Origin of the sequence: Micromonospora sp. DT227 (assembly GCF_049841835.1) — a bacterium.
Taxonomy (GTDB): Bacteria; Actinomycetota; Actinomycetes; order Mycobacteriales; family Micromonosporaceae; genus Micromonospora.
The window spans coordinates 1-48953 of record NZ_JBNCLA010000019.1 but is presented as its reverse complement, the minus strand read 5'-3'; the positions used below and the strand labels follow the sequence as shown (position 1 = coordinate 48953).

Annotated in this window: 46 protein-coding genes; 18 read left to right on the top strand and 28 right to left on the bottom strand. The window is 74.1% G+C overall.

Annotated elements, in window-relative coordinates; all coding sequences use genetic code 11:
• Positions 1-159: 159 nt before the first annotated feature.
• A complete protein-coding gene (locus ACLQ2W_RS32745; protein WP_425791624.1) occupies positions 160-1056 on the top strand; it encodes a glycoside hydrolase family 43 protein in 897 nt (298 codons plus the stop codon).
• A 92-nt stretch (positions 1057-1148) separates the two neighbouring features.
• On the opposite strand, the gene ACLQ2W_RS32740 is transcribed toward ACLQ2W_RS32745, so the two are convergent.
• Positions 1149-2645 carry an APC family permease gene (locus ACLQ2W_RS32740; RefSeq protein ID WP_425791622.1) on the bottom strand — a complete coding sequence of 499 codons (1497 nt, stop codon included), beginning with the start codon at positions 2643-2645 and terminating at the stop codon, positions 1149-1151.
• 296 nt (positions 2646-2941) lie between these two features.
• Between ACLQ2W_RS32740 and ACLQ2W_RS32735 the strand changes: the two genes are divergently transcribed.
• Together ACLQ2W_RS32735 and ACLQ2W_RS32730 are read left to right on the top strand one after the other, a co-directional pair.
• A complete protein-coding gene (locus ACLQ2W_RS32735; RefSeq protein WP_425791620.1) occupies positions 2942-4600 on the top strand; it encodes a glycoside hydrolase family 10 protein in 1659 nt (552 codons plus the stop codon).
• A gap of 163 nt (positions 4601-4763) precedes the next feature.
• On the top strand, positions 4764-5306 hold the full coding sequence (locus ACLQ2W_RS32730) for a phospholipase (RefSeq protein WP_405091330.1): 543 nt from the start codon (positions 4764-4766) through the stop codon (positions 5304-5306).
• Between the two features lie 139 nt (positions 5307-5445).
• Here the strand turns inward: ACLQ2W_RS32730 and ACLQ2W_RS32725 are convergent, their stop codons facing one another.
• Both ACLQ2W_RS32725 and ACLQ2W_RS32720 read right to left on the bottom strand, forming a co-directional pair.
• Complete coding sequence (locus ACLQ2W_RS32725) at positions 5446-8256, bottom strand: ATP-binding protein (RefSeq protein WP_425791618.1); 2811 nt, start codon at positions 8254-8256, stop codon at positions 5446-5448.
• Positions 8257-8381: 125 nt separating this feature from the next.
• Positions 8382-8603 (bottom strand): FmdB family zinc ribbon protein, encoded by a 222-nt coding sequence (locus tag ACLQ2W_RS32720; RefSeq protein ID WP_281938278.1) that lies wholly within the window; start codon positions 8601-8603, stop codon positions 8382-8384.
• Positions 8604-8659: 56 nt separating this feature from the next.
• On the opposite strand from ACLQ2W_RS32720, the gene ACLQ2W_RS32715 reads away from it, so the two are divergent.
• The 3 genes from ACLQ2W_RS32715 to ACLQ2W_RS32705 all read left to right on the top strand — a co-directional run bounded on the left by ACLQ2W_RS32715 (position 8660) and on the right by ACLQ2W_RS32705 (position 14444).
• A complete protein-coding gene (locus tag ACLQ2W_RS32715; RefSeq protein ID WP_425791616.1) occupies positions 8660-9988 on the top strand; it encodes a lytic murein transglycosylase in 1329 nt (442 codons plus the stop codon).
• Positions 9989-10060: 72 nt separating this feature from the next.
• Entirely contained in the window at positions 10061-11077 is a 1017-nt protein-coding gene (locus ACLQ2W_RS32710) for a GNAT family N-acetyltransferase (RefSeq protein ID WP_425791629.1), read from the top strand.
• 94 nt (positions 11078-11171) lie between these two features.
• Entirely contained in the window at positions 11172-14444 is a 3273-nt protein-coding gene (locus tag ACLQ2W_RS32705) for a lamin tail domain-containing protein (RefSeq protein ID WP_425791614.1), read from the top strand.
• A 23-nt stretch (positions 14445-14467) separates the two neighbouring features.
• Here the strand turns inward: ACLQ2W_RS32705 and ACLQ2W_RS32700 are convergent, their stop codons facing one another.
• Entirely contained in the window at positions 14468-15127 is a 660-nt protein-coding gene (locus tag ACLQ2W_RS32700) for a helix-turn-helix domain-containing protein (RefSeq protein ID WP_425791612.1), read from the bottom strand.
• Between the two features lie 475 nt (positions 15128-15602).
• A complete protein-coding gene (locus tag ACLQ2W_RS32695; RefSeq protein ID WP_405094341.1) occupies positions 15603-15944 on the bottom strand; it encodes a MerR family transcriptional regulator in 342 nt (113 codons plus the stop codon).
• A 63-nt stretch (positions 15945-16007) separates the two neighbouring features.
• On the opposite strand from ACLQ2W_RS32695, the gene ACLQ2W_RS32690 reads away from it, so the two are divergent.
• Positions 16008-16586 carry an NADPH-dependent FMN reductase gene (locus ACLQ2W_RS32690; RefSeq protein WP_425791610.1) on the top strand — a complete coding sequence of 193 codons (579 nt, stop codon included), beginning with the start codon at positions 16008-16010 and terminating at the stop codon, positions 16584-16586.
• Here the strand turns inward: ACLQ2W_RS32690 and hemB are convergent.
• Genes hemB through ACLQ2W_RS32665 form a run of 5 tightly spaced genes read right to left on the bottom strand, consistent with a single transcriptional unit; the run spans position 16580 to position 22260 of the window.
• The gene (gene hemB, locus ACLQ2W_RS32685; RefSeq protein WP_425791608.1) at positions 16580-17563 is read right to left on the bottom strand and encodes a porphobilinogen synthase; all 984 of its coding nucleotides are present in this window, start codon (positions 17561-17563) and stop codon (positions 16580-16582) included. The genes ACLQ2W_RS32690 and hemB overlap by 7 nt on opposite strands.
• A gap of 14 nt (positions 17564-17577) precedes the next feature.
• Complete coding sequence (locus ACLQ2W_RS32680; RefSeq protein ID WP_405091337.1) at positions 17578-19158, bottom strand: uroporphyrinogen-III synthase; 1581 nt, start codon at positions 19156-19158, stop codon at positions 17578-17580.
• Positions 19155-20123, bottom strand: a complete 969-nt coding sequence (gene hemC, locus ACLQ2W_RS32675; protein WP_425791606.1) for a hydroxymethylbilane synthase — start codon at positions 20121-20123, stop codon at positions 19155-19157. The genes ACLQ2W_RS32680 and hemC overlap by 4 nt, the downstream gene beginning before the upstream one ends.
• Positions 20120-21493: a glutamyl-tRNA reductase gene (locus tag ACLQ2W_RS32670; protein ID WP_425791604.1), complete on the bottom strand. Its 1374-nt coding sequence runs from the start codon at positions 21491-21493 to the stop codon at positions 20120-20122. The genes hemC and ACLQ2W_RS32670 overlap by 4 nt, the downstream gene beginning before the upstream one ends.
• Entirely contained in the window at positions 21490-22260 is a 771-nt protein-coding gene (locus tag ACLQ2W_RS32665; RefSeq protein WP_425791602.1) for a redox-sensing transcriptional repressor Rex, read from the bottom strand. Before ACLQ2W_RS32665 ends, ACLQ2W_RS32670 begins: the two co-directional genes overlap by 4 nt.
• Positions 22261-22649: 389 nt before the next feature.
• Here ACLQ2W_RS32665 and ACLQ2W_RS32660 point away from each other — a divergent pair, with 389 nt between their 5' ends.
• Together ACLQ2W_RS32660 and ACLQ2W_RS32655 are read left to right on the top strand one after the other, a co-directional pair.
• Complete coding sequence (locus ACLQ2W_RS32660; protein WP_425791600.1) at positions 22650-23954, top strand: sensor histidine kinase; 1305 nt, start codon at positions 22650-22652, stop codon at positions 23952-23954.
• A 115-nt stretch (positions 23955-24069) separates the two neighbouring features.
• Entirely contained in the window at positions 24070-24726 is a 657-nt protein-coding gene (locus ACLQ2W_RS32655; protein WP_281938297.1) for a LuxR C-terminal-related transcriptional regulator, read from the top strand.
• Between the two features lie 9 nt (positions 24727-24735).
• Here ACLQ2W_RS32655 and ACLQ2W_RS32650 read toward each other — a convergent pair whose 3' ends face one another.
• From ACLQ2W_RS32650 to ACLQ2W_RS32640, 3 genes are read right to left on the bottom strand one after another with little or no spacing between them, the layout of a single operon-like run.
• Complete coding sequence (locus tag ACLQ2W_RS32650; RefSeq protein WP_396778994.1) at positions 24736-25386, bottom strand: HAD family hydrolase; 651 nt, start codon at positions 25384-25386, stop codon at positions 24736-24738.
• Between the two features lie 14 nt (positions 25387-25400).
• The gene (locus ACLQ2W_RS32645) at positions 25401-25655 is read right to left on the bottom strand and encodes a glutaredoxin family protein (RefSeq protein WP_343444904.1); all 255 of its coding nucleotides are present in this window, start codon (positions 25653-25655) and stop codon (positions 25401-25403) included.
• Entirely contained in the window at positions 25645-27273 is a 1629-nt protein-coding gene (locus ACLQ2W_RS32640; protein WP_425791598.1) for an AMP-binding protein, read from the bottom strand. The genes ACLQ2W_RS32645 and ACLQ2W_RS32640 overlap by 11 nt, the downstream gene beginning before the upstream one ends.
• A 558-nt stretch (positions 27274-27831) precedes the next feature.
• Here ACLQ2W_RS32640 and ACLQ2W_RS32635 point away from each other — a divergent pair.
• From ACLQ2W_RS32635 to ACLQ2W_RS32625, 3 genes are all read left to right on the top strand, one after another.
• Positions 27832-28806 (top strand): ECF subfamily RNA polymerase sigma factor, BldN family, encoded by a 975-nt coding sequence (locus tag ACLQ2W_RS32635; protein WP_425791596.1) that lies wholly within the window; start codon positions 27832-27834, stop codon positions 28804-28806.
• A gap of 291 nt (positions 28807-29097) precedes the next feature.
• Positions 29098-29958 carry a DUF5667 domain-containing protein gene (locus tag ACLQ2W_RS32630; RefSeq protein WP_425791594.1) on the top strand — a complete coding sequence of 287 codons (861 nt, stop codon included), beginning with the start codon at positions 29098-29100 and terminating at the stop codon, positions 29956-29958.
• A 102-nt stretch (positions 29959-30060) separates the two neighbouring features.
• Entirely contained in the window at positions 30061-30936 is an 876-nt protein-coding gene (locus ACLQ2W_RS32625) for an HAD family hydrolase (protein WP_425791592.1), read from the top strand.
• A gap of 8 nt (positions 30937-30944) precedes the next feature.
• Here the strand turns inward: ACLQ2W_RS32625 and ACLQ2W_RS32620 are convergent, their stop codons facing one another.
• The 11 genes from ACLQ2W_RS32620 to ACLQ2W_RS32570 form a co-directional block, all read right to left on the bottom strand.
• Positions 30945-31847, bottom strand: a complete 903-nt coding sequence (locus ACLQ2W_RS32620) for a lysophospholipid acyltransferase family protein (RefSeq protein ID WP_425791626.1) — start codon at positions 31845-31847, stop codon at positions 30945-30947.
• 242 nt (positions 31848-32089) lie between these two features.
• Complete coding sequence (locus ACLQ2W_RS32615) at positions 32090-33163, bottom strand: NAD-dependent epimerase/dehydratase family protein (protein ID WP_405091346.1); 1074 nt, start codon at positions 33161-33163, stop codon at positions 32090-32092.
• A gap of 119 nt (positions 33164-33282) precedes the next feature.
• Positions 33283-33384, bottom strand: a complete 102-nt coding sequence (locus ACLQ2W_RS32610; RefSeq protein ID WP_007465623.1) for a 30S ribosomal protein bS22 — start codon at positions 33382-33384, stop codon at positions 33283-33285.
• Between the two features lie 219 nt (positions 33385-33603).
• Positions 33604-33813: a helix-turn-helix domain-containing protein gene (locus ACLQ2W_RS32605; RefSeq protein WP_013288759.1), complete on the bottom strand. Its 210-nt coding sequence runs from the start codon at positions 33811-33813 to the stop codon at positions 33604-33606.
• Positions 33814-34004: 191 nt separating this feature from the next.
• The gene (locus ACLQ2W_RS32600; protein WP_425791589.1) at positions 34005-35189 is read right to left on the bottom strand and encodes an ABC transporter permease; all 1185 of its coding nucleotides are present in this window, start codon (positions 35187-35189) and stop codon (positions 34005-34007) included.
• Positions 35186-36043 carry an ABC transporter ATP-binding protein gene (locus tag ACLQ2W_RS32595; protein ID WP_425791588.1) on the bottom strand — a complete coding sequence of 286 codons (858 nt, stop codon included), beginning with the start codon at positions 36041-36043 and terminating at the stop codon, positions 35186-35188. The genes ACLQ2W_RS32600 and ACLQ2W_RS32595 overlap by 4 nt, the downstream gene beginning before the upstream one ends.
• The gene (locus tag ACLQ2W_RS32590) at positions 36040-37437 is read right to left on the bottom strand and encodes an efflux RND transporter periplasmic adaptor subunit (RefSeq protein ID WP_425791586.1); all 1398 of its coding nucleotides are present in this window, start codon (positions 37435-37437) and stop codon (positions 36040-36042) included. Before ACLQ2W_RS32590 ends, ACLQ2W_RS32595 begins: the two co-directional genes overlap by 4 nt.
• Before the next feature lie 49 nt (positions 37438-37486).
• The gene (locus ACLQ2W_RS32585) at positions 37487-38836 is read right to left on the bottom strand and encodes a hypothetical protein (RefSeq protein ID WP_425791584.1); all 1350 of its coding nucleotides are present in this window, start codon (positions 38834-38836) and stop codon (positions 37487-37489) included.
• Positions 38837-39354: 518 nt separating this feature from the next.
• Positions 39355-39822, bottom strand: coding sequence for a YrdB family protein (locus tag ACLQ2W_RS32580; RefSeq protein ID WP_425791582.1), 468 nt, complete (start codon positions 39820-39822; stop codon positions 39355-39357).
• Entirely contained in the window at positions 39819-40388 is a 570-nt protein-coding gene (locus ACLQ2W_RS32575) for a TetR/AcrR family transcriptional regulator (RefSeq protein WP_425791580.1), read from the bottom strand. Before ACLQ2W_RS32575 ends, ACLQ2W_RS32580 begins: the two co-directional genes overlap by 4 nt.
• Positions 40381-41175, bottom strand: a complete 795-nt coding sequence (locus ACLQ2W_RS32570) for an alpha/beta fold hydrolase (RefSeq protein ID WP_425791578.1) — start codon at positions 41173-41175, stop codon at positions 40381-40383. Before ACLQ2W_RS32570 ends, ACLQ2W_RS32575 begins: the two co-directional genes overlap by 8 nt.
• A gap of 77 nt (positions 41176-41252) precedes the next feature.
• Between ACLQ2W_RS32570 and ACLQ2W_RS32565 the strand changes: the two genes are divergently transcribed.
• A complete protein-coding gene (locus ACLQ2W_RS32565; protein WP_425791576.1) occupies positions 41253-41657 on the top strand; it encodes a VOC family protein in 405 nt (134 codons plus the stop codon).
• 1 nt (position 41658) lies between these two features.
• On the opposite strand, the gene ACLQ2W_RS32560 is transcribed toward ACLQ2W_RS32565, so the two are convergent.
• Positions 41659-42579: a proline dehydrogenase family protein gene (locus tag ACLQ2W_RS32560; protein ID WP_425791574.1), complete on the bottom strand. Its 921-nt coding sequence runs from the start codon at positions 42577-42579 to the stop codon at positions 41659-41661.
• A gap of 73 nt (positions 42580-42652) precedes the next feature.
• On the opposite strand from ACLQ2W_RS32560, the gene ACLQ2W_RS32555 reads away from it, so the two are divergent.
• The 3 genes from ACLQ2W_RS32555 to ACLQ2W_RS32545 are packed head-to-tail and all read left to right on the top strand — an operon-like array spanning position 42653 to position 44679.
• Positions 42653-42925, top strand: a complete 273-nt coding sequence (locus tag ACLQ2W_RS32555; protein ID WP_405091354.1) for a hypothetical protein — start codon at positions 42653-42655, stop codon at positions 42923-42925.
• Position 42926: 1 nt separating this feature from the next.
• Positions 42927-44093: a glutathionylspermidine synthase family protein gene (locus tag ACLQ2W_RS32550; RefSeq protein ID WP_425791572.1), complete on the top strand. Its 1167-nt coding sequence runs from the start codon at positions 42927-42929 to the stop codon at positions 44091-44093.
• A 19-nt stretch (positions 44094-44112) separates the two neighbouring features.
• A complete protein-coding gene (locus ACLQ2W_RS32545; protein WP_107160407.1) occupies positions 44113-44679 on the top strand; it encodes a CGNR zinc finger domain-containing protein in 567 nt (188 codons plus the stop codon).
• A gap of 21 nt (positions 44680-44700) precedes the next feature.
• On the opposite strand, the gene ACLQ2W_RS32540 is transcribed toward ACLQ2W_RS32545, so the two are convergent.
• Together ACLQ2W_RS32540 and ACLQ2W_RS32535 are read right to left on the bottom strand one after the other, a co-directional pair.
• Positions 44701-45507 (bottom strand): sugar phosphate isomerase/epimerase family protein, encoded by an 807-nt coding sequence (locus ACLQ2W_RS32540; protein WP_425791569.1) that lies wholly within the window; start codon positions 45505-45507, stop codon positions 44701-44703.
• Between the two features lie 76 nt (positions 45508-45583).
• A complete protein-coding gene (locus tag ACLQ2W_RS32535; protein ID WP_405091357.1) occupies positions 45584-46528 on the bottom strand; it encodes a Ppx/GppA phosphatase family protein in 945 nt (314 codons plus the stop codon).
• A gap of 74 nt (positions 46529-46602) precedes the next feature.
• Between ACLQ2W_RS32535 and ACLQ2W_RS32530 the strand changes: the two genes are divergently transcribed.
• The gene (locus ACLQ2W_RS32530) at positions 46603-47409 is read left to right on the top strand and encodes a hypothetical protein (RefSeq protein ID WP_425791567.1); all 807 of its coding nucleotides are present in this window, start codon (positions 46603-46605) and stop codon (positions 47407-47409) included.
• 45 nt (positions 47410-47454) lie between these two features.
• On the opposite strand, the gene ACLQ2W_RS32525 is transcribed toward ACLQ2W_RS32530, so the two are convergent.
• Positions 47455-48033 (bottom strand): TetR/AcrR family transcriptional regulator, encoded by a 579-nt coding sequence (locus ACLQ2W_RS32525; RefSeq protein ID WP_425791565.1) that lies wholly within the window; start codon positions 48031-48033, stop codon positions 47455-47457.
• Between the two features lie 144 nt (positions 48034-48177).
• Between ACLQ2W_RS32525 and ACLQ2W_RS32520 the strand changes: the two genes are divergently transcribed.
• Positions 48178-48831 carry an NADPH-dependent F420 reductase gene (locus ACLQ2W_RS32520; RefSeq protein ID WP_425791563.1) on the top strand — a complete coding sequence of 218 codons (654 nt, stop codon included), beginning with the start codon at positions 48178-48180 and terminating at the stop codon, positions 48829-48831.
• The last annotated feature ends 122 nt before the right edge of the window (positions 48832-48953 follow it).

The window sequence follows — 48953 nt, the reverse complement described above, 5'->3', positions numbered from 1 at the left end:
CTCCCGGGGGTGCCCCGGCGGCGGCTTGGGGTTTTGCCGGCCCCCCCCCCCCGGGGGGGGGGGGGGGGGGCCCGCCCCCCCCCGCCGCTGCTCGCCGCGCTGCTCGTCGCCGGTTGTGACGGCGGCTCCACCCCATCGAATACGCCGGAGGGCACACGCGTGTTCACCAACCCGGTCGTCCGGACCGACGCTCCCGACCCGCAGGCGATCAAGGTCGGCGACACCTGGTACCTGTTCCACACCAACGCCGGCGGCCGGAACGTCCCGGTGCTCACCTCGCCCGACCTGGTCGAGTGGACCGCGGCCGGTGACGCGCTGCCGGAGCTGCCGGACTGGGCGGACGCCGGCAAGACGTGGGCGCCGGAGGCGATCCAGCTCGCCCCGGACCGGTTCGTCCTCTACTACACCGTCGCCGACCGCGCCTCCGGCCGGCAGTGCCTGGGGCGGGCGGTGGCCGGTACGCCGCTCGGGCCGTACCTGGACGACTCCGACAAGCCGCTGGTCTGCCAGCCGGAGCTGGGCGGCTCGATCGACGCCAGCCCGTTCCGGGACACCGACGGCAGTCTCTGGCTGTTGTGGAAGAACGACGGCAACGCGATCGGGGTGGACACCTGGCTCTGGTCGCAGCGCCTGACGCCGGACGGGCTGCGGCTGACCGGCCCCGCCACGAAGCTGCTGAAGCAGACCGAGCCGTGGGAGGGCACCCTGATCGAGGGGCCGTTCTTCCACCGGCACGACGGGAAGCTGTTCCTGTTCTTCGCCGCGAACGCCTACGACCGGGACGTCTACGCCGAGGGGTACGCGGTCTGCGAGAGCCCGACCGGCCCGTGCGTGAAGGCGCCGGAGAACCCGATCCTGAAGAGCAACGACGTGGCCACCGGGCCGGGGCACGCCTCGATCGTCGAGCAGGACGGCCGCACCTGGCTGCTCTACCACGCGTGGCCGCCGGGCCAGGAGGGCACCACCGACCCGGGCCGCCAGATCTGGCTGAACGAGCTGCTCTGGACCAACGGCAAGCCGTCCGTCCACGGCCCCCTCCGCGAGGTCCAGCGGTAAGGCGGGGGCCCCGCTTAACGTTTTCGGTAGAGGCGGGGGCCCCGCTTAACACCTGAGTGTTAAGCGGGGCCCCCGCCTTACAAACTCCGCCGTCAGGGGGTGGGGGCGGGCTCGGGGGTGTCCCCCGCGTGCTCGCGGCGGGCCAGCCGGTTCTTGCGGTGCCCGTAGCCGAAGTAGATGATCGCGCCGAGCGCCATCCAGATCAGGAACCGCACCCAGGTCTCCACCGACAGGTTGAGGCTGAGGTAGAGGCAGGCCACCGCCGTGACGATCGGCAGCACCGGCGAGAACGGCACCTTGAACGGCCGCTCCAGGTCGGGGCGCCGCTTGCGCAGGATCGGCACCGCGAGCGCGACCAGCATGAACGCGCAGAGCGCGCCGATGCTGACCAGGTCGGCCAGCGCGGAGAGCGGCAGGAAGCCGGCGAGCAGCGCCACCACCACCGTCATGATCGCGGCGATCCGGTACGGGGTGCCCCAGCGCGGGTGCACCTTGGCGATCGACGGCGGGATGAGCCCGTCCCGGGCGATGGCGAAGCCGATCCGGCCCATGGCCACCAGGTCGACCAGGATGACGCTGGTCAGGCCGGCGACGGCGGCGATGGAGACGAGCACCGCGGCCCAGCCGGCGCCGACCGCCCGGAACGCGGACGCGATCGGCGCGCCCTCGTCGATCTCGGTGTACTTCACCATGCCGACCACGACCAGCGAGACGCCGATGTACAGCGCGGTGGAGATGACAAGCGTGCCGAGCAGACCGAGCGGCAGGTCGCGCTTGGGCTTGCGGGTCTCCTCACCCAGGTTCGCCACGGCCTCGAATCCGGTGTACGCGAAGAACACCACCGCGGCGGCGGTGAGCACCCCGACGAAGCCGAACACGGACGGCTCCAGCCCGAAGAGGAGCTGCGTCACCGGCTGCTTGATGCCGTCGTCACCAGCGCCGGCCGGCTCGGCGGACGGGATGAACGGGGTGAGGTTGGCCGCCTTCACGAAGAACAGGCCGGCGATGATGACGAAGGCACAGATCGCCACCTTCACCAGCACCAGCACGTTGGTGACCCGGGCGGACTCGCGGATGCCGACGATGGCCACCACGCCGAGCACCAGCACGATGCCGATCGCGCCGAGGTTGACGATGCTGCCCTCCTCGGCGAACCAGGCGCTGGGCAGGCCGAACAGGTCGGTGAGATAGCCGGACCAGCCGCGGGCCACCACCGCCGCGCCGAGTGAGAACTCCAGCAGCAGGTCCCAGCCGATGATCCAGGCGACGATCTCGCCCATGGTCGCGTACGCGTAGGTGTAGGCGCTGCCGGCGGTCGGCACGCTGGAGGCCAGCTCGGCGTAGCAGAGCGCGGCGAGCAGCGCGACCAGGCCGGCGATGCCGAAGGAGATCACCACGCCCGGGCCCGCGCTGTTCTTCGCCTCCACGCCGGTCAGCGTGAAGATCCCGGTGCCGATCACGATCCCGATGCCGAAGCCCATCAGGTCGACGGGCCCGAGCCGGCGGCGCAGCCCCGGCTTGCCGTCTTCGCCGTCGGCGTCGCCCTGGGCGATGACGTCCTGGATCGGCTTGGTCCGCAGGACTGACATGGATCACCTCCCCCAACGGTGCGACCACCGTGGTCGGCGGTCCGTGACCGGCCAAGCTACCCAGCCGTTCCGGTCCCCAATCCCGCACGGCAGGTGTCGGAATGGTCACGATGCGGCAGCGTGGTCCGGCGCGTCCGGGGCACGTTCCGGCACGGCCGGCATCGATCCGGTCCAGGGTCTTGCGCCGGATCGGGATTGATGAAAGTTTCCTACTCGTGACGCACGTCGCACGGCGAATCTTGCCGACCGCGGCGGCGCCACCCGTCCCCCCGGACCCGACGAAGGGACCGCACCGCATGAAGGCAACTCCGCTCAGAGCCGCCGCGCTGGCCGTGGCGCTGCTCGGCGCGCTGGTCGCCGGCACCCCGGCGCAGGCCGCGCCGGCCGAGACGACCACTGACTCCACCACCGACTGCGTGACGAACCCGGCCACCCCGAAGCGGCAGTTCCGGGCCATGTGGATCGCCTCGGTGACGAACATCGACTGGCCCAGCAAGGACTCCTGGACCGCGCCGGACCAGGTCGCCAAGCAGAAGGCCGAATACCTGGGCTGGCTCGACCTGGCCCAGAAGCTCAACCACAACGCCGTCGTGGTCCAGGTCCGTCCGACCGCCGACGCGTTCTGGCCGTCGCCGTACGAGCCGTGGTCGGAATACCTGACCGGGGTACGCGGCAAGGACCCGGGTTGGGACCCGCTGGCCTTCCTGGTCGCCGAGTCGCACAAGCGGAACCTGGAGTTCCACGCCTGGTTCAACCCGTACCGCGTCTCCATGCCGGCCCCCGGTGGCGCCGGCGCCGACCTGTCGCAACTCGCCCCGAACAGCCCGGCCCGGGCGCACCCGGACTGGGTGTTCGCCTACCCGCCGGCCGGCGTCGCCGGCAGCCGGCTCTACTACAACCCCGGCATCCCGGCGGTCCGCGAGTTCGTCCAGACCGCGATGATGGACGCGGTCAACCGGTACGACGTCGACGGCGTGCACTTCGACGACTACTTCTACCCGTACCCGAGCGGCACCTGGCAGGTGCCCGACGACGCCACGTTCGCGCAGTACAACCGGGGCTTCACGGACAAGGCCGACTGGCGGCGGGACAACATCAACCTGCTGATGCAGGAGATGAACGCCAAGATCAAGGCGGCCAAGCCGTGGGTGAAGTTCGGCGCCAGCCCGTTCGGGATCTGGCGTAACGCCTCGGCCGACCCGAACGGCTCGGACACCACCGGCTCGCAGTCGTACGACATCATCTCCGCCGACACCCGTAAGTGGATCAAGGAGGAGTGGATCGACTACGTCGTGCCGCAGCTCTACTGGTACATCGGCCAGTACCCGGCCGCCGACTACGCCCGGCTGGTGCCGTGGTGGGCCGAGCAGGTGCGCGGCACCAAGGTACAGCTCTACATCGGCCAGGCCGACTACAAGAGCGGCGAGCCGGCGTACGGGTCGTTCTGGATGAACCCGCGCGAACTGTCCGACCACCTCACGCTCAACCGGTCGTACCCGGAGGTGCTCGGCAACGTGCACTTCTCCGCGGTGCAGGTCCGGGCCAACCGGCTCGGCGCCACCGACATCTACGCGGCCGAGCACTACTCGCGCCCCGCGCTGGTGCCCACCATGACGCACCTGCCGCACAAGCCGCTGCTGTTCCCGGTGGTCACCCGGGCCCAGCGGGAGGCGGACGGGGTACGGCTGAGCTGGCGGCAGCCCGCCGACGGCAAGGGCCCGCTCGGCACCGCCACCTCGTACGCGATCTACCGGTTCGACGGCCTCGACCTGGCCGGGCGCTGCGACTTCGCCGACGCGTCCCACCTGGTCGGCACCGTCCGGGCCACCGACGGTGACGTGCAGTCCTGGGTGGACACCACGGCGGTCGCCGGCAAGCGCTACACCTACCACGTGACCGCGCTGGACCGCCTGGCGAACGAGAGCCCGGCCAGCCCGCCGCGCTTCGTCCGCTGACCCGCCGCGAATGCCCCCGGACCGCCACCGCAACCCGGGGGCATTCGTCTGTTCGGGCGGATGTCAGCGAGCCGTTCCCCCGGCCATCGCCACAGGTCATCCCACTGATCGACACTTTTCCACATCCGGAGACCCCGGCCCCACCGTCCCGACGGAGGTACCCATGTCCCGTCGCCTCGCCACCACACTCGCCACCGCCCTGATCACGCTGCTCGCCACGCTCGGCCTGGCCGCGCCGGCCACCGCCGCGGTGAGCACCGAGCAGAAGCTCGCGGTGCTGTCCACCTGGACCCAGACCAGCGCCACCAGCTACAACGCCTGGAACAGCGCCCGCCTCGACCGGGCCCCCTGGACCGGGTACGGCTTCGACTGGTCCACCGACTACTGCTCGTCCAGCCCGGACAACCCGCTCGGCTTCCGCTTCAACCTCTCCTGCTACCGGCACGACTTCGGCTACCGCAACCACAAGGCCATGGGCATCTTCCCGGCCAACAAGTCCCGCCTGGACAGCGCGTTCTACGCGGACCTGAAGCGGGTCTGCGCCACCTACAACTCGGTGGTCCGGCCGGCCTGCTACAGCCTCGCCTGGACCTACTACCAGGCGGTCAGCGTGTTCGGCTCGCTCGCCGCCGTGCAGCAGGCCGACCTCGACCGCGCCGCGCGGATGAAGGCCGACGCCGAACGCCGCGCCACCACCCGCACCTGACCCACCCACCCACCCCGCCCCGCCCCCGGGGGCATCCCCGGGCACCCCGCTTTCACGGAAAGAGTGGCTATTCGGGCCCGAATAGCCACTCTTTCCGTGAATCAGCGCGCAGGAGGGGTGGGGGGTGGGGGGTGGGGGGTCAGGCTGTGGTGCTGCGGGGTTCGGCCGTCGGGCGGGGGGTGGGCGGGCCGAACCAGAGTGAGTCGGCCGACAGGTCCGGATGCTCGATGTGCAGCGCCAGCGCTGCCGCCTCGTCCAACCGCAGGCCCGCCCCCGCGCCGTACGCCGCGTCGAACGCCTCGTCGCCCAGAGTCCGGCGCAGCTCCGCCTGCCGGGTCAGCCAGTACGGCTCGTAGATGCCCGGGGTGGCGCGCAGGCTCGCCCGGGTCGCCTGGGCCGCGCCGAAGAGCCGGGCCGCGGCCACCGCGTCCCCGGCCAGCGCGCAGCGCACCGCGATCGCGTTCACCGTGTCGCAGGCCCGCCCCAGATAGCCGTGACTCATCCGGGACCGCAACGCCACCAGCAGGTGCTCGTGCGCCGCGACCAGATCACCCCGGGCCAGCGCCACCATGCCGAGCAGCATGTCCACCGAGCGGCGGCCTCGCTCCACCGGGCGGGTCGCCTCCACCGGGCGCGCCGCGCCGAGCACCTCGGCCGCCTCGTCCAACGCGCCCCGGCGCCAGAGCAGCTCGGCGAGGTTGTAGACGGCGAGCAGCGCGTCACCGACCACGTCCTGCGCGTACGCCCAGTCGATCACCTCGCGGCAGATCCGCTCCGCCTCGGCGAACTGGCCCATGTCGACGAGCGGCGCGGCGCGGCCGGCCAGCACCCGCGCCAGCAGGCCCAGGTCACCGGCCTGCCGGGCGGCCGCCTCGGCCCGCTGCGAGTAGCGCAGCTCCTCGGCGAACTCCCCGTCCGCGCCGGCGTGCAGCGAGTGCATGTGGTACGCGGCGGCCAGCTCGGCCTCCGGGATGTCCTCGCCCGTCTCGGCGATCCGGCCGTAGAGCCGGAACAGCCAGAGTCGCCCCTCCCGGGCCAGGCCACGCTCCCGCCACCACTGGTCCAGCCCGCCGGCCAGGTGCAGCCCCGACCGGGCGCTGCCACCGGTGGCACACCAGCGCAACGCGGCCCGCAGCTCCCCGGCCAGCGGGTCCAGCGCGTACAGGGAGAGCGTCACCGGCCGGCCGTCCGGCCCCAGGTGCGCCCGGTCCAGCGCGTGCCGGCACCAGGCGACGTGCCGGTCCCGGGCGCTCTGCTCCTCACCGGTCTCGATCAGCCGGCGGGCCGCGTACGCCCGGATCGGGTCCAGCATCCGGTAGGTGCTGCCCGAGGCGTGCGGCTCGGCCAGCACCATCGACTTGTCGACCAGCACCGACAGCGGGTCCAGCGGATCCTCGTCCAGCAGCCACTGCACGGTCGGCAGGTCCACCGGGCCGGCGAAGACCGCCATCCAGCGCAGCAGCCGGGACGAGCGCGCGCCCAGCGTCCGGTACGACCAGGTCACCGTGGCCTGGATGGTCAGGTGCCGCTCGCTGGCCGACCGCTGCACCGCCCGGGTCGCCGGCGTCGGCGGGGCCGCCCCGGTCGCGGCGGCCACCAGGTCCACGGTGTCCTGCTGGTTTCCGCTCCAACCGGCCTCGACCGGGGGCGGCTCCGCCGACTCGCGGCCGGCGTCCAACGTGCCCAGCATGTCGTCGAGCCGCTCGGCCAACTGCCCGGCCGAGAGCACCCGCAGCCGCGCCGCGGCCAGCTCGATGGCGAGCGGCAACCCGTCCAGCCGGCGCACCACCCGGCGCAGGTCGGCCTGCTCGGTCGCCGCCGGCGGCCGGCCGCCCCGGGCCGCCGCGGTCCGGTCCAGCAGCAGGGCCACCGCGTCGCTCGCGCCGCCGTCGGGCACCTCGTCGACCGACAGCGGCGGGATCCGCCACACCACCTCACCGGGTACGCCGAACGACTCCCGGCTGGTCGCCAGCACCCGCACCCCCCGGCCACCGGCCAGCAGCCGGGAGATCACCTCGGCCGACGCGGCCGGCTGGGCGTCGCAGGTGTCCAGCACCACCAGCATCCGGCGGGGGGCGGCGTACTCGACCAGGGTGTCGACCATCGGCCGGCCCGGCTCCGGGCGGAGGCCGAGCACGGCGGCGATCTCGAACGCGACCAGCCCCGGGTCGGTCACCGCGGCGATGTCGACGAACCAGACGCCGTCCGGGTAGTCCTCCACGATCCCGGAGGCCAGCTCCACGGCCAGCCGGGTCTTGCCCGCGCCGCCCGCGCCGAGCACGGTCACCAGCCGGTACGCCTCGACCAGCCGCCCCAGCTCGGCCCGCTCGAAGTGCCGGCCGACGAACGAGGTGACCTGGGTGGGCAGGTTGTGCGCCGCCGCGTCGGCCGTACGCGGACGTGGGAACCGCCGCTCCAGACCGGGCGCGACGAGCTGGAACAGCCGTTCCCGGTCGTCGAACCCGCGCAGCCGGTGCAGGCCGAGGTCCAGCAGCGACGCGCCGTCCGGCAGCGGATCCGCGTGCCGGGCGGTGGCCGCCGAGCAGAGCACCTGACCGCCGTGCGCGGCGGCGGCCACCCGGGCCGCCCGGTGCACCTCCGGACTGGCGTACTCACCGTCGCGGGGTTCGGCGTAGCCGGTGTGCAGGCCCATCCGGACCCGGGGGACGGCGTCGGCGTTGGGCCAGTCGTGGCTGGCGAGCGCGCGTTGCGCGGTCAGGCAGGCGCGCACGGCGGCGGCCGCGTCCGGGAAGGCGAGGAAGAACGAGTCGCCCTCGGTCAGCAGCTCCGACCCGTCCGTGCCGGCGAGCGTGTCGCGCAACAGCCGGCGATGCTCCCGCAGCACCGGACGGTAGACCGGGCCGAGCATCCGGGCCATCCGGGTCGAGCCCTCGATGTCGGTGAACACGAAGGTCACCCACCCGCTGGGGAGGTGGATCGGTGGCGACATGCGTCGAACCTCCCCCCGCTGACGTCGGGTTCATGCTGCCCTATGACCGCGTCGTCACGCATCGTGAGAACGGGTAGGCGGATTCCGACCAAAAGTTCCCACCGGCGAAGAACGCCCGACGGGGATCAGCAGCCGCAGGCGCCGCCGCAGCAGCCCCCACCGGCCGGCGCGGGTGCCCCGCCGGCCGGGCCGGAGCCACCCCGGCCGGTGAACGCCACGGTGGAGAGCAGCTTCACCGTGTCGGCGTGGCCCTGCGGGCAGGTGGCGGGCCGGGCGGCCTCGGCCATCGGGCGGTTGACCTCGAAGGTGTCGCCGCAGGCGCGGCAACGGAATTCGTACCGGGGCATGCGTACAGCGTACGGCCGGGCCTGACGTTGTCGCACGGATGGGTGATACTCAACGGGTGGTGGACGGCGAACGGCGAGCGACGGCCCGGCCCCTGCGACCCGCCGCGCCGCCCGACGGCGGCGCCGGGCGGGTTCCCGGCCCACGGCGCGGCGAGCCCGCACCACCTGCGAAGCCGGCTCCGCCCGCGGATTCCACCGCGAAGCCCGCCAGGGCGGCGGAGGCGGGGCCCGCCGGGGCGGTGGAGGCGAAGCCCACGCCCGATGCGACGCCTTCCCCCGAGGTGACGCCCACGACCGGGGCGACGTCCGCGTCCGGAACGAACTCCACGACCGGGACGGCCTCCGCGTCGGGGGCGACGTCCGATCCGGTTGCCACGCCGGTAACCGGGGCCGCGTCCACACCGGACCCTGAAGTGCCGAAGGCCGGCGGTCGGCGGCGGCGGATGCCGTTCGCGCACGCCGGCCCGGTCCGGCCGGGGCAGCTCGCCGCGGGCGCGGCCCGCGCCACCCGGGACTGGTCACGCCGGCCCAGCGGGCGCACCACGTTGCCCGCGCTGTTCCTGCTCGCCCTGGTCGGGGCCGCCGTCGCGGCCGGCGCGGTGCTCGTGCCGGCGGCCGTCCGCAAGCCGGAGCCGGTCGCGGTCGAGGCCACCAGCGCTCCCCCGGTCTACGGCGTGCCGCAGACCGGCGCCGTGCCGGGGCTGACCGGGGCGCCGCCGCCCACCGGCCCGACCGGCCTGCCCGGCACCGTCGGGCCGACCGGCACGCCGCTGCCGGGCGGGCCGACCGCCAACCCGGTCCTGCCCGGCGGTCGCCCGGCCGACGCGCTGGCCGGTTGGGCGCAGCAGGTCGGCCGCGCCACCGACATCCCGACCGTGGCGCTCCAGGCGTACGGCTACGCCGAGCTGGTGCTGGCGCAGACCCACCGCAGTTGCCAACTGAGCTGGACCACGCTCGCCGCGATCGGCTTCGTGGAGTCCGGGCACGGCTCGGCCAACCAGGCCAAGCTGGGCGCGAACGGGGTGGCCGTGCCGGAGATCCTCGGCGCGCGGCTCGACGGGCAGGGCGGCCGTTCCCGGATCCTCGACACCGACCAGGGTCTGCTCGACGGCGACAAGAAGTTCGACCGGGCGCTCGGCCCGATGCAGTTCATTCCCAGCACCTGGCAGGAGATCGGCGCGGACGCCGACAACGACGGGGTGAAGAACCCGCACGACATCGACGACGCGGCGCTCGCCGCCGGCGAATACCTGTGCAAGGGCGGCCGGAACATGACCATTCCCGGCGACTGGTGGGGCGCCATCCTCTCCTACAACGACGTTCGCCGGTACGCGCAGGACGTCTTCACCAAGGCCGACGAGTACGGGCGGCGCAGCGGCACGTGACGTGACGGCGCGCGTACATTCGCGGACTCAACCCTTCCGTCTAGCTGCGGTTGACGGCAAGCTGTACGGGTGATGGTGCGCGAGTGGGACCCTCGGACCGCGTCGTCCGCCGAGATCGCGTCGCTGCTGGACACGCTGAACGCGGTCCTGGCGGCGGATCTGCCCCAGGATCCGCCCTGGCAGGCGAACTCCCTGCGGGAGTACCTCTCCGAGGTGATGCCCGGCGAGCGGCGGATCTCCTGGGTCGCCCAGGACGACCCGGCGCCGGACGGCACGCCCGGTGCGATCGTCGGGCACGTGCACGTGCTGCTGCTCGGCGGCATCGGCGTGCTGGAGGTGCTGGTGCATCCGACGCTGCGTCGCACCGGGATCGGCCGTGAGCTGGTGCGGGTGGCCGCCCGCCGGGTCTGGGACGAGGGCTTCCAGTCGATCGGTGTGGAGGTGGTCGGCGGCACCCCGGCCGTCGCGTTCTACGAGGCGCTCGGTTTCACCCGGGAGTACGTCGAGACCCGCAGCGTGCTCGACCTGGCCGCGGTGGACTGGCCGGCGCTGACCGAGATGGCCGCCGAGGTGGGCGCGGGCTACCACGTCGAGTTCTGCCCCGGCGGGCCGCCGGAGGAGCTGATCGAGCCGTACGCGCGGGCCAAGGCCGAGGTGCGCGACGCCGACGACGGCGAGCTGCGCCCCAGCTCCTACGATCCGGAGCGGCTCCGCGACAGCCTCGCGACGCTGCACCGGCGGGGCATGAAGCCGTACATCGTGCTGGCGCTGCACGAGCAGACCGGAGAGGTGGCCGGGCTGACCGAGGTGGTGGTGCCGGCGCAGCACCCGACCCGGGCCGACCAGTACGACACCATCGTGGTCCGGGACCACCGCGGCTACGGCATCGACCGGGCCATCAAGGCGCGGATGCTGCTGGAGCTGCGTTCGGCCGAGCCCGAGCTGACCGAGGTGCAGACCTGGAACGCGCAGGCCAACGAGTCGATGCTGAAGGTCAACGCGGAGTTGGGCTACCAACCCGACCGCGACTGGTGCGAGTACGGCGTGGACGTCGCCGAGCTGGTGCACCGGCTGGACCCCCACCGCTGACGCCTGTTCACCAAACGGCTGCCCGGGGGATGGACGCCGGCCCGCCACGACCCTTAACGTGCGTTAGTTCCCGCCCACCCATCGTGGAGGCTCCATGCGCCCGCGCCGCACCTTAGCCGCGCTCGCGACCACCGCGGCCGTGTCCGTCACGGCCATCGGGATCGCACCCCCCGCGGCCAGCGCCGCGCCCACCGACCTGTTCATCTCCGAATACGTCGAGGGGTCGTCCAACAACAAGGCCGTCGAGCTGTTCAACGGCACCGGCGCTCCGGTCGACCTGGCTGCCGGCGGCTACCAGCTCCAGCTCTTCTTCAACGGCGCCAGCACCTCGACCAACGTGGCGCTGACCGGCACCGTCGCCGCCGGGGACGTGTTCGTCTTCGCCGCCGCGGCGGCCGCGCCGGCGATCCTCGCCCAGGCCGACCAGACGTACGGCGGCGCGCTGTTCAACGGCGACGACGCGATCGTGCTGCGCAGGGGCGAGACGGTGGTCGACTCCATCGGCCAGGTGGGCGTGGACCCGGGCACCGAGTGGGGCGGTGGGCTCACCAGCACCGCCGACAACACGCTGCGCCGGCTGCCCTCGGTGAGCGCCGGCGACACCGACCCGGCCGACCCGTTCGACCCGGCCGCCCAGTGGGCCGGCTACGCCACCGACACGTTCGACGGGCTGGGCAGCCACACCGTCGACGGCGGCGGCCCGGTCGACCGGCCGGCGACGCTGACCTGCGGCGGCGCGCTGACCCTGGAGGCGGGTGCCACCGCCACCCGCGAGGTGACCGCGACCGACGTCGACGACACGATCACCGATCTGGGGGTCACCTCGGTCGTGCCGTCGCCGGCGAGCGGCTCGATCAGCCGTACCGCGTTCACGCCGGCGACCGCGACCGGCGGCACCGCCAGCGCCACGCTGACCGCGACCGGCCTGCCGGCCGGCGCCTACACGGTCACCGTGACCTCGACGGACGCCGAGGGCGGCACCGCCACCTGCACGCTCACCGTGCAGGCGACAAGCGTGCTGTCGGTGGGCGAGGTGCAGGGCCGCACCGCCGACGACGAGAGCGGTCGCACCGACCGGTCGCCGTTCGCGCCGGCCACCGGCAACGGCACCAGCACCACGCTGTACGACGTGCGCGGCGTGATCACCGGCAAGTCGCTGACCCGCACCTCGGCCGGCGCCGACCAGTGGGGCTTCTACCTCCAGAGCCGGCTCGGCAGCGAGGACGGCGACCCGCTCACCTCGGACGGCATCTTCGTCTTCATGGGCTCGTTCACCACGCTGATCGGCGGCTACGCCCCGACCGCCGGTGACGAGGTGGTGCTGCGCGGCCGGGTCTCCGAATACTTCAACCAGACCCAGCTCTCCGGCGCCTCGCTGGTCCGCAAGCTCGACTCCGGGCTCGACGTGGACACCGCAGTCCGGGTGGTCGACGCGGTCCCGCCGGCCGAGGCGGACGCCGCCGACCTGTTCTGGGAGCGGCACGAGGGCGAGCGGGTGCGGGTCCGCGCCGGCAGCGGCGTCTCCGCGCCCCGGCACATCTACTCCTCCACCGCGGACTCCGAGATCTACGTGCTGGACCGCGAGGACCCGATCATGAAGCGGTCCGACCCGTACGCCCGCCGGGTGTTCCGGGACGCGCACCCGCTTGACGACATCCCGGGCACGCTCTTCGACAACGGCAACAACCAGCGCATCCTGCTGGGCGCCGGCGGGGTGAAGGCGACCGCCGGTGACTCCGGCGCGCTGCTGCCCGAGGCGCGCACGTTCGACACGCTGACCGAGGACGCCTTCGGCTCCGTCTCGTACGCGTTCAGCAAGTACAGCGTGCAGCCCGAGCAGCTCACGCTGACCGGTGGCGCGGACCCGGCGGAGAACAACCCGCCGCGGCCGGCGGACCGCAACAGCGAGGTCGCGGTCGCCACCTACAACGTGGAGAACCTGTACGACTACCGGGACGACCCGTTCGACGGCTGCGACTTCGCCGGCAACAGCGGATGCCCCGGCGTCAGCCCGCCGTTCGACTACGTGCCGGCCAGCCCCGAGGCGTACGCCGCCAAGCTGGCGACGCAGGCCCGGCAGATCGTCAACTCGCTGCACAGCCCGGACCTGATCCTGGTGCAGGAGGCCGAGGACCAGGACATCTGTTCGGTGGTCGACGGCAGTCTGGCCTGCGGTGACACCAACAACGCCGACGGCGCGCCGGACACGGTGCAGGAGTTGGCGCTGGCCGTGGCGGCAGCGGGCGGCCCCGCCTACGCCGCCGCGTACGACCGGACCGGCGCGGACGCCCGGGGCATCGCCTCGGCGTTCCTCTACCGCACGGACCGGCTGACGCTGGCCCAGGCGACCGCCACCGACCCGCTGCTGGGTTCCGCGCCGACCGTGCAGTACCGCTCGGCGGCGCTGCCGTCCAACGCGGACGTGCAGAACCCGAAGGCGTTCAACGCGGTGCTGCCGGACGACGTGGACCGGTCGACCGGGGTGGACGGCAGCAATGTCTACACTCGCGCGGCGCAGCTCGCCCGGTTCACCGTGCGGGCCGCGCCCGGCTCGGGCGAGCGCTTCACGCTCTGGGCGGTCGCCAACCACTTCTCCTCCGGGCCGGACAGCCGGGTCGGGCAGCGCCGCGAGCAGGCCGCGTACGGGGCCGCGCTGGTGCGGGCCGTCGAGGCGACCGACCCGGACGCCCGGGTGGTCTACGGCGGCGACCTGAACGTCTTCCCGCGCCCGGACGACCCGATCGCGACCGGGCAGAACCCGATCCCGTCGGACCAGCTCGCCCCGCTCTACCAGGCCGGCCTGCACAACCTCTGGGACGACCTGGTCGCGGACGCCCCGGCGGCGGCGTACTCGTACACGTTCAGCGGGCAGGCGCAGACGCTCGACAACATGTTCGTCAACGACCCGATGCACGACGACCTGGTGCAGGTGCGGACGGCGCACATCAACGCCGACTACCCGACCGACGCCGCGGACCTGGGCGACCGGGGCGCCAGCGACCACGACCCGACGGTGGCCCGGTTCCGCTCCCGCGCCGCGCTGCGGGTGGCCGACACGTCGGTGACCGAGGGCGACAAGGGCACCACGACGATGACGTTCACCGTCACCGTGTCCCGTCCGCTCTCCGAGCCGGCGCTGCTCTGCGCGGCCACCTACGGCACCACGGCCCAGGCCGGCGCGGACTACGACCCGTACGTCGGCTGCCGGGTGCTGGCCGCCGGCCGCACCTCGCTCGCCTTCCCGGTCACCGTGCGCGGCGACCGCAAGCGCGAGGCGAATGAGCAGCTCACGCTGTACGTGGCAGGCGTGCCGGGGCTCCGGCTCACCGACCCGTCCGGCGTCGGAACGATCCTGAACGACGACTGAGCGGTGTTCCGCGCGGCGGCCCGTCATCCGGCTCTCCAGCCGGGCGGCGGGCCGCTGCGGTGTCCGCGCCGCTGCGGGTCGGGTGGGGGCGGCACGTTCCGGTACTTGGCCACCCGCACCTCCCACTGGCTGCGCCGCCGCAGCGCGTCCCGGACGGCGCGGTCCCGGTAGAACGTCTCCGGTGGCCGGGCCAGTCCGTAGATGTCGGCCCACCACTCCCCCGGCTCCGGGTCGGTGACCACGTCGAGGTGGGACGGGTATCGGCGCTCGGCACCGTCGCGCAGGTCGGCCCGGTCCCGCATCGGCTTGAGCACCGTGCCGGCCTCGTCGACGACGACCAGCCGGAAGCCGGCGACGCTGAGGATGCGCGACAACATGGCGACGCTGGGCACGAGCGTGCCGGCCTCGATCCGCCCGACGGTGGTCGGGTGCACCCGGGCGAACCGGGCCAGCTCACGTTGGCTGGCGTCGGCCCGGCGGCGAACCGCGCGAACGATCCCGGCCGCCGGGAAGGGGATGTCGAACGGCTCGGTGAGCAGCGCCGCCGAGCCGCCCTCGGGCGCGTGGTCGTCCTCTCGCGCGGGGTCGTCCTCTCGCGCGTGGCCTTCCCCGGGTGCCGTGGCTGCTTCATTCGCGCCGGGTGTCGCGGCCGCCTCGGGAGGGCTGTCACCGGGTTCTGTCACCCCGCCACATTCGCGCCTCCTCGGGAGCCCGGCAACCCCCGCACTTCCCGCTGTGGAAAACCCGCCGGCCGGCGCTGACAGCCGCCATGCCACCTGGCGAGGTACACACACCACAGATACGGAAAGTAATTATCACGATGAGTGACGGCAGTCACTGGAGGTATCACGATCTTCGGGCCAACAAGGTTCCCAAAACGGGCATAAGCTGGCCGCTGGCGCTCATCGTCAGTGCTTCTACCCTCGCCTTTGCTTTGCAGCCACGGAGTCAGCAGTAACAAAATGTGTCCGATGCGCCATTGGCTGCAGAGCAAAGGCACGCGAGGGCACAGCACAAGGGGGACGGCAATTTACGCTCCGTAACCAGGGGAGGCTCGTGACATCCCACGGAACGGCGAGCAGAGCGGGAGCCGCACCGAGCATGCGAGGCGTGGGCGTGGGCGCGGGCGCGGAGCAGGGGGATGCACCGGCACCGGGGTCACAGGTCGCAGAGCCGGCGGCCGGAGCGGATGTCGTCCAGCGCGGCGTGCAGCTCGGCGATGCGCCGCTCGGCCTCGGCGGTGAGCCCGTCGTGCAGCCGCTGCCAGTCGGCGAGGTCCGGCTCGGGCGGCAGCGCCGCGAGCAGGTCCCGGATCTCACCGACGCTGAGGCCGATCCGCTGCGCCACCCGGGCCACCCGCACCCGGCACGCCGCATCGGGACCGAACCGGCGCTGGTTGCCGCTGGTCCGGCTGGCCGCGATCAGGCCCTGCCGCTCGTAGAAACGGATCGCGGAACCACTGGCCCCGGCCTCCCGCGCCACCTCGCCCACCGTCAGCATGCCCACGACACTCCCCCGGAACGGCTTGACTTCAACATTTGTTCAAGTCTTAGCGTCCCTCGCATGACGACGCAAGAACCGCCGCTCACCCTTGCCGTGCTTGTCGCCAGCGTCCGCCGGCCCCGGATGGGTCGGTTGATCGCCGACTGGTTCGTCGACCACGCCGACCGTCGCGGCGGCTTCCGGACCGACCTGATCGATCTCGCCGAGGTGCCGCTCCCGCTGGCTGACACGCCGCCCGGCGGCAACCCGGCCAGCCCGATCGCCGGTCGCCTCGATGCCGCCGACGCCTTCGTCGTGGTCACGCCGGAGTACAACCACAGTTTCCCCGCGGCCCTGAAGAACGCCATCGACTGGCATCACCGGGAGTGGGTTGCCAAGCCGGTCGGGTTCGTCTCGTACGGCGCCGGCTCGGGCGGGATCCGCGCGGTCGAGCAGCTCCGGCTGGTCTTCGCCGAACTGCACGCCACCACCACCCGCACCGGCGTGGTGCTCACCGCGCCGTGGGACCGCCTCGACCAGCAGGGCCGGCTGGTCGACGACGGTCCGCTGGGGCGGGCCGCCGACGGGACGCTCGACGAGGTGGGCTGGTGGGGCGAGGCGCTGCGCGCCGCCCGGCGGAAGCGACCTTACGGTCAGTAGCGCTCGCGGAGCAGCTGGGCCGCCTCGACCGCCCAGTAGGTGAGGATGATCTGCGCGCCGGCCCGGCGGATCGAGGTGAGCGTCTCCAACATCGTCCGCTCCCGGTCGATCCAGCCGTTGGCGGCGGCGGCCTCGACAGTCGCGTACTCCCCGGAGACCTGGTAGGCGGCGACCGGGACGTCCACCGCGGCGCGGACCGCCGACACCACGTCGAGGTAGGGCAACGCCGGCTTGACCATCACCATGTCGGCGCCCTCGGCGACGTCCAGCTCGACCTCGCGCAGCGACTCCCGCAGGTTCGCCGGGTCCTGCTGGTAGGTGCACCGGTCGCCGTCCAGCGCCGACTCCACCGCGTCCCGGAACGGGCCGAAGAAGGCGGAGGCGTACTTCGCGGCGTACGCGAGCACCGAGACGTCCTGGTGCCCGGCGGCGTCCAGGGCCCGGCGGACCGCGCCGACCTGCCCGTCCATCATCCCGGACGGCCCGACCACGTGGACCCCGGCGTCGGCCTGGGCGACCGCCATCTCGGCGTACGCGGCCAGCGTGGCGTCGTTGTCCACGCCGCCGTCCGGGGTGAGCAGGCCGCAGTGCCCGTGCGAGGTGAACTCGTCCAGGCAGAGGTCACCCATCACCACCGTCGAGTCACCGACCTCGGCGATCACGTCCCGGATGGCCACGTTGAGGATGCCGTCCGGGTCGAGGCCGCCGGAGCCGGTCTCGTCCCGCGTCGCCGGCACCCCGAACAGCATGATCCCGCCGACCCCGGCCTGGACCGCCTCGACCGCCGCCTTGCGCAGCGAGTCCCGGGAGTGCTGGAGCACCCCCGGCAGCGACGCGACGGCCCGTGGCTCGGTCAGCCCCTCCTTGACGAACATCGGCACGACCAGCTCGGCCGGGGCGACGCGGGTCTCGGCGACCAGCCGCCGCACGGCCGCGTTGCGGCGCAGCCGGCGGGGCCGGATCTCGGGGTACGGCATGGGGGTGCCTCCTGTCAGCGGAACCTCAGGGCGGTCGGGCCCTGCACCTTCGAGCCGCGGCGCTGCTTCGCCGGCATGGCGGCGAGCTTCTCGCGCAGCTCGACGGCGTAGGCGGCGAGCGCCTCCACCAGGTCGGGCACCGAGGCGTGCGGCGGCTGCACGTCGACCCGCAGGCCGAACTCCGTCGCGGTCTCCGCCGTCTTGGGCCCGATGACAGCAACAACGGTACGGGCGTGCGGCTTCCCGGCGATGCCGACCAGGTTCCGGACGGTGGAGGACGAGGTGAAGAGCACCGCGTCGAACCCGCCCGACTTGATCGCGTCGCGGATCTCGGCCGGCGGCGGCGCGGCGCGTACGGTGCGGTACGCGGTCACGTCGTCGACCTCCCAGCCGCGCTCGGTGAGCCCGGCCGCGAGGGTCTCGGTGGCGATGTCGGCGCGCGGCAGCAGCACCCGGCCGACCGGGTCGAGGATCTCGTCGTGCGGCGAGAACTCGGCCAGCAGGCCCTCGGAGGACTGCTCGCCGGCGGGGACCAGCTCCGGCTGGATGCCGAACGCGCGGACCGCGTCGGCGGTCGCCTCACCGATGCAGGCGATCTTGACGCCGCCGAAGTGGCGGGCGTCCAGCCCGTGCTCGCCGAACTTCTCCCAGACCGCCCGGACCGCGTTCACCGAGGTGAAGATCACCCAGGCGTACCGGCCGTCGACCAGGCCCTTGACCGCCCGCTCCATCTGGGCCGGGGTACGCGGCGGCTCGACCGCGATGGTCGGCACCTCGCACGGGATCGCCCCGTACGCGCGCAGCCGCGCGCTCATCGCGCCGGCCTGCTCCTTGGTGCGGGGCACCAGCACCTTCCAGCCGTACAGCGGGCGGTTCTCCCACCAGCTCAGCTTGTCGCGGTCGCTGACGCCCGCGCCGACGGTGAGCACGACGCGGCCGGTGAAGCCGAGCGCCGCCGCGACGAACGAGTCCACGGTCGACGTGGTGGTGTACTGCGTCTCGCCGGTGCCGTCGCCGGTCACCCCGACCCCGGTGGTGCCGTCGACGCCGGCGGCCAGCAGCCCGTCCCGGACGGCGGCCAGGTCACCGGCGTCCACGGCCAGCGCCAGCGACCCCCGGCCCACCGCGGTGGCGAGCGCGTCGAAGTCCAGCGTGTTGACGTCCTCGACGTCGGCGGCGGTGCGCACGCCGGGCAGCGGGACGCCCGCGTAGGTGGCGACGCCCTCGGCCTGACCGACGCCCGGCACCACCTCGAAGTGCGCGGCGGTACGCGCCACCGCCTGCACCTCCTTGACCACCGAGTCGTGGCCGAACGGGTCGCCGGCCACCAGGTGCACGGCGTTCTGCCCGGAGCGGGCCGCGGAGATCAGCACCTTCGCCACGTCGCCGGGCACACCCTCGGCGGGGCTGAACTCGGCGTCGGGCCGGGCCTGGGCGCGGACGTGGGTCAGCAGCGACTCGGGGACTCCCCGGTCGTACACCACGTGGTCGGCCTCGACCAGGGCGTCGAGCGCCCGGCGGGTCAGCAGGCCCGGGTCGCCGGGGCCGGCCCCGACGAAAGCGATCCGGCCTACGGGCTTACGGGTGCGGGTCATTCTGTGCTCCCAAGTTGCTGGGTCCCCGGGCCGGCGTGTCCTTCTTGGCCGAGGATCGAGTCGGCGCCGAGTTCGAGGAGTTCGGCGGCGAGTGCCTTGCCGATCTCCGCCGCGTCGGCGGGCGTTCCGGTGCGGGACAGTCGGAGGTCACGGGAACCGTCCGGGCTGATCACCGCACCGCGCAGGTAGATCTCCTCACCGGCCTCACCCTCGGCGAGTTCGCCGTAGGCGGCCACCGGTGCGCTGCACCCGGCCTCCAGGGTGGCCAGCAGCGCCCGTTCCGCGGTGACCGCGGCGCGGGACGGTGCGTGGTCGAGCCGCGCGAGCAGCTCGACCAGGTCGTGGTCGTCGGCCCGGCACTCGACGGCCAGCGCGCCCTGGGCGGGCGCGGGCAGCATGAGCATCGGGTCGAGCGTCTCGGTGATGACGTCGGCGCGGCCGATCCGGGTGAGCCCGGCCCGGGCCAGCACGACGGCGTCGAGGTCGGCGTCCGGGCCGAGCACCCGGCCGAGCCGGGTGTCGATGTTGCCCCGGATCGGGGTGACCTCGAACTGCATGCCCAGCGCGTGCAACTGGGCGATCCGGCGCAGCGCGCCGGTGCCGATCAGCGCGCCGGGCGGCAGCTCGGCGAGCGTCCGGCCGCCGGTGGCGACCAACGCGTCGCGCGGGTCCTCCCGGGGCGGCACGGCCGCGATGTGCAGGCCGGGCGCCGCCGCGGTGGGCAGGTCCTTGTACGAGTGGACGGCGAAGTCGATGTCGCCGGCGGTCAGCGCGTCCCGCAGCGCGGAGACGAAGACGCCGACGCCGAGCCGCTGCACCGGGGCGGTGGAGCGGTCCCCGGCGGTCACCACCTCGACCAGCTCGACCGGGCGGCCGGTGGCCGCGGTGAGGGCCTCGGCGACGTGGCCGGACTGGGCCAGCGCCAGGACGCTGCCCCGGGTGCCGAGGCGCAGGGGGGCGGTCATCGCGCACCTCCGGTGGGCGGGACGTCGGCGGCGTCGAAGGACGGCCGGCCGTCGGTGTCGGTGGCGACCACGTCGGGGACGGTGTCGACCGGGGACGTCTGTGGCACCTCCAGGTCGAACAGCTCGCGCAGCAGGGCCGCGTACTGGTCGCCGCCGGGCTCGGCGGCGAGCTGGCGGACCCGCACGGTCGGCTGGTGCAGCAGTCGCTGCACGACCCGGTGCACGGTGCGGGCCACCTCGGCGCGCTGGTCGTCGCTGAGGTCGGGGCGGCGCTGGCCGAGCCGGCGCAGCTCGGCGGTGACCACGTCGTCGGCGCGCCCGCGCAGCGCGGCCACGGTGGGCGCCACGTCGGCGCCGCGCAGCCAGGTCAGGAACGCCTCGACCTCACCGGCGACGATGCGGGCCACCTCGGCGGCGTCGGCGGCGGCCGGCCCGTCGGCGAGGACGGCGGCCATCCGGTCGATGTCGATCACCTCGACGCCGGACAGCTCGGCGACGCCGGCCTCGACGTCGCGCGGGACGGCCAGGTCGAGCAGGACCAGCGGGCCCCGGTCGGCGTCGCGGCGGGTCAGCGCCCGGGTCACCACGTCGTGGGTGAGCACCGGCTCGGCGGCGGCGGTGGCGGCGACCACGATGTCCACCGTGGAGAGCGCGTCGACCAGTTCGGCCATCGGCACGGCGGTGGCGCCGTACGACTCGGCGAGCCGGACCGCGCGGGCGGCCCCGCGGTTGGTGACGGTGAGCGGGCCGGCGCCCAGCCGGGACAGCGTGGCCACGCTCAGCGAGCCCATCGCCCCGGCGCCGACCACCATGGCGGGTCGGCCGGTCAGGTCGCCGTCGAGCAGGCCGGCGGCGAGGTCGAGCGCGGCGGTGACCACGCTCTGCCCGGCCCGGTCGATGTTGGTCTCGGCGTGGGCCCGCTTGCCGACCCGCAGCGCCTGCTGCATCAGCTCGTGCAGCAGCCGGCCGGCGGAGTCGGCGCCGCCGGCGCAGTGGTAGGCGTCGCGGAGCTGACCGAGGATCTGCGCCTCGCCGACCACCATGGAGTCCAGCCCGGCGGCGACCCGGAAGACGTGGTCCACGGCGGCGGCGTCGTAGTGCACGTACAGGTGCGGCGCGAGCGCCGCCGGCGGGCAGCCGGCCTGCTCGGCCAGGACCGCGCAGATGTCGCCGAGCCCACCGTGGAAGCCGGCGACGGCGGCGTAGACCTCCACCCGGTTGCAGGTGGAGACCAGCACGGCCTCGGCGACGTACGGCTGGGCGACCAGCCGGTCCAGCGTGCGGGTGAGATCCGCGGGTGGGACGGCCAGTTGTTCCAGGACGGCGACCGGGGCGGTGCGGTAGGACGCGCCGACGACGAGCAGTTTCACGTGCCGATCGCCTCCTGGGTGTCGGTGGTCGCGAGCCCGCCGGGCAGGGCGGTGAGCGCGGACCCGCCGGTGGCGGGCAGCGCGGTCAGCGACGCCTTGCGGTGCTCGTGGAAGGACAGGATCTGCAGCTCGATCGCGAGGTCGACCTTGCGCACGTCGACCCCTTCCGGGACCGAGAGTACGCACGGAGCGAAGTTGAGGATGCTCGTCACGCCGACGGCGACCAGCTCGTCGGCGACCGCCTGGGCGGCCGGCGCCGGGGTGGCGATCACGCCGATCGAGATGGTCTCCTCGACGACCACCCGGGACAACTCGTCGACGTGCCGGACGACCAGCCCGTTTATCCGCTCGCCGACGCGGGACGGGTCGGCGTCGAGCAGCGCGGCGATTCGGAAGCCGCGGCTGGCGAAGCCGTCGTAGCCGGCCAGGGCGTGACCGAGATTACCCACGCCGACCAGCGCGACGGCCCGGCACTGGGTGAGCCCGAGCACCGACTCGATCTGGTCGATCAGCAGCGCGACGTCGTAGCCGACGCCGCGGGTGCCGTACGAGCCGAGGTGGGACAGGTCCTTGCGGAGCTTGGCGGAGTTGACGCCGACGGCGCTGGCCAGGCCCTCGCTGGACACGGTCTCGTGGCCGGATTCGGCGAGCGCGTGCAGCGCACGCAGGTATTCCGGGAGCCGGGACACGGTCGCCTCGGGCAGGTCCGGAAGCGCCGGTACGGCACCGGTGCGGCCGGGCGCGCCAGGGGGACGGTGCTGACTCATGAGACTCCGTGCGGTGCGATCCTCGACCGGCGACGGGGGCCGGCCGTTTCGGGACTCCCGCTGGCGACCGATGTTGCCGGCTGTGCTAGCAGGGCGCGTCGGAACTACAGAGTAGGCGCTTGTGAAGAGGTGCACAAATCGCGATCTTGATGACTCGCGATACGGCTCCACCTGCCCCTCCATTCCTACAAGATCGATCAACCGCGCTCCTCGGTGGCGCGAGGCGATTATTGCTCAATCCCGACTTCTCTGACCAATCGCGTGCGTGCGGTAACGCTCCGCAGCCAACGCGGCGAGGCGCTTCTCACGTGCCGGGTGGGGAGAACCCCACCCCCGACCGGCCGGCGTACGGGATGGGCCGGCCGGGACCGCGCCCATAGCCTCGAACCATGACCGCCGCGCCGTTGGCCACCGCACCCGTTCCCTCCTCGCCCGTCCGGAGCCTGCTCCGGCGACTCGCCCACGACACCGGCTACGTGCTCTTCAGCCTGCCGCTGGCGATCGTCGGGTTCGTGCTCGCCGTGGCGGGGATCTCACTCAGCGTCGGGCTGCTGGTCACCACGCTCGGCCTGCCGGTCCTGGCCGGCGTGCTCTACGCGGCGCGCGGGCTGGCCGACCTGGAACGGCTCCGGCTCCCCGGCGTGCTCGGCCGGCCCCGGGTCCGCCCGGTCTACCTGACCCCCGGGCGCGGCGCCCGGTTCTGGCGGCGGGTGTTCACCCCGATCCGCGACCCGCAGTCCTGGCTCGACCTGCTGCACGCGTTCCTGCGGCTCCTGGTGACCCTGCCCACGTTCGTGCTGATGGTGGTCTGGTGGGCGCTGGCGCTGACCGGCACGCTCTACGGCGGGTACGACTGGGCCATCCCGCGCGGGCCGGACCAACAGGACCTCAGCCAGCTCCTCGGCATGGGCGACGGGGCCGGCGCGCGGATCGCGCTGAACACCGCCATCGGCCTGTTCGCGCTCCTCACCCTCCCGCTGATGGCCCGGAGCCTGGCCCGGATCCAGGGCGGCCTGGCGTACTCGCTGCTCACCGGCGTGGCCGAGATGCGGCAGCGGATCGTCACGCTGGAGGAGCAGAAGCGGGCCGCCGCCTCGGCCGAGGCGTCCGCGTTGCGCCGGTTGGAACGGGACATCCACGACGGGCCGCAGCAACGCCTGGTCCGCCTCGCCATGGACCTGGGGCGGGCCCGCCACCAGCTCGCCGCCGACCCGGACGCGGCCCGGCGCACGCTGGACGAGGCGGTCGCCCAGACCCGCGAGACGCTCGACGAGTTGCGCGCGCTCTCCCGGGGCATCGCGCCGCCGATCCTGGTCGACCGGGGGCTGCCCAGCGCGCTCGCCGCGCTCGCCGCCCGGGCGCTGGTGCCGACCGAACTGATCGTCGACGACGACCTGGGCACCGCCGAGGGCCGGCTCGACCCGGGCCTGGAGAGCACCGCCTACTTCGTGGTGGCCGAGGCGCTGACAAACGTCGCGAAGCACAGCCGGGCCGACGCCTGCCGGGTGGAGGTGACCCGGAAGGTGGGCCGACTGGAGATCACCGTCGCCGACGACGGGGTCGGCGGCGCGCACCTGGCCAAGGGGCACGGGCTCAGCGGCATCGCCGACCGGGTCCGGGCGGCCGGCGGCACGCTGGAGGTGGACAGCCCGGCCGGCGGGCCGACCCGGATCCACGCCGAGCTGCCCCGGTGACCGCCCGCCGCCCGGCCCGGCGACCCGCCGAACCGCCCCGGTGACGGCCGCCGACGACGCGCCGTACCGGGTCGAGGCCGCGCGGTGGGACCCGGACGTGGTAGACACCGGACCCATGCGGGTGGTGATCGCGGACGACGCCGTACTGCTCCGGGAGGGGCTGATCCGGCTGCTGACCGAGTTCGGGCACCAGGTGGTGGCCGCCGTCGGCGACGGGGACGCGCTTGTCGACGCCGTGGTGGCGCACCGGCCGGACATCTCGGTGGTGGACGTGCGGATGCCGCCGTCGCACACCGACGAGGGGCTGCGCGCCGCCGTGGAGGCCCGTCGCCGGGTGCCGGGCACGCCGATCCTGGTGCTGTCCCAGTACGTCGAGGTGTCGTACGCCGACGACCTGCTGGACACCGCGGGCGGCACCGGCGGCGGCATCGGCTACCTGCTCAAGGACCGGGTGGCCGCGATCGACGAGTTCCTGGACGGGCTGGCCCGGGTGGCCGCCGGCGGCACCGTGCTGGACCCGGAGGTGATCAGCCAACTGCTGGTACGGCGGCGGCGCGACGACCCGTTGGCCGCGCTGACCCCGCGCGAGCGCGAGGTGCTGGCGCTGATGGCCGAGGGCCGCTCCAACACCGCCATCGCCCGCGCCCTGGTGGTGAGCGACGGCGCGGTGGAGAAGCACGTCCGCAACATCTTCACCAAGCTCGACCTGCCGCCGGACGCCACCACCCACCACCGCCGCGTGCTGGCCGTCCTGGCCCACCTCCGCGCCTGACGCGCCGGCTCAGGGCAGCGCGCGGGCCAGCGTGACCGCCTCGGTGAGGGTGTCGGCGGTCGGGTGACCGCTGGCGCGCAGCCGGGCCGGGTCGGAGAGGCCGCCGGTGTAGAGGACGGCCGCGCCGCCGACCGAGGTGGCCGCGTCGGCGTCGTCGAGCGAGTCACCGATCAGCACCACGTCGGCGCCGGCCAGCCCCAGCTCGGCGAGGTGCTTCTCCAGCCACTCGGCCTTGGGCCCGCCGCCGACCGCGGCGCGCAGCCCGTCCACCCGGCTGAAGTGCGGGGTCAGCCCGTACGTGTGCACGGTGGGCACCAGCTCGTCGTGGAACCACATGGACAGCAGCGACTGGCTGCCCGGCCAGGCGGCGATCGCGGCGGTGGCGTCGGCGGCCAGCGCGCAACTGGTCAGCCCGGCCCGGTACGCGTCGTGGAAGATCCGGTCGAGCGCGCCGAACGCCTCGGCGTCGACCGCCCGGCCGAGCATCTCCGCGTAGTAGTCGGCGATCGGCCGGCGGAACCGCACCCGGTGCTCGTCCGCGCTGACCGCCGGACCACCGGCGCTGGCGAACGCCACGTTGGTGGCGCGCACCACCAGGTCGAGGTCGTCGAGCAGGGTGCCGTTCCAGTCCCACACCAGGTGGCGCCGCGTAGCCGTCACCCGAGCACCATAGTTCACAGTTGCGGGGTGGTCAGGTCCCGCAGCAGCCGGTCCTCCTCGACCCGCCAGTAGCCGTGCTCCTTGCCGTCGAGCAGCACCACCGGCAGCCGGTCGCCGTAGTCGCGCTCCAGCTCGACGTCGCCTGTCACGTCCTTCTCCACCCAGCGGTCGCCGGTGACCGCCACCACCCGGTCGAGCGCCGCCTTCGCGTCCTCGCAGAGGTGGCAGCCGGGCCGGGTGATCAGGATGAGCCTCGCGTCACTGGACATCGGATACCTCCGTGCGGGTCTCGGTCGGCGGTGCCGGCGACGGCACCACGGGCGCCGGGCGCAGCTCGGTCTTGCGGACCTTCCCGATCGCCGAGTACGGCAGCGCGTCGACGAACTCGACGGCGGTCGGGCACTTGAACCGGGCCAGGTTACGCGCGCAGTGGGCGAGCAGCTCCGCCGCCGTCACCGACGAGCCGGCCGCGCGCACCACGTACGCCCGCACAGTCTCGCCGGTCCGGAGGTGCGGCACGCCCAGGACCGCCGACTCGGCCACCCCGGGGTGCGCCTGGAGCACCGACTCGACCTCGTGCGGGTAGACGTTGAAGCCGTTGACCAGGATCAGCTCGCCGAGCCGGTCGACCAGGAACAGGTCACCGTCGCCGTCGGCGTACGCCACGTCGCCGGTGGCCCACCAGCCGCCCGGGCCGGGCCCGCCCCGCCCGTCCGGCCAGTAGCCGGCGAACAGGTTCGCGCCGCGCACCACGATCTGCCCGGGGTCGGTGCCGACCGGGTCGTCGGTGAGGTCCATCCCGTCGTCGTCGGTCTCGGCGGCGGGCACCCCGTCGCGCCACAGCTCGTCGCTGTCGGAGCCGACCAGGCGCAGCTCGACGCCGGGCAGCGGGCGGCCGATCGAGCCGGGCTTCGGCTCACCGCCGACAAGCGTGGAGGTGAGCACCGGCGCGGTCTCGGTGAGCCCGTAGCCGACGTGCACGGGATGCCCGGTCAGCTCGGTGAAGCGCGCCCCGACGGGCAGCGGCAGCGGCGCCGCGCCGCACACCGCGACCCGCACCCCGGCCAGCGCCGCGCTCGGGTCGCCGGCCGCCTCAGCCCAGGTCAGGAACATCGACGGTACGCCGAGCAGCACGCTGACCCGGTGCCGGGCGATCTCGTCGAGCGCCCCGGTCGGGCCGGGCTCGTCGACGAGCACGCCGGTCGCGCCGTGACGCAGCACCGCCCCGAGCCCGGCGTTCAGCCCGTACGCGTGGAACAGCGGCAGCGCCAGCAGCACGGTGTCGTCGGGGCCGACCACCGGCGGGTCGATCCGGTCGGCCTGGGCGTGGTTGGCGGCCAGCGCCCGGTGCGACAGCATCGCGCCCTTGGGCCGGCCCTCGGTGCCCGACGTGTAGAGCAGTACGGCCAGGTCGTCCCCGTCCCGCGTCGGGAACCGGGCCGGGGCGTCGTCGTCGGCGACCGGCGGGACGGTGTGCACCGCGCGCAGCGCGGGCAGGTCGGCGGGGTCCACCCGGGCGGTCACGTCGGCGGCGCCGACCAGGACGGCGGCACCCGAGTCGGCGAGCACGTGCCGCAGTTCCCGGCCGGTCAGCGCGGGGTTGACCGGCACGGCGACCAGGCCGGCGCGGAGCGTGGCCAGGTAGGTGACCACGAAGTCGGGGGTGTTGCCGAAGCCGATCGCCACCCGGGGCGGGTGTGGCGTCCGGTCCGCCGGCGGCGCGGCGGCCTGCAGCGCGTGGGCGGTGGCGGTGACCGCGGCGTCCAGCGCGGACCAGGTGAGCGTGGTGTCGCGCCAGTGCAACGCGACCCGGCCGCCGCGTTCGGCGGCGGCCCGGCGGAGGCGGTCGGCGAGGTTCGGCGCGGTGCTGTCGGCGGCGTCCTGCACGGTGGCTGAGTCTGGCACAGCGGGGTGCGCCGGGCCATGCCCCCGAGCGCCGCCCGGGTCCGCCGGGTGAGACCGCAATTGACAGTGGACGCAATTCCCATACGTGGGAGCGTGATCTTCGCGGGCTGCGGAGGCGGGACTGGAGTCGGGTTCACGAACCACGCTCACGACACGCCGAGCGGCCGAAAAATCGGCCTCTACCTGGACTTCCACTGCGGACCAGGTTGCCGCACGAAAGTCAACCACGAGCGACGGACAACCGGTCCGGCAGGAGTGCGACCACGCGGGAAATACTTCCGCTCTGTGTAACGGACTTGCCACGCGCGGGTGACGTTGGGCCTATCATCACTCGGGTCGGCTCACCCATTTGCCGTGAGTCGACACCCCTCAGCCCGAGGAGGCCCCCGTGCCCGTGAGCGCATTGGACCAGCACCTCAACGGTACGTGCCGCCCGCCGACACGTCCCGCACCGGCCGCGCCCCACCGGGTCGCGCCCGGCCCCGCAGCGCCGCACCGGCGCCCGGCGAGGTCGCTGCCCATCTGGACCGGGGAGGCACGGTGACCACGTTCGGTTACGCGGAACGGCCGGCCGGGGTGACCGGCCCGACCCAGCGGAACCCGCTCAACGAGCGCGCCGAGCCCGCGCCACGCGCGGACGGCCTGCTCGCGCTGAGCGGCGAGGCTAGACGGACCCGCAGCCGCGCGCACCACGGCAACGAGGCGCCGCTGCGCCCGGCGTCCCCCGGCGGCAACGCGAAGCCCGCCGCCGGGCGCGTCGGTGCCCCGCCCCGCCCGGCCGTACCGCCGGCCCAGGCCCGCCGCGGTGACGCGGCGACCAGCGCCGAGCCGTCCGCCGCCGCCGAGACCGCGGTGCTGCCCGTGGTGACCGTCGGCGACACCGCGGTGCTGCCGGCCGTCCCGGCCGCCACGCCGGCCACCGGCTTCCCGAGCCGCCCCGACCCGTCCGACCCGGCCACCGAGGTCTGGACGCTCGTCGAGCGGGCGCAGGCCGGCGAGTCCGAGGCGTTCGGCCTGATCTACGACCGGTACGTCGACACCGTCTTCCGGTTCGTCTACTTCCGGGTCGGCAACCGCCAACTCGCCGAGGACCTCACCTCCGACACGTTCCTGCGGGCCCTCAAACGCATCGGCAGCTTCACCTGGCAGGGGCGTGACCTGGGCGCCTGGCTGGTCACCATCGCCCGCAACCTGGTCGCCGACCACTTCAAGTCCGGGCGCTACCGGCTGGAGGTGACCACCGGCGACGTCCTCGACGCCGACCGGGAGGACCGCGGTCCGGAGGGCAGCCCGGAGGCGGCGGTGGTCGAGCACATCACCAACGTCGCCCTGCTCACCGCCGTCAAGCAGCTCAACCCGGAGCAGCAGGAGTGCATCGTGCTCCGGTTCCTGCAAGGCTTCTCGGTCGCCGAGACGGCCCGTGCCATGGGCAAGAACGAGGGCGCCATCAAGGCTTTGCAATACCGGGCGGTACGGGCGCTGGCCCGGCTGCTGCCCGACGGCTTCCAGGCCTGACCCACCGCGTCCCCGTCCCGCCACCGGCCCGACGCCGGTGGCTGACGCGCGCCCCGGCCCGCCCGCGACCCCCGTCACACCCGGTTATTTCGCCCCCGAACGGCCCGTAACCGGCGACCGGCGCGAACCGTTTCTCCGGGTGCGACCAGTGGTTGTCCCGGCGTCCCCCGGGCCCACCCGGTCCGGCGGGTCAGGTCGGCCGTCCCGGTCGGCACTCGGCCACACGCTGCCACGGGTCGCTGGTGACGACGACGGCCGCCCGGCCGTGACCAGCGAGAGGGGGTGCCCGCGGTGGACAGCGACCTCTTCTCCGGTCGGCGAGCCGAGCGCTTCGCGCAACTCCTCGACGAGGCCAACGGCGGACGCCGACACCACGTCCGGTCCCGCGCCGACGGCGAACTCACCGCGCTCGTGGGAGTGACCCGCCGGCTCACCGTCGAGCGGCCCACCGTCGAGGTCGACGCCGACTTCCGCACCGGCCTGCGCGCGATGCTGGTGGCCACCGCCGACCGTGAGGGCGTCCCCGCCACCACCGACGCCGGCGCCAGCACCGGCGGGCTCGGCGCGCTACTGCCCGCCATCACCGGCCGCCGGGCGCGGGCCCGGGGCGCGATCCTGGTCGGCGTGGCCGCCGGCGCGATCGCCCTCTCCGGCATCTCCGCCGCCAGCGAGAACGCGCTGCCCGGCGACGCGCTGTACGGCATGAAGCGCTCCACCGAACGCGCCCAGCTCGCCCTGGCCAGCTCGGACATCAGCCGCGGTCAGCTCTTCCTCGACTTCGCCCGGACCCGGCTCGACGAGGCCGCCACGGTCCGCGACGACCGGCTCGGCTTCAGCGCCGTCCTGGACGACATGGACGCGGACACCCGCCAGGGCGTACGCCTGCTGACCACGGTGGCCGCGCAACGCTCCGACCCGACCGCGCTGGACGCCGTGGACACGTTCCTCGCCGGTCAGCGCCGGGTGGTCAGCGGCCTGCTCGCCCGGCCCGACCACGCCGACCGGGACCGCACCCGCCGCTCGCTGGCCCTGCTCGACGCCGCCGGCCGACGCGCCGACGCGCTGCGCGAGACGATCGCCTGCGGGCTGCCCGCGCCGGCCGCCAGCGACACGCTCGGGCCGGCGCCGGCCACCTGCCCCGGCGAACGCTGAGCGCGCGGCCACACTTCCCGCGACGGACACCCGGCCGTCACGAGACGCCGGATACGGTGGACGCGGCACGCGTACCAGGGTCGTCGAGGGAGGGAGGTCGCGGTGACCGGGTCCCGCAAGGTGACGGTCAGCACCGACGTCCACGGGCACACCGCCGGTTGGGCGGAGACCCCGGCGGCACCCGCGACCACGATCGCGCCGGACCCGACGGCCGCCGCCTTCTTCGACGTGGACAACACGATGATGCAGGGCGCGTCGATCTACTGGTTCGCCCGCGGGCTGGCCGCCCGGAACTACTTCACCGCCGGTGACCTGGCCCGGTTCGCCTGGCAGCAGGCCCGGTTCCGGCTGCTCGCCACCGAGCACGCCGGGACCATGTCCCAGGCCAAGGAGGCCGCGCTCGCCTTCGTGCAGGGCTGGCGGGTCGACGACGTGGAGCGGCTCACCGAGGAGATCTTCGACGAGCTGATGGCACCGCGCATCTGGGCCGGCACCCGCCGGCTGGCCCAGCGTCACCTCGACGCGGGCGAGCGGGTCTGGCTGGTCAGCGCCGCCCCGGTGGAGATCGGCCGGGTGATCGCGGCCCGACTCGGCCTGACCGGCGCGATCGGCACGGTGGCCGAGGTGGTCGACGGGGCGTACACCGGCCGGCTGGTCGGCGATCTGATGCACGGGCCGGCGAAGGCGGAGGCGGTCACCCAGCTCGCCGCCGTGGAAGGGCTGGACCTGAACCGCTGCGCGGCCTACAGCGACTCCGCCAACGATCTGCCGATGCTGTCCGCGGTGGGCCGCGCGGTCGCGGTCAACCCCGACCCGGCGCTGTCGCGGCGGGCCCGGGAGCGGGGCTGGGAGGTCCGTGACTTTCGCACCGGCCGGCGGGCCGTCCGCATCGCCGTGCCCTCGACCGCCGCCGCCGGGCTGCTCGCCGGCGCGGTGACCGCCGGGCTGGCCCTGCACCGCCGCCGCCAGCGCGCCTGACCCGGCGCTCAGGGGCCGAACGGGTCCGGACGGCGTTCGAGCAGCTTGTGCAGCGTCTGCTGGATGGTCTCCCGCACCTGGTCGGCGAGGTTGAACACGACAAGCGGGTCGTCCGCGGAGTCCCGCAGGTGCGCGGTCGGGATCGGCGGGCAGAACTCGATCAGCCACTTGCTCGGCAGCGGCACCATGCCCAGCGGCCCCAGCCAGGGGAACGTCGGCGTCACCGGGAAGTACGGCAGCTTGAGCAGCCGGGCGAGCGGCTTGATGTCGGCGAGCATCGGATAGATCTCCTCGCCGCCGACGATGGCCACCGGCACGATCGGCGTGCCGGTGCGCAGCGCGGCGGAGACGAAGCCGCCCCGGCCGAAGCGCTGGAGCTTGTAGCGGTCGGAGTAGAGCTTGCCGATGCCCTTGAAGCCCTCCGGGAACACGCCGACCAGCTCGCCGTTGCCGAGCAGCCGTTCGGCGTCCGGGTTGCAGGCGACCGTGCCGCCGGTCTTGCGGGCCAGCTCGGACACCACGGGCATCCGGAAGACCAGGTCGGCGCCGAGCAGGCGAAGGTAGCGGTGGCTCGGATGCCGGTCGTGCAGCGCCGCGGAGAGGATCAGCGCGTCCAGCGCCACGGTGCCGGAGTGGTTGCCCACCACCAGGCCCGCACCCTCGGCCGGCACGTGCTCCAGGCCGCCCACCTCGGTGCGGAACCAGTCCCGGTAGAGCACCCGGACCAGCGGGTGGAAGACCGCGTCGGTGAGGTCCGGGTCGAAGCCGAACTCGTCCACCTCGTAGTCACCGGCGAGCCGGCGGCGCAGGAACGCGAGCCCTCGCGCGACCCGGCGGTCCCACTGGTCCCCGGGCCGGTCGCCCACCGCCGGCCCGGACGGGCCGGTCCCGGGGGTGGCGCTCTCCGCCACCGCCGGCCCCGCCACGGCCTTCTTCGCGACCGCCTTCTTCGCCACGGTCTTCTTCGCGACCGGGCGGGTGGTCGGCTCGTCAGCGGAGGTGTCCGGCTCGTCGGCCGGCTCCGGGGGCGCGGGCGGTCGGGCGGCCGGCGCGGTGACCGGCCGGTGCCCGTTGCGCCGCGCCGGCTCCGCGTCCGGCCCGGGCCCGGTCGGGGGTACGTCGAAGCGGGCGTCCCACCGCTCCGGTGTGCTGCTCACGAGCGCTCCCGAACGGTCGAGCGGACCTGACGGATGCTCTCCAGCACCAGTTGCTCGGCCGCGGCGAGCTGGTCGCGGGTCACCACCACCCCGCCGTGGTGGGCGCGGACGAAGTCGTCGAAGGCGGCAGCGGTCGAGCGGGGGGTGAAGCCGAACTCGCGCTCCAGCCGGGTGGTGTCCACCACCCGACCGTGCACGAAGAGGTCGACCTGGTCCAGCCCGTACCGGCCGAAGCCCAGGGTGCGGGCGACCGCGGCCACCCCGGCCAGGCCCGGTTCCAGCACCGGCACGGCCACCCGGCCGGCCCGGCGGATGGCCTGTGACAGCGACAGCACGCCCGGACCGGCCACGTTGAACGTCCCCGGGTGCTCCTCGGCGACCGACCGGTGCAGCACCGTCAACGCGTCGTCGATGTGCAGGAACTGTAGGCGCGGGTCGCGGCCGAAGATGGTGGGCACCACCGGCTGCGCGAAGTAGCGGGTGAGCGTGGTGTCGGCCGTGTAGCCGATGAACGGCGCGAAGCGCAGCACGGTGGCGGTGACCTCGGGCCGGCGGCGGCGGAAGCCGCGAACGTACCCCTCGATGTCGAGGATGTCGCGGCCGAACCCGCCACGCGGCACCTCGCGCGGCTCGGTCTCCTCGGTGAAGACGGCCGGGTCGCGGAACGACACCCCGTACGCGGCGGTCGACGAGCGGACCACCAGCCGGCGCAGGCGCGGCGCGCGCTGGGCGGCGGCGAGCAGCTGCATGGTGCCGATGACGTTCTGTTCCTTCATCGCCGCCCGACCGCCGTGCTGCGGGTCGGGCGCGGTGACCAGCGCCAGGTGCGCCACGGCGTCGACATCGAGGTCGATCAGGAGACCGCCGAGCGAGTCGAGGTCGAGCCGGACCAACTCGACGTCGGAGAGCAGGTCGGCCAGCTCGGGGTTGGGCGGGGCCGGGTCGACGCCGATGACCCGCTCGATGCGTGGGTCGGCGGCGAGCCGGGCGGCGAGGTTGGCGCCGAGGAACCGGCCGACCCCGGTGACGACGACGACCCCCGGGGCACCGGAGGTGCCACCGGGGGTCATGTCGTGCGCCTTGCGCGGCAGGCAGGATCGAGCCGGAACGTCCGCGGCCTGATCACCTGAGCCTCCGAGGGTCGACAGTTGGCAAGTGGTGCCGGTGCCGGGTCAGCGCCCGGCCCCGGTCACTTGCCGAGACGGCGACGCTGGACGCGGGTCTTGCGCAGCAGCTTGCGGTGCTTCTTCTTAGCCATGCGCTTGCGGCGCTTCTTGACCACCGAGCCCATACGACAGCCTTTCGATGCAACGTGCGGGGCGGACCGGGAGGCACCACCAACGCGGTGGCGCCGTGCCCGCTTGCGGACAACGGACCGGACCAGCGTGGTGGGCCGGGCACACCAGGAGCGATCACGGTCGGGCTCCAGGGTAGCCGGAGTGCGTCAGCAGGACCAACGCGCCCCCGTCGATGCCCCTTTTCGTCGCACTCGGCGGGCGTCGCCGAGGGCTCAGGCGGACTCCTGGAACGCGCCCCGGAGATATTCGTGCACGGCATGCTCGGGCACCCGGAACGAACGACCGACCCGCACCGCGGTCAGCTCACCGCTGTGCACGAGACGGTAGACCGTCATCTTGGAGACCCGCATGACCGTTGCCACCTCGGCGACGGTCAGGAACCTGACATCCGACAGCCGTGCGTCGGACTGCGACCCGGCCATGGCTCACCGACCCATTCCCGTGCCCGGCGCGTGCCACCGGGCAGGTGCTCCCGCCTCGACGAGCGACGCGCGTGTAATGAGTACGGTAGCGGGACGGCTGTGACCTGCGCGATCCCTTCCGTCCTTTGATCATGGCCGGACGGGCGTCCGCCGGGGCTTTTTCGCCCGGACGGGTGGCGCGTCCGGATCGCCTACTCGGCGCGCAACGCCACCACCGGATCGAGCCGGCCGGCCCGCTGCGCCGGCACCACGCCGAACACGATGCCCACCGCCGCCGAGACGCCGAACGCCAACGCCAGCGACCACCAGGTGATCGCGGCCGGGATCGGGGAGAACGCGTCGACGAGCAGCGCGGTGCCCACCCCGAGCGCCATCCCGGTCAGGCCACCGATCGAGGTGAGCAGCACCGCCTCCAGCAGGAACTGCACGCCGATGTCCCGGGGCCGGGCGCCGACCGCCTTGCGCAGGCCGATCTCGCGGGTGCGCTCGCGTACCGAGACCAGCATGATGTTGGAGACGCCGACGCCGCCGACCAGCAGCGAGATGCCGGCGATCGCGGCCAGCACGCCGGTGAGCACGCCCAGGATGTCGCCGAGCACACCGAGGATCTGCTGCTGGGTGACGGCGCTGAACTCGGTGTCCGGGTGCCGGCGGGACAGCTCCGCGACGATCCGCTCGCCGAGCTGGTCGATCCGCTCCCGGTCCGGCGCCTTGACCGCGATGCCGTCGATCCGCCGGGTGCCCCACAGCCGCTGCGCGGCGGTCACCGGGACGTGCACCTCGTCGTCCCGGTCCACGCCGAGGCTCTGCCCGAGCGGGGCGAAGACGCCGATCACCCGGAACCGTACGCCGGCCAGCGTCACCTGCTGGCCGAGCGGATCACGGTCGGGGAAGAGCGTCCGGGCCACCGACGCGCCGAGCACCGCCACCCGGCGGCTGGTGTCCACGTCGGCCCCGGACAGGTAGCGGCCCCGGGCCAGCGACCGGGTGAACACCGACGGGGTGGTCTCCAGCACGCCCTGCACGGTGGTGAAGTCGGACCGGTTGCCGGCCCGCGCGGTCGCGCCGGAGGCCACCGTCACGGCCACCCGGCCGGGATCGCCGACCACCCGGGAGACGGCGTCGACGTCCTTGAGGTCCAGCGGCGACACCACCGGCGCGGTGCCCACCTCGATCTTCCCGGGCACCACCAGCAGCAGGTTCGAGCCGAGCCCCTCGACCTGCTGCTCGACCTGCCGCTTCGTGCCGGTGCCGATGGCCACCAGGATCACCACCGAGGCGACCCCGATGATCACGCCGAGCATGGTCAGCAGGCTGCGCATCCGGTTGGCGCGCAGCGCGTCCAGCGCCACCCGCCACGCCTCGGCCACCCTCACCGGGCCGCCCCGTCGCCGGCACGCGGAAGGCGTCCGGTGGCTCCGGTGGCGCCACCGGAGCCACCGGACGGGTGCCCCGGGCCGCTTCCGGACGCGGACCGGGGCTCCGCGCTGGGAGCGGGACCCAGTGTCGCAGGTCCGTCCGCGTCGGCCGACCCCGGTCGATCATGAGCGGTGTCGGACCGGATCAGCCCGTCCCGGACCGCGATCCGCCGACGTGCGCGGGCCGCCACCTCCTGGTCGTGCGTCACCATCACCAGCGCCACCCCGGACTCCGCGTTCAACCGCTCCAGCAGCTCCAGCACCGCCTCGCCGGTGACGCTGTCCAGGTTGCCGGTGGGCTCGTCGGCGAGCAGCACCGCCGGCTCGGTGACCAGCGCCCGGGCGATCGCCACCCGCTGCTGCTCGCCTCCGGAGAGCTGGTTCGGCCGGTGGTGCAGGCGATGCCCCAGCCCGACCCGGCCCAGCATCGCCGCCGCCCGTTCCCGCCGCTGCCGCGCCCCGACGCCCCGATAGACGAGCGGCAGCGCCACGTTGTCCACCGCGGACGTCCGGGCCAGCAGGTGGAACGCCTGGAAGACGAAGCCGATCGTCTCGTTGCGCAGCGTCGCAAGCTCCGGCGCAGTCAGCGTGGCCACGTCCCGGCCACCGATCACCAACCGGCCGCCGGTGGGCCGGTCCAGCCCGCCCAGCAGGTGCATCAGCGTGGACTTGCCGGAGCCGGAGGGCCCGATCACCGCCACGTACTCGCCCTGGTCGATGGTGAGCGACACGCCGCGCAGCGCGGACACCGACACCCCGTCCAGCTCGTACGCGCGGGAGACGTCGACCGCCTCGACCGCGGCGACGGTCACGGCAGTTCCTGGCCGTCGCGCACCTGGTCGGCGCCGCGCACCACGACCCGGTCGCCAGCCCGCACCCCGTCGACGATCTGCACCAGATCCTGCCCCTGCACGCCGACGGTCACCGGCACCCGGTCCGCCCGGCCGCCCCGCAGCACCCAGACCGCGTCCCGCCCGTCGGCGGAGAAGACCGCCGAGGCCGGCACCGCCACCGCGTCCGTCGCCTCCCGGACCCGGAGCCGGACCACCGCGTTCATGCCCGGACGGGGCGCCGGGGCGGCCTCCTCGCCGAGCCGGCCGGCACCCAGGTCGAGCCGGACCCGGTAGGTGACACCGCCCCGCGCCGAGCTGGTGGGCAACACGTCGACCGAACGGACCGTCGCCTCGTACGTCGCGCCGGTCACCGCGTCCAGCTCGACCGAGGCGGGCACCCCGGCGCGGACCAGCAGCACGTCCGTCTCGTCCACCTCGGCGAGCAGGCCCAGTCGGCCGATGTCCACCACGGTGAGCACCGGCGTGCCGGCGGTGACCCGGCCACCGGCCGGCACCGCGTCGTCGACCCCGGCCGGCGGGCCCCCACCCGACCCGGCCGCGCCCAACGCCGACGGGTCGAGGCCGGGCACCCCCGCGCCGCCGGCCGCGCCGAGCAACCCGGCCAGGTCGGTAGGCGTCGCCGCCCGGGTGCCGCCCGGCTGCACCACGCCGGCGATCGGGGCGCGCAGCGTCAACGCGTCGACGGTCGCCTTCGCCAGGTCGTACGCCTGCTGGGCCTGGAGGCGCTGGGCGGCCGACAACGCGCCGACGGCGCTGTTCAGGCCCGCCACGCCGCGCTGCACGGCGGCGACCGCGCGGTCGGCGGCGCGGGCGGCCGACGCGTACTGCCGCTGCGCGGACTCGACCTGGAGCAGCAGCGCGGCCCGGGCCTGCGGGTCGCCGACCTTGCCGGCGGCGGCCCGCGCGGCGGCGAACGCCTCGTCGGCGGCCCGGTCGGTGCCGCGCCGGTTGCCGCCCAGGTCGCCGACGCCGACACCCCGGCCGGCCCGCTTCGCGGCGCGCAGCGCGTCCCGCGCCCGGGCGAGGCGCTCCCGCGCGGACGGCGAGTCGATCACCGCGAGCACCTGGCCCCGGGTGACCCGCTGTCCGGGCTGGACCTTCAGGGCGGCCACCGTGCCGTCGGCGGGGGCGGTGAGCGTCGCCGCGGCCCGCGCGGTGACGGTGGCCGGCGCGTCGATCACCTCGGTGACCGGCGCGCGCCCCACGGCGGCGACGCTGACGGTGGGGGTGTCGTCGCCGCACCTGGCGGCGGTGGTGCCGGTCAGCGCGACGGCGGCGAGGAGGGCGGTGACGAGACGGGGGCGGCGGGCCGCGGGCAGCAGCGGCGAGGGGGTGCGGGCCACCGGGCCCATGCTACGACCCGTCGACCGGTGTCGACGCCTCGGCGCGTCGGGTCGCCGCTCAGCCGGCGGCCGACCGGACGTAGGCGACGCAGTCGTCGTGCAGCGCCGGCCACGGATCGCCGAACACCTCGTCGGCGGCGTCGTCCGGGGCGCGGCGCTGGTGCACCACGGCCCGGAAGAAGTCCAGCACCCGCTGCTCGCCGTACCTGTCGACCAGGTGGCGCACCGCCAGGTACCCGACGCCGTAGGCGCCGCCGACCCGGTCGTCGGTCGCGTCGTCGGCCGGCGCCACCGCGTCCAGCCGGCCGGACCACCCGCCCCGGAGCAGCTTGCGCACCTCGGCCAGCCCCTCGTAGCGGTCCACCGGCTGGCCGTCCGTGCCGGCGTACTCGGCCAGCCCTTCCACCAGCCACCAGTCCGCGCGGTCCGCGTAGCCCTGGTCGGGCAGCGAGGCGGCGTGCGTCAACTCGTGCCGGAGCAGGTCGTCGACGCCGGCCGGGGCGAGGCTCTGCGCGTTGAGCACGACGTCGTGGCGGCCACCGCCGACTCCCACCGCGTAACCGGCGGTCCACTTCGGCCGGCCACCGCCGTACCAGCGCTGCCACTCGGCCCGGCCGGCGTAGTACACCAGGTACCGGTCCGGCGGCGGGCCGACCGCGTACCGGTCGGCGGCCCGGGCGGCGGCCTCGGCGCGGGCGAGCAGGCCGGGCAGCTTGGCCCGCTGGGCCGGCGTGGTGGCCACCAGCGCCCGCCTACCGACCGCCACCACCAGGTCGTCCACCTCCCACGGGCGTACGCCGGTCGGGTCCGTCCGGGACGGCTCCACGGCCACCAGCCGCGGCTCCTCCCCCACCAGCCGCCACCGGGTGCCCAGCTCCGCCGTGCTCGGCGCGCAACCCGGCACCACGAAGCAGTAGCCCACCGTCACGGTCAGCCGCCACTGGCCGGGCTGCCCGTCCACCGCCACCGGCACCCGTTCGGTGCCGGGCCGCCACGTCGTGACCCGGAGCGCCCGCAGCGCCGCGTACCGCCGGGTGAGCGCCGGCCGCACGCTCGGCTCCGCCACGGCGAGGAAGCCGGCCTTGTCGCCGCGCAGCAGCGCGCTGCCCTGCCGGTCGAGCTGCGCGACCATCCGCGCGGCGAGTTGCCGCTCGGCCGCCGTACCGGGCGCCTCCCGGCCCGCCGTCTGCTGGCCGGCCGCGTCCGGCGCGAGCTGCCGCAGGAGTACGCCGGGCACCGCGCCCGCGACCAGCCCCAGGGCCAGCCCGAGCACGGTCCAGAGCGGCCACCGCCGCCGCGTCCCGGTCGTCCGGGCCGGGGCGGGCACGACGGGTACGACGGCCGTCTGCGCCGCCGTGGGGGTGAGCGGGACGGGCGGGGCCGCATCCGGCACGGCCGGGCTCGACACCGGCGCAGTCGGTGCCGGCGTGCTCGGTGCCGAAACGGTCGGCTCCGACGCAGACGGCTCCGACGCAGACGGCTCCGACGCAGGTGGTGCCGGGGCAGGTGGTGCCGTGGCAGGTGCCTCCGGGGCGGGAAGCTCCGGGGCAGGGGTCGGGTTCGGCTCCGGGGCCTCCGGCTTCTCAGCCGGCTCCGCACCGGGCAGGGGCGGAGCCGGCGTCACGGCGGGTCCGGATGCGCTCGCCTCGATGGCCACGACCGGGCTCGGGCCGGGGCCACCGGCCCCACTCGGGTCGGACGCGACCGGGCTCGGGCCCGCGGCCACCGACGGCGGGCCGGCCACGGTCGGTCGAGGAATGACCGGGTGCGACGGGGACGGATCGTCCGTCGAGGTTTCTGCTGCCGGAACGGGGTGTGTCGACGCCTCGTCGACATCGGCCTGTGGGCACTGCCCCGCGCCGTCATTCCCGGCGCTCGGCTCGTCGCCGTCGGCTACCCGGCCGGAGGGCTTGTCGTCGCCGTCGGTCACCGGCGAAGGGTACGACCAATCGGGCGTTCCGGGAAAGAGTCCTGCGAGTGTCCCTTCGCTCGCATCTCGCACCAGATCTTGGAAGGAAATGGCCCTCGCAGGGGCCCTCCGCTTCCAAGATCTGCCGTGCCCCGGTCGGGTGCGGCGCGGGTGAGGAGCGTCTTGGTGACAGCCCAGAGGAGCACGAGCACCGCGCCCGCAGGGAAGTGGCCGGTCAGGGTCAGCAGGACTCCGCCAGTGAGGAAGCAGGCGGACTGGACGCCGAGCTTGGCCGGGGCCGGCAGCCGCACGGTGGCACGGGGCGAGCAGAACAGCCCCCAGACGACGGCCATGACCAGTGGGGCGCCCAGGCCTGCGAGCAGCCGCACCGGCCAGCCGGCGTCGAGCGTGCCGCCCCAGAAGCCGGCCGCGGCCAGCAGCGCCACCTCCAGCAGGAAGATGCCGCCCAGCAGCGCCGCCTTCACCGGGACCGCCAGCCGCGGTACGCGAGGTCGAGCCCGTCGATCATCCGGTCGAACGAGCGGTCGACGTCCCGGGGCAGGCCGAATCCGCCCGCCGCCTCCAGCGTGACGAACCCGTGCACGGTGGCCCGGAACATCCGGGTGGCGTCGACGGCGGCGTCCCCGTCGATGCCGTACCCCCGCAGGATCGCGAAGATCGCGTCGACCGCACGTTCGGCGGCGGCCAGGTGCTCGGGGTCGGCCGGGTCGGGCGCGCGCTGGGTGGCCGGGTAGCGGCCGGGGTGCCGCCGGGCGTACCCCCGGTAGGCGGTGGCGACCGCGCGCAGCGCGTCGTCGCCGGCCCGGCCCGCGGCGGCGCTGGTCAGCATGTCGGCGATCTCGGTGGTGGCGAGCACGGCGAGCTTCTGGTGCAGCGCGTCCACGCCCCGCACGTGCTTGTAGAGGCTGGGCAGCGCGACGCCGAGCCGGCCGGCGAGCGCGGCCAGGGTGAGCCGGTCGTGGCCGACCTCGTCGGCCAGCACGGCGGCCTCCCGGACCACCGTCGCCGGGGTCAGGCCGGCCCTAGGCACGCGCGGTCACCGCCAGGAACTCGACCAGGTCGGCGGCGGTGGCGTCGGGCTGGTCGGCGTGCGGGTAGTGGCCGGAGTCGGCGATCATGCGCGCCTCGGCGACGGCGAACTGCCGGCGGGCGGCCCGCGCCTCGGCGCCGGGGTCGGGGAAGTCCGGGTCCTTCGTGCCCATCAGCACCAGCACCGGCTGCCGCACCTCGCGGGCCCGTGCGGTCCAGTGCGGGTCGACCGGCGCGACCACGCCGCGGACCGCGTCCATCCGGCCGCGCAGCCTGGCGACCAGTTCCTTCCGGTACGCGGCGTCGTCGGCCGGCCGCCCGCAGGGGAAGAGCGTGCGGTGGAACATCCCGAACAGTCGTGGGCTGCGCAGCACGGCGGCCTGGAGCGCGCGCATCACCGGGTTCGGCTTCGGCTGGCTCACGAACGGGCTGAGCTGCACGATGCCACTGACCAGCTCCGGCGCGTCGGCGGCGGCGAAGACCACGCCCGCCCCGCTGGACGAGCTGCCGACCAGCGTGGCCGGCCCGCCGTCCAGCTCGCGCACCACGGCGAGCAGGTCGCCGCCGACCTCGGCCGGGGCGTACGTGGGCCAGTGCGGGCTGGAGTCACCGTGCCCGCGGACGTCGATCGACGCGACCCGGTAGCCGGCCGCCACCAGCAGCGGCACCAGGTGTCGGAACGCCGCCCGGTTCTCCCCCATGCCGTGCGCGAGCACCACCAGCGGCCCCGCGCCGTGCACCTCGTACGCGATCGTCCCGCCGTCCCGCGCCACCTGGCTAACTGTCATAGCCGTAAGGCTAATGACATTAGCTTTGCGCGTCAAGGCTTGACCTCAACCCGACCTGAGGTCGCACGATCACCGACATGCCGATCTCCGCCGACACCCACGTACGCCTGGCGCGGCCCAGCCGCGACCTGGCCGCAGCCGTCCGGTTCTGGGCCGACGGCCTTGGCCTGGACGTGCTCTACCGGGGCGCGCCCGACGGGCCGGGCGAGCACGACCTGGTGATGCTCGGCCTCCCCGGCGCGGCCTGGCACCTGGAACTGGTGGGCGGCGCGACGCTGACCGTCGAACCCCGCCCCACCGAGGAGGACCTGTTCGTGCTCTACCTCGACGGCCCGGTGGAGGACGGCCTGGTGACGAGACTGGAACGGGCCGGCGGGACCAGGGTCTCCGCCGGCCCGTACTGGGACAGGTGGGGGATCACGTTCGCCGATCCGGACGGCTACCGCCTCGTGCTCTGCACCCGGACCTGGTCGAACGACTGACTCACTTCTTCGACATCACCGCACGGCCGAAGAACGCCAGGTTGGCCGGGCGCTCGGCCAGCCGGCGCATCAGGTAGCCGTACCACTGGTCGCCGTAGGGGACGTAGGTGCGCACCGTGTAGCCCTCGCCGACCAGGCGCTGCTGCTCCTCCGGGCGGATGCCGTAGAGCATCTGGAACTCGAACCGGCCCGGGTCGCGGTCGAACCAGCGGGCCCGGTCCTCGCCGATCGCGATCAGGCGCGGGTCGTGGGTGGCGAGCATCGGGTAGCCGTCGCCCGCCATCAGCACGTTCATGCAGCGCACGTACGACTTGTCCACCTCGCGGGCGGACTGGTACGCCACCGACTCCGGCTCCTTGTACGCGCCCTTGCACAACCGCACCCGGGACCCGGCGGCGGCCAGCTCGCGGCAGTCCGACTCGGTCCGCCGCAGGTACGCCTGGAGCACCGCGCCGGTCGACGGGTGGTCCTTACGCAGCTTGGCCAGCACGTCCAGCGTCGAGTCGGTGGTGGTGTGGTCCTCCATGTCCAGCGTGACAGTGGTGCCGGCCGCGTCGGCCGCCACGCAGATCTGCCGCGCGTTGTCGTACGCGAACTGCTCGTCGAACGCCTGGCCGAGCGCGGACAGCTTCACGCTGACCTCGGCGGCCGGGGTGAGGCCGGCGGCGCCGAGCAGGCGCAGCAGGGTGAGGTATTCGTCCCGGGTGGCGTTCGCCTGCTCCGGGGTGGTGGTGTCCTCGCCCAGGTAGTCGAGGGTGACCGCTTGGCCGTCGCCGACGAGTGCGCGGGTCGCGCGCAACGCGTCGTCGGTGCCGGCGCCGGCGACGAACCGGCGGACGACGTCCCGGGTGAACGGGGCCGTCGCGACGAGCCGCTCCACCCGGGATGACCGGGAGGCGGCGAGGATGACGGAACGGAGCATGAGCCGAGCGTAACCCCCGCCCTCGACCTCCCGCCGGGTACCCGAAGTGGCGACGATCGGCTACAACGTTCACGTGGAACGACACCCCCGCCGCCGGCTCCGCTCCGCCACCGTGCAGCTCGGTGCGCTGACCGCGCTGGCGCTCGCGCTCTCCGGCTGCAACAACGGCTACGACGACGACGATGACGACTGCGCCCTCGGGCCGGCCGGCGGGGGCGGTGACACCGTCGCGGTGGCGCTGCGGGTCCCCGCGCCGGCCGCCGCGCGCGGCGACGTCGCCCCGACCACCGCCGCGCTGCCCGACCGCGGCGGCTTCGGCACCTTCCTCGCCTCCTGCGGCGGCTGACGTGCGCCGCGAGGCCAGCACGCCGCGCCCCGACTGGGACGACACCATCCGGGCCCAGGGCCTGGTGTACGTCGACACCGAGCTGCCCGACGGCGAGATCATGTCGTACTGGGACGAGACCGCGGCGTACGCGTTCACGCTGGACGAGGTGCTCCGGCTGGAGGAGGCGACCGAGGAGCTGCACCGGATGTCGGTGGCCGCCGCCGAGCACGTGGTGGCCCGCCGCCGCCACGCCGAGTTCGGCATCCCGGAGTGGGCCGCCGAGGCGGTCGCCCGCTCGCTGCGGGAGGCCCCGCCGACGCTCTACGGCCGCTTCGACCTCGCCTACGACGGCACCTGGCCGCCGAAGATGCTGGAGTACAACGCGGACACCCCGACCGCGCTGGTCGAGGCAAGCATCGTGCAGTGGTACTGGCTGGAGCACACCCACCCGGACGCGGACCAGTGGAACAGCCTGCACGAACGGCTGGTCGGCGCGTGGGCCAAGATCGGCGCCGGGCTGCACGACCCGCGCGTGCACGTGCTCTGGTCGAACGAGGAGGAGTCGGGCGAGGACCAGATCACCGCCGGCTACCTCGCCGAGACGGCCCGCCAGGCGGGGCTGGACGTGACGCTCATGCCGATCCAGCGGGTCGGCTGGGACGGGCGGCGCTTCGTCGACGCCGACGACCGGCCGATCACCACCTGCTTCAAGCTCTACCCCTGGGAGTGGATGCTCGCCGAGCCGTACGGGCCGCCGGCGCTGGACCCGGGCACGCCGACCACCTGGATCGAGCCGGCCTGGAAGCTGCTGCTGTCGAACAAGGCGCTGCTGGCCGTGCTCTGGGAGCTGTACCCCGGGCACGAGCTGCTGCTGCCGGCGTACCTCGACTCGCCACGCGGGATGTCCGAGTACGTGGCCAAGCCGTTGCTCGGCCGCGAGGGCGGATCGGTACGCATCGTGACCGGCGACACCGAGATCACCAACCCGGGGATCTACGGCGACGAGGGCTTCTGCTTCCAGGAGTTCCGCGCGTTGCCCCAGTTCGACGGCAACCACGTGGTGCTCGGAAGCTGGGTCGTGGACGGCGGGTCGGCCGGCGTGGGCGTACGCGAAAGCGAGAGCCTCATCACAGACGGTTACGCGCGGTTTCTGCCCCACTACATCGACGCGCCGCGTCCGCGCTGAGTCGTCTACCGTTGGTCCCGTGAACTTCGACGCGTACGCCCGGACCGGGGTCGAGCTCGTCAACGCCCGGCTGGACGACCTGGACGGCCTGCGGGCTCTCTTCCCGGACGAGAACGCCTGGATGCGCGACGAGGTCGCGGAACGGGACCTGGCGATCTTCCGGCGGGCGCAGAAGCGCCTCCGGGACGTCTTCGAGTACGGCACGTCGGGGCGCGACGCCGACGCCGTCACGGAGCTGAACGCGCTGCTGGAGGCGTTCCCGGTGCAGCCCCGCATCTCCGGGCACGACTCCTCCGACTGGCACATGCACGTGACCAGCCGGGGCGCGTCGGTCTCCGCGGAATACCTGGCCGGCGCGGTCTGGGGCCTGTCGGTCTGGCTCTGCGAGTACGGCAGCGCCCGGTTCGGCGTCTGCGCGGACGAACGCTGCGGCAACGTCTACCTGGACACCTCGTCGAACTGCTGCCGGCGGTTTTGCTCGGAGCGCTGCGCCACCCGCTCGCACGTGGCGGCGCACCGGGCCCGCAAGCGCGCCGCGGTCGGCGAGCAGCCGGTGCCGGCCCAGCCGCTCGCCCCGGTGAGCTGACACCCACCGACACGGGTCGGGTCAGGCGTCGACCGGCGAGGGGGCGGTCAGGTTCGCGCGGGCGAACTCCAGCGCCTCGCGCAGATCCGCCTCACGGACCGCGCGGCTCTTCGCGCCCCGGGTGGTCACCTCCACCGCCACCGAGCCGGTGAAGCCGCGGCCGGCCAGCGAACGGAGCAGCTCCGCGCAGGGCTGACCGCCCCGGCCGGGCACCAGGTGTTCGTCCCGCCCCTCGCCGGTGCCGTCACCCAGGTGCACGTGCGCCAGCCCGGCGCCCATCCGGTCGGCCATGGCCAACGCGTCGGCGTGCGAGGCCGCGCAGTGCGACAGGTCCAGCGTGTAGGAGGCGTAGCCGGTGTCGGTCGGGTCCCAGCCCGGCACGTACGGCACGAACTGCCGGCCGGCCATCCGCACCGGGAACATGTTCTCCACCGCGAAACGGAGCCCGCCGAACCGCCCGGCGGTGGCCTCCAGCCCGTCGCCGAACGTCCGCGCGTAGTCACGCTGCCAGGTGAACGGCGGATGCACCACCACGGTCGGCGCCTCCAGCGTCTCGGCCAGCTCGGCGGCCCGGCGCAGCCGCTCCCACGGGTCGGCGCTCCACACCCGCTGGGTGACCAGCAGGCACGGCGCGTGCACCGAGAGCACCGGGACGCCGTAGTGCTCGGCGAGGCCGCGCAGCGCGCCCGCGTCCTGGCTCACCGGGTCCGTCCAGACCATCACCTCGACGCCGTCGTAGCCGAGCGCGGCGGCGAGCTGGAACGCCGCCGCGGTCCGTTCGGGGAAGACCGAGGACGTGGACAGGAGCACCGGCACGCGGGAAGTCACACCCCTCAGGGTAGCCGCCCCCGCCAGGAGGCATCGGGACGAGCACCCGCAAAGCGCCCGTAGCGAGCGCCCCGGATCACATCGGCGCGAGCTGATCCAGCCGACGCAGGATGACCCCCTCCCGCAACGCCCACGGGCAGATGTCCAGGCTGTCGACGTCGAGCCGGCGCATCACCGCCTCGGCCACCACCGCACCGGCGAGGAGCTGGTGGGCCCGCTGCGTGCTGACCCCCTCCAGCTCGGGCAGGTGGGCCGGCGGGATGTGCCGGACGAACCCGAGCACCTGCCGCAGCCCGGTGCGGGTCAGGCTGCGCCGGGCCCATAGACCGGCGCCGGACGGCGCGGCGCCGGCCAGCCGGGCCAGCGTGCGGAACGTCTTCGAGCTCGCCACCGGACGCTCCCAGCCCACCTCGGTCAACTGCTTCACCACCGGGTCGAGCTGCGCGTCCACGTACTCCCGCAGCCCCTCCACGGCCTCGGCGGACGGTGGCAGCAGGCCGGCCGGATCGACCGCCAGCCGCTCCCGGCTGAGCCGGCCCGCGCCGAGCGGCAGCGAGACCGCGACGTCCGGATGCTCGTCGATGCCGGCGGCCAGCTCCAGCGAGCCGCCGCCGATGTCCATCGCCAACAGTCGGCCGGCGGACCACCCGAACCACCGCCGCACCGCGAGGAACGTCATCCGCGCCTCGTCCGCGCCGGAGAGCACCTCCAGGCGTACGCCGGTCTCGTCGCGGACCCGGGCCAGCACCTCGCCCGCGTTGGTGGCGTCCCGGACCGCGCTGGTGGCGAACGCCAGCAGGTCCTCGGCGCCCAGCCCGTCGGCCGCCGCCCGCGCCATGCCGACCGCCTTGACCAGCCCGTCCGCGCCCGCGTCGGTCAACGCGCCGTCCGGGCCGATCTGCTCGGCCAGCCGCAGCACCACCTTCTCGGAGTGCGCCGGCCAGGGGTGCGCGCCGTGGTGGGCGTCGACCACCAGGAGGTGCACCGTGTTGGAACCGACGTCGAGGACACCCAGTCGCATGGGAAAGACCCTAGGGGCAACACGTTTCGTCGGCTCGCCGGCCGGGTGGGGAGAGCACGCGTACGCTGGTCCGGGTGACAGGGCAGATCGAGCTTCGCGTGCTGGTGGACGACCCGGAGGACCCGCGCAGCCGCGAGGTCGGGCTGGATTTCCCCCGGGAGTGGATCGAGTTCGTCGACCCGGCCGACCCGAAGCACGTCGTCCGCGCCGACCTGACCTGGCTGCTCTCCCGCTGGACGTGCATCTTCGGTCAGGGCTGCCACGGCATCGTCGCCGGGCGGGCCGCGGACGGGTGCTGCTCGCACGGCGCGTTCTTCACCGACTCCGACGACGAGAAGCGGGTCCGGGCGGCCGTCAAGCGGCTCACGCCGGAGACCTGGCAGCACTTCCGTCGTGGCTTCAAGAACTGGACCGAGAACGACACGGTCGACGGCAAGACGCCGGCCCGGCGCACCGCCACCCGGGACGTGGACGCGCCCTGCGTGTTCCTCAACGACGCCGACTTCCCGGCCGGCGGCGGCTGCGCGCTGCACGCCCAGGCGCTGCGCGACGGCGTGCACCCGCTGGAGTACAAGCCCGACGTCTGCTGGCAACTGCCGGTCCGCCGGGACCAGGAGTGGCACAAGCGGCCGGACAACACCAAGGTGCTCATCTCCACGCTGGCCGAGTTCGACAGGCGCGGCTGGGGCGCGGGCGGGCACGACCTGGACTGGTGGTGCACCTCCTCCACGGACGCGCACGTCGGCGCCGAGCCGATGTACGTCTCCTACGGCCCGGAGCTGACCGCGCTGATCGGCGCGCCCGCGTACGCGAAGCTGGTCGAGCTGTGCGCCGCCCGCCTGCGCCAGGGCCAGATCGCCCCCCACCCGGCGAGCGAGTAAGGAAGGGCCCCTTTTTAACGCCTCCGGTAGAGCAGGGGCCCCCGTTTAACGCTTCGGGAGCGCCACGTCGATCAGGGCGCGGGCGCTCCGCTTCGCCGCGTCGGCGATCGCCGGATCGCTGTCGAGAACACCGCCGGCCAGGCCGCCGTCGAGCAGCAGGGTGAGTTGGCGGGCCAGCGACTCCGGCTCGGCCGCGCCGGCCTGCCGGGCCAGGCCGGTCACCCAGTCCCGGACCGCGTTCTTGTGCGCGACGGTGCGGGCGTGCACCGGGCTGCCGGCCGGTGTCTCCGCAGCGGTGTTGATGAACGCGCAACCGTGGTAGCCCTCCCGGCGACAGGCTCCGCCGAGCGCGTCGAACATGCCGACGAGCTGCTCGCGCGGGTCGGTCCCGGCGGCCTCCGCCGCCGCCCGCAGCGCCGCCGACCAGGCCAGGTCGACCTTGTCGAGGTACGCGAGCACCAGGTCGTCCTTGCTCGGGAAGTGCTTGTAGAGCGTGGCCTTGGCAACGCCCGACTCGGCGATGACGGTGTCGACCCCGACGCCGCGCGGCCCGTACGCGTAGAACAGCCGGAACGCGGTCTCCAGGATGCGTTCCCGGGCGGCGCCGGCGGGGGTGCGGGCCATGTGGTTCCTCCTCGTTTCTGCGCCGCAGAGTCTACAGACAGGTACGTCTCCTGGAGCCTGTTAGTAGACAGACCTGTCTGTTAGTCTCGGTGAGTACCGAGCACGTTCCGCGAAGCTCGGCCGAGAACGGAGGACGGATTCGACATGCGCATCGCAGTACTGGGCACCGGCATGGTGGGCCGGGCCATCGCCGCCCGCGCCGCCGAACTGGGCCACGAGGTGACCGTCGGCACCCGGGATGTCGCCACCACCCGGGCCGGGAGTTGGGGTGAGTGGGCCAGCGGCCATCCGGGGATCGCCCTGGCCGGGTACGCCGACGCCGCCGCCGGGGCGGACCTGGTCGTGAACGCCACCAACGGCGACGGATCCCTCCCCGCCCTCGACGCGGCGGGTGCGGAGAACCTGGCCGGCAAGATCCTGCTCGACATCGCCAACCCACTCGACTTCAGCCAGGGCTTCCCGCCCACCCTCTCGGTGCTCAACGACGACTCGCTCGGCGAGCGGATCCAACGGGCGTTCCCGCGTACCCGGGTGGTGAAGGCGCTCAACACGCTCACCGCCGACCTGATGGCCCACCCCAAGCAGCTCGCCGACGGCGACCACACCGTCTTCGTGTCGGGCGACGACGCCGACGCCAAGGGCGTGGTCACCGAACTGCTCACCAGCTTCGGCCACACCGACGTGCTCGACCTGGGCGACATCACCACGGCGCGGGGCACCGAGATGCTGCTGCCGATCTGGCTGCGTCTCTACGGCCGACTGGGCACGCCGCTGTTCAACGTGAAGGTCGTGCGCTGAGCGCACGCAGAAGGCCGGCACCCCTGTCCGGGGTGCCGGCCTTCACGCTGTCTCAGCTGTTCCAGTGCTTGTTGACCAGGTCGGTGGCCTGCTTCTCCCACTGCGCGTACGCATCCGGGTAG

Bases quoted from the DNA above. Each gene is read 5' to 3' on its own strand.
- ACLQ2W_RS32740 (WP_425791622.1), bottom strand. From the start codon at position 2,645: ATGTCAGTCCTGCGGACCAAGCCGATCCAGGACGTCATCGCCCAGGGC.
- ACLQ2W_RS32735 (WP_425791620.1), top strand. From the start codon at position 2,942: ATGAAGGCAACTCCGCTCAGAGCCGCCGCGCTGGCCGTGGCGCTGCTC.
- ACLQ2W_RS32730 (WP_405091330.1), top strand. From the start codon at position 4,764: ATGTCCCGTCGCCTCGCCACCACACTCGCCACCGCCCTGATCACGCTG.
- ACLQ2W_RS32725 (WP_425791618.1), bottom strand. From the start codon at position 8,256: ATGTCGCCACCGATCCACCTCCCCAGCGGGTGGGTGACCTTCGTGTTC.
- ACLQ2W_RS32720 (WP_281938278.1), bottom strand. From the start codon at position 8,603: ATGCCCCGGTACGAATTCCGTTGCCGCGCCTGCGGCGACACCTTCGAG.
- ACLQ2W_RS32710 (WP_425791629.1), top strand. From the start codon at position 10,061: ATGGTGCGCGAGTGGGACCCTCGGACCGCGTCGTCCGCCGAGATCGCG.
- ACLQ2W_RS32705 (WP_425791614.1), top strand. From the start codon at position 11,172: ATGCGCCCGCGCCGCACCTTAGCCGCGCTCGCGACCACCGCGGCCGTG.
- ACLQ2W_RS32695 (WP_405094341.1), bottom strand. From the start codon at position 15,944: ATGCTGACGGTGGGCGAGGTGGCGCGGGAGGCCGGGGCCAGTGGTTCC.
- ACLQ2W_RS32690 (WP_425791610.1), top strand. From the start codon at position 16,008: ATGACGACGCAAGAACCGCCGCTCACCCTTGCCGTGCTTGTCGCCAGC.
- hemB (WP_425791608.1), bottom strand. From the start codon at position 17,563: ATGCCGTACCCCGAGATCCGGCCCCGCCGGCTGCGCCGCAACGCGGCC.
- ACLQ2W_RS32680 (WP_405091337.1), bottom strand. From the start codon at position 19,158: ATGACCCGCACCCGTAAGCCCGTAGGCCGGATCGCTTTCGTCGGGGCC.
- hemC (WP_425791606.1), bottom strand. From the start codon at position 20,123: ATGACCGCCCCCCTGCGCCTCGGCACCCGGGGCAGCGTCCTGGCGCTG.
- ACLQ2W_RS32665 (WP_425791602.1), bottom strand. From the start codon at position 22,260: ATGAGTCAGCACCGTCCCCCTGGCGCGCCCGGCCGCACCGGTGCCGTA.
- ACLQ2W_RS32660 (WP_425791600.1), top strand. From the start codon at position 22,650: ATGACCGCCGCGCCGTTGGCCACCGCACCCGTTCCCTCCTCGCCCGTC.
- ACLQ2W_RS32655 (WP_281938297.1), top strand. From the start codon at position 24,070: ATGCGGGTGGTGATCGCGGACGACGCCGTACTGCTCCGGGAGGGGCTG.
- ACLQ2W_RS32645 (WP_343444904.1), bottom strand. From the start codon at position 25,655: ATGTCCAGTGACGCGAGGCTCATCCTGATCACCCGGCCCGGCTGCCAC.
- ACLQ2W_RS32615 (WP_405091346.1), bottom strand. From the start codon at position 33,163: ATGACCCCCGGTGGCACCTCCGGTGCCCCGGGGGTCGTCGTCGTCACC.
- ACLQ2W_RS32610 (WP_007465623.1), bottom strand. From the start codon at position 33,384: ATGGGCTCGGTGGTCAAGAAGCGCCGCAAGCGCATGGCTAAGAAGAAG.
- ACLQ2W_RS32605 (WP_013288759.1), bottom strand. From the start codon at position 33,813: ATGGCCGGGTCGCAGTCCGACGCACGGCTGTCGGATGTCAGGTTCCTG.
- ACLQ2W_RS32590 (WP_425791586.1), bottom strand. From the start codon at position 37,437: ATGGGCCCGGTGGCCCGCACCCCCTCGCCGCTGCTGCCCGCGGCCCGC.
- ACLQ2W_RS32570 (WP_425791578.1), bottom strand. From the start codon at position 41,175: ATGACAGTTAGCCAGGTGGCGCGGGACGGCGGGACGATCGCGTACGAG.
- ACLQ2W_RS32565 (WP_425791576.1), top strand. From the start codon at position 41,253: ATGCCGATCTCCGCCGACACCCACGTACGCCTGGCGCGGCCCAGCCGC.
- ACLQ2W_RS32560 (WP_425791574.1), bottom strand. From the start codon at position 42,579: ATGCTCCGTTCCGTCATCCTCGCCGCCTCCCGGTCATCCCGGGTGGAG.
- ACLQ2W_RS32535 (WP_405091357.1), bottom strand. From the start codon at position 46,528: ATGCGACTGGGTGTCCTCGACGTCGGTTCCAACACGGTGCACCTCCTG.
- ACLQ2W_RS32525 (WP_425791565.1), bottom strand. From the start codon at position 48,033: ATGGCCCGCACCCCCGCCGGCGCCGCCCGGGAACGCATCCTGGAGACC.
- ACLQ2W_RS32520 (WP_425791563.1), top strand. From the start codon at position 48,178: ATGCGCATCGCAGTACTGGGCACCGGCATGGTGGGCCGGGCCATCGCC.